Source organism: Sulfurimonas autotrophica DSM 16294, assembly GCF_000147355.1.
GTDB lineage: Bacteria > Campylobacterota > Campylobacteria > Campylobacterales > Sulfurimonadaceae > Sulfurimonas > Sulfurimonas autotrophica.
The window spans coordinates 518893-576563 of sequence record NC_014506.1 but is presented as its reverse complement, the minus strand read 5'-3'; the positions used below and the strand labels follow the sequence as shown (position 1 = coordinate 576563).

At 36.6% G+C, this 57671-nt stretch carries 58 protein-coding genes, 3 tRNA genes and 1 other RNA gene (2 of these 62 only partly in view); 23 read left to right on the top strand and 39 right to left on the bottom strand.

Annotated elements, in window-relative coordinates:
- A protein-coding gene (locus tag SAUT_RS02995) for a gamma-glutamyl-gamma-aminobutyrate hydrolase family protein (RefSeq protein ID WP_013326399.1) crosses the window boundary here: on the top strand, positions 1-79 show its 3' end. The gene continues 605 nt to the left of window position 1, outside the view; only the last 79 of its 684 coding nucleotides appear in the window; the start codon falls outside the window, past its left edge; the stop codon is at positions 77-79.
- Here SAUT_RS02995 and SAUT_RS02990 read toward each other — a convergent pair.
- From SAUT_RS02990 to yajC, 12 genes are all read right to left on the bottom strand, one after another.
- Positions 76-486, bottom strand: a complete 411-nt coding sequence (locus SAUT_RS02990) for a YqaA family protein (RefSeq protein WP_013326398.1) — start codon at positions 484-486, stop codon at positions 76-78. The two genes, SAUT_RS02995 and SAUT_RS02990, sit on opposite strands and share 4 nt — an antisense overlap.
- Positions 487-3480 carry a transcription-repair coupling factor gene (gene mfd / locus SAUT_RS02985; RefSeq protein ID WP_013326397.1) on the bottom strand — a complete coding sequence of 998 codons (2994 nt, stop codon included), beginning with the start codon at positions 3478-3480 and terminating at the stop codon, positions 487-489.
- Positions 3480-3878, bottom strand: a complete 399-nt coding sequence (locus tag SAUT_RS02980; RefSeq protein WP_041675123.1) for a bactofilin family protein — start codon at positions 3876-3878, stop codon at positions 3480-3482. The genes mfd and SAUT_RS02980 overlap by 1 nt, the downstream gene beginning before the upstream one ends.
- A complete protein-coding gene (locus tag SAUT_RS02975) occupies positions 3779-4735 on the bottom strand; it encodes a peptidoglycan DD-metalloendopeptidase family protein (RefSeq protein ID WP_013326396.1) in 957 nt (318 codons plus the stop codon). The genes SAUT_RS02980 and SAUT_RS02975 overlap by 100 nt, the downstream gene beginning before the upstream one ends.
- Positions 4728-5873 (bottom strand): bifunctional folylpolyglutamate synthase/dihydrofolate synthase, encoded by a 1146-nt coding sequence (locus tag SAUT_RS02970; RefSeq protein WP_013326395.1) that lies wholly within the window; start codon positions 5871-5873, stop codon positions 4728-4730. The genes SAUT_RS02975 and SAUT_RS02970 overlap by 8 nt, the downstream gene beginning before the upstream one ends.
- A gap of 2 nt (positions 5874-5875) precedes the next feature.
- The gene (locus SAUT_RS02965; protein WP_013326394.1) at positions 5876-7423 is read right to left on the bottom strand and encodes a GGDEF domain-containing protein; all 1548 of its coding nucleotides are present in this window, start codon (positions 7421-7423) and stop codon (positions 5876-5878) included.
- Between the two features lie 13 nt (positions 7424-7436).
- Entirely contained in the window at positions 7437-7955 is a 519-nt protein-coding gene (gene lptE / locus SAUT_RS02960; protein WP_013326393.1) for an LPS assembly lipoprotein LptE, read from the bottom strand.
- A gap of 4 nt (positions 7956-7959) precedes the next feature.
- Positions 7960-10431, bottom strand: coding sequence for a leucine--tRNA ligase (gene leuS / locus SAUT_RS02955; protein ID WP_013326392.1), 2472 nt, complete (start codon positions 10429-10431; stop codon positions 7960-7962).
- A gap of 20 nt (positions 10432-10451) precedes the next feature.
- Positions 10452-10790: a DUF6394 family protein gene (locus tag SAUT_RS02950; protein WP_013326391.1), complete on the bottom strand. Its 339-nt coding sequence runs from the start codon at positions 10788-10790 to the stop codon at positions 10452-10454.
- Positions 10791-10943: 153 nt separating this feature from the next.
- Positions 10944-11915, bottom strand: coding sequence for a protein translocase subunit SecF (gene secF, locus SAUT_RS02945; protein WP_013326390.1), 972 nt, complete (start codon positions 11913-11915; stop codon positions 10944-10946).
- Between the two features lie 2 nt (positions 11916-11917).
- The gene (gene secD / locus SAUT_RS02940; protein ID WP_013326389.1) at positions 11918-13483 is read right to left on the bottom strand and encodes a protein translocase subunit SecD; all 1566 of its coding nucleotides are present in this window, start codon (positions 13481-13483) and stop codon (positions 11918-11920) included.
- Positions 13473-13739 (bottom strand): preprotein translocase subunit YajC, encoded by a 267-nt coding sequence (gene yajC / locus SAUT_RS02935; protein WP_013326388.1) that lies wholly within the window; start codon positions 13737-13739, stop codon positions 13473-13475. Before yajC ends, secD begins: the two co-directional genes overlap by 11 nt.
- Positions 13740-13836: 97 nt before the next feature.
- Here yajC and SAUT_RS02930 point away from each other — a divergent pair, with 97 nt between their 5' ends.
- The 4 genes from SAUT_RS02930 (at position 13837) to SAUT_RS02915 (ending at position 18435) form a co-directional block, all read left to right on the top strand.
- Complete coding sequence (locus SAUT_RS02930; RefSeq protein WP_013326387.1) at positions 13837-15045, top strand: apolipoprotein N-acyltransferase; 1209 nt, start codon at positions 13837-13839, stop codon at positions 15043-15045.
- Positions 15046-15098: 53 nt separating this feature from the next.
- Positions 15099-17198, top strand: a complete 2100-nt coding sequence (locus SAUT_RS02925; protein ID WP_013326386.1) for an RNA degradosome polyphosphate kinase — start codon at positions 15099-15101, stop codon at positions 17196-17198.
- Positions 17199-17209: 11 nt separating this feature from the next.
- The gene (locus SAUT_RS02920; RefSeq protein WP_013326385.1) at positions 17210-17734 is read left to right on the top strand and encodes a gamma carbonic anhydrase family protein; all 525 of its coding nucleotides are present in this window, start codon (positions 17210-17212) and stop codon (positions 17732-17734) included.
- A 248-nt stretch (positions 17735-17982) separates the two neighbouring features.
- Positions 17983-18435: a hypothetical protein gene (locus SAUT_RS02915; RefSeq protein ID WP_013326384.1), complete on the top strand. Its 453-nt coding sequence runs from the start codon at positions 17983-17985 to the stop codon at positions 18433-18435.
- Here the strand turns inward: SAUT_RS02915 and SAUT_RS02910 are convergent.
- The 4 genes from SAUT_RS02910 to rpmB form a co-directional block, all read right to left on the bottom strand.
- The gene (locus SAUT_RS02910; protein WP_013326383.1) at positions 18428-19624 is read right to left on the bottom strand and encodes an ATP-binding protein; all 1197 of its coding nucleotides are present in this window, start codon (positions 19622-19624) and stop codon (positions 18428-18430) included. The genes SAUT_RS02915 and SAUT_RS02910 overlap by 8 nt on opposite strands.
- A 189-nt stretch (positions 19625-19813) precedes the next feature.
- Entirely contained in the window at positions 19814-20992 is a 1179-nt protein-coding gene (argJ, locus tag SAUT_RS02905) for a bifunctional glutamate N-acetyltransferase/amino-acid acetyltransferase ArgJ (RefSeq protein ID WP_013326382.1), read from the bottom strand.
- The gene (locus SAUT_RS02900) at positions 20985-22115 is read right to left on the bottom strand and encodes a potassium channel family protein (protein WP_013326381.1); all 1131 of its coding nucleotides are present in this window, start codon (positions 22113-22115) and stop codon (positions 20985-20987) included. Before SAUT_RS02900 ends, argJ begins: the two co-directional genes overlap by 8 nt.
- Before the next feature lie 15 nt (positions 22116-22130).
- Positions 22131-22319: a 50S ribosomal protein L28 gene (rpmB, locus tag SAUT_RS02895; RefSeq protein ID WP_013326380.1), complete on the bottom strand. Its 189-nt coding sequence runs from the start codon at positions 22317-22319 to the stop codon at positions 22131-22133.
- Positions 22320-22481: 162 nt separating this feature from the next.
- Here rpmB and SAUT_RS02890 point away from each other — a divergent pair, with 162 nt between their 5' ends.
- Genes SAUT_RS02890 through SAUT_RS02870 form a run of 5 tightly spaced genes read left to right on the top strand, consistent with a single transcriptional unit; the run spans position 22482 to position 26739 of the window.
- A complete protein-coding gene (locus tag SAUT_RS02890; RefSeq protein ID WP_013326379.1) occupies positions 22482-23279 on the top strand; it encodes an HDOD domain-containing protein in 798 nt (265 codons plus the stop codon).
- Positions 23276-24670 carry a chemotaxis protein CheX gene (locus SAUT_RS02885; RefSeq protein WP_013326378.1) on the top strand — a complete coding sequence of 465 codons (1395 nt, stop codon included), beginning with the start codon at positions 23276-23278 and terminating at the stop codon, positions 24668-24670. The genes SAUT_RS02890 and SAUT_RS02885 overlap by 4 nt, the downstream gene beginning before the upstream one ends.
- A gap of 44 nt (positions 24671-24714) precedes the next feature.
- Positions 24715-25356 (top strand): ribulose-phosphate 3-epimerase, encoded by a 642-nt coding sequence (gene rpe / locus SAUT_RS02880; RefSeq protein WP_013326377.1) that lies wholly within the window; start codon positions 24715-24717, stop codon positions 25354-25356.
- Positions 25356-25940, top strand: coding sequence for a phosphoribosylanthranilate isomerase (locus tag SAUT_RS02875; protein ID WP_013326376.1), 585 nt, complete (start codon positions 25356-25358; stop codon positions 25938-25940). Before rpe ends, SAUT_RS02875 begins: the two co-directional genes overlap by 1 nt.
- Positions 25930-26739, top strand: a complete 810-nt coding sequence (locus SAUT_RS02870; protein ID WP_013326375.1) for a 3'-5' exonuclease — start codon at positions 25930-25932, stop codon at positions 26737-26739. The genes SAUT_RS02875 and SAUT_RS02870 overlap by 11 nt, the downstream gene beginning before the upstream one ends.
- Before the next feature lie 2 nt (positions 26740-26741).
- On the opposite strand, the gene accA is transcribed toward SAUT_RS02870, so the two are convergent.
- The 5 genes from accA to gpmI form a co-directional block, all read right to left on the bottom strand.
- A complete protein-coding gene (accA, locus tag SAUT_RS02865) occupies positions 26742-27677 on the bottom strand; it encodes an acetyl-CoA carboxylase carboxyl transferase subunit alpha (RefSeq protein WP_013326374.1) in 936 nt (311 codons plus the stop codon).
- A 16-nt stretch (positions 27678-27693) separates the two neighbouring features.
- Positions 27694-28911, bottom strand: a complete 1218-nt coding sequence (locus tag SAUT_RS02860; protein WP_013326373.1) for a beta-ketoacyl-ACP synthase II — start codon at positions 28909-28911, stop codon at positions 27694-27696.
- Positions 28912-29026: 115 nt separating this feature from the next.
- Positions 29027-29254 (bottom strand): acyl carrier protein, encoded by a 228-nt coding sequence (gene acpP / locus SAUT_RS02855; RefSeq protein WP_013326372.1) that lies wholly within the window; start codon positions 29252-29254, stop codon positions 29027-29029.
- A 61-nt stretch (positions 29255-29315) separates the two neighbouring features.
- Positions 29316-30062 (bottom strand): 3-oxoacyl-ACP reductase FabG, encoded by a 747-nt coding sequence (gene fabG / locus SAUT_RS02850; protein ID WP_013326371.1) that lies wholly within the window; start codon positions 30060-30062, stop codon positions 29316-29318.
- A 115-nt stretch (positions 30063-30177) separates the two neighbouring features.
- Positions 30178-31653: a 2,3-bisphosphoglycerate-independent phosphoglycerate mutase gene (gpmI, locus tag SAUT_RS02845; RefSeq protein WP_013326370.1), complete on the bottom strand. Its 1476-nt coding sequence runs from the start codon at positions 31651-31653 to the stop codon at positions 30178-30180.
- A 90-nt stretch (positions 31654-31743) separates the two neighbouring features.
- Between gpmI and mraY the strand changes: the two genes are divergently transcribed.
- From mraY to ssrA, 6 genes are all read left to right on the top strand, one after another.
- Positions 31744-32805 carry a phospho-N-acetylmuramoyl-pentapeptide-transferase gene (gene mraY / locus SAUT_RS02840; RefSeq protein ID WP_013326369.1) on the top strand — a complete coding sequence of 354 codons (1062 nt, stop codon included), beginning with the start codon at positions 31744-31746 and terminating at the stop codon, positions 32803-32805.
- A 3-nt stretch (positions 32806-32808) separates the two neighbouring features.
- The gene (gene purN, locus SAUT_RS02835) at positions 32809-33372 is read left to right on the top strand and encodes a phosphoribosylglycinamide formyltransferase (protein WP_013326368.1); all 564 of its coding nucleotides are present in this window, start codon (positions 32809-32811) and stop codon (positions 33370-33372) included.
- Complete coding sequence (locus tag SAUT_RS02830; RefSeq protein ID WP_013326367.1) at positions 33360-33959, top strand: trimeric intracellular cation channel family protein; 600 nt, start codon at positions 33360-33362, stop codon at positions 33957-33959. The genes purN and SAUT_RS02830 overlap by 13 nt, the downstream gene beginning before the upstream one ends.
- 64 nt (positions 33960-34023) lie before the next feature.
- Positions 34024-34099 (top strand) — tRNA-Phe (locus SAUT_RS02825).
- A gap of 21 nt (positions 34100-34120) precedes the next feature.
- Positions 34121-34196 (top strand) — tRNA-Phe (locus SAUT_RS02820).
- A gap of 88 nt (positions 34197-34284) precedes the next feature.
- Positions 34285-34659, top strand: a transfer-messenger RNA (tmRNA) gene (gene ssrA / locus SAUT_RS11130).
- A gap of 8 nt (positions 34660-34667) precedes the next feature.
- Here ssrA and SAUT_RS02815 read toward each other — a convergent pair.
- The 6 genes from SAUT_RS02815 to acsA form a co-directional block, all read right to left on the bottom strand.
- On the bottom strand, positions 34668-35351 hold the full coding sequence (locus tag SAUT_RS02815) for a hypothetical protein (RefSeq protein WP_013326366.1): 684 nt from the start codon (positions 35349-35351) through the stop codon (positions 34668-34670).
- Between the two features lie 95 nt (positions 35352-35446).
- On the bottom strand, positions 35447-35689 hold the full coding sequence (locus tag SAUT_RS02810) for an acyl carrier protein (protein WP_013326365.1): 243 nt from the start codon (positions 35687-35689) through the stop codon (positions 35447-35449).
- Complete coding sequence (locus SAUT_RS02805) at positions 35686-36843, bottom strand: dihydrolipoamide acetyltransferase family protein (RefSeq protein ID WP_013326364.1); 1158 nt, start codon at positions 36841-36843, stop codon at positions 35686-35688. Before SAUT_RS02805 ends, SAUT_RS02810 begins: the two co-directional genes overlap by 4 nt.
- A complete protein-coding gene (locus SAUT_RS02800; protein ID WP_013326363.1) occupies positions 36840-37820 on the bottom strand; it encodes an alpha-ketoacid dehydrogenase subunit beta in 981 nt (326 codons plus the stop codon). Before SAUT_RS02800 ends, SAUT_RS02805 begins: the two co-directional genes overlap by 4 nt.
- Positions 37817-38785, bottom strand: a complete 969-nt coding sequence (pdhA, locus tag SAUT_RS02795) for a pyruvate dehydrogenase (acetyl-transferring) E1 component subunit alpha (RefSeq protein ID WP_013326362.1) — start codon at positions 38783-38785, stop codon at positions 37817-37819. The genes SAUT_RS02800 and pdhA overlap by 4 nt, the downstream gene beginning before the upstream one ends.
- A 9-nt stretch (positions 38786-38794) precedes the next feature.
- The gene (acsA, locus tag SAUT_RS02790; RefSeq protein ID WP_013326361.1) at positions 38795-40546 is read right to left on the bottom strand and encodes an acetate--CoA ligase; all 1752 of its coding nucleotides are present in this window, start codon (positions 40544-40546) and stop codon (positions 38795-38797) included.
- Between the two features lie 116 nt (positions 40547-40662).
- Here acsA and SAUT_RS02785 point away from each other — a divergent pair, with 116 nt between their 5' ends.
- Positions 40663-41436, top strand: coding sequence for a lipoate--protein ligase family protein (locus tag SAUT_RS02785; RefSeq protein ID WP_013326360.1), 774 nt, complete (start codon positions 40663-40665; stop codon positions 41434-41436).
- A 24-nt stretch (positions 41437-41460) separates the two neighbouring features.
- Positions 41461-42798 (top strand): dihydrolipoyl dehydrogenase, encoded by a 1338-nt coding sequence (lpdA, locus tag SAUT_RS02780; protein ID WP_013326359.1) that lies wholly within the window; start codon positions 41461-41463, stop codon positions 42796-42798.
- Between the two features lie 29 nt (positions 42799-42827).
- Here lpdA and SAUT_RS02775 read toward each other — a convergent pair.
- Positions 42828-42902 (bottom strand) — tRNA-Val (locus SAUT_RS02775).
- 207 nt (positions 42903-43109) lie between these two features.
- Between SAUT_RS02775 and pckA the strand changes: the two genes are divergently transcribed.
- Positions 43110-44699 carry a phosphoenolpyruvate carboxykinase (ATP) gene (pckA, locus tag SAUT_RS02770; protein ID WP_013326358.1) on the top strand — a complete coding sequence of 530 codons (1590 nt, stop codon included), beginning with the start codon at positions 43110-43112 and terminating at the stop codon, positions 44697-44699.
- A 27-nt stretch (positions 44700-44726) separates the two neighbouring features.
- On the opposite strand, the gene SAUT_RS02765 is transcribed toward pckA, so the two are convergent.
- Both SAUT_RS02765 and uvrB read right to left on the bottom strand, forming a co-directional pair.
- Positions 44727-45287 (bottom strand): DedA family protein, encoded by a 561-nt coding sequence (locus SAUT_RS02765; RefSeq protein WP_013326357.1) that lies wholly within the window; start codon positions 45285-45287, stop codon positions 44727-44729.
- A gap of 75 nt (positions 45288-45362) precedes the next feature.
- Positions 45363-47345: an excinuclease ABC subunit UvrB gene (uvrB, locus tag SAUT_RS02760; protein ID WP_013326356.1), complete on the bottom strand. Its 1983-nt coding sequence runs from the start codon at positions 47343-47345 to the stop codon at positions 45363-45365.
- Positions 47346-47519: 174 nt separating this feature from the next.
- Here uvrB and SAUT_RS02755 point away from each other — a divergent pair, with 174 nt between their 5' ends.
- Entirely contained in the window at positions 47520-47948 is a 429-nt protein-coding gene (locus SAUT_RS02755; RefSeq protein WP_013326355.1) for a hypothetical protein, read from the top strand.
- On the opposite strand, the gene SAUT_RS02750 is transcribed toward SAUT_RS02755, so the two are convergent.
- Positions 47945-49084, bottom strand: coding sequence for a BaiN/RdsA family NAD(P)/FAD-dependent oxidoreductase (locus tag SAUT_RS02750; RefSeq protein ID WP_013326354.1), 1140 nt, complete (start codon positions 49082-49084; stop codon positions 47945-47947). The two genes, SAUT_RS02755 and SAUT_RS02750, sit on opposite strands and share 4 nt — an antisense overlap.
- A gap of 92 nt (positions 49085-49176) precedes the next feature.
- Between SAUT_RS02750 and rimO the strand changes: the two genes are divergently transcribed.
- Together rimO and tilS are read left to right on the top strand one after the other, a co-directional pair.
- A complete protein-coding gene (gene rimO / locus SAUT_RS02745) occupies positions 49177-50502 on the top strand; it encodes a 30S ribosomal protein S12 methylthiotransferase RimO (RefSeq protein ID WP_013326353.1) in 1326 nt (441 codons plus the stop codon).
- Positions 50483-51475 carry a tRNA lysidine(34) synthetase TilS gene (gene tilS / locus SAUT_RS02740; protein WP_013326352.1) on the top strand — a complete coding sequence of 331 codons (993 nt, stop codon included), beginning with the start codon at positions 50483-50485 and terminating at the stop codon, positions 51473-51475. Before rimO ends, tilS begins: the two co-directional genes overlap by 20 nt.
- Here the strand turns inward: tilS and SAUT_RS02735 are convergent.
- Genes SAUT_RS02735 through SAUT_RS02700 form a run of 8 tightly spaced genes read right to left on the bottom strand, consistent with a single transcriptional unit; the run spans position 51421 to position 56949 of the window.
- Positions 51421-51978 (bottom strand): hypothetical protein, encoded by a 558-nt coding sequence (locus SAUT_RS02735; protein ID WP_013326351.1) that lies wholly within the window; start codon positions 51976-51978, stop codon positions 51421-51423. The two genes, tilS and SAUT_RS02735, sit on opposite strands and share 55 nt — an antisense overlap.
- A complete protein-coding gene (locus tag SAUT_RS02730; RefSeq protein WP_013326350.1) occupies positions 51968-52501 on the bottom strand; it encodes a hypothetical protein in 534 nt (177 codons plus the stop codon). The genes SAUT_RS02735 and SAUT_RS02730 overlap by 11 nt, the downstream gene beginning before the upstream one ends.
- Positions 52498-53517, bottom strand: a complete 1020-nt coding sequence (locus SAUT_RS02725; protein ID WP_013326349.1) for a hypothetical protein — start codon at positions 53515-53517, stop codon at positions 52498-52500. Before SAUT_RS02725 ends, SAUT_RS02730 begins: the two co-directional genes overlap by 4 nt.
- Complete coding sequence (locus SAUT_RS02720; RefSeq protein WP_013326348.1) at positions 53511-54347, bottom strand: tyrosine-type recombinase/integrase; 837 nt, start codon at positions 54345-54347, stop codon at positions 53511-53513. The genes SAUT_RS02725 and SAUT_RS02720 overlap by 7 nt, the downstream gene beginning before the upstream one ends.
- On the bottom strand, positions 54328-54783 hold the full coding sequence (locus SAUT_RS02715; protein WP_013326347.1) for a hypothetical protein: 456 nt from the start codon (positions 54781-54783) through the stop codon (positions 54328-54330). The genes SAUT_RS02720 and SAUT_RS02715 overlap by 20 nt, the downstream gene beginning before the upstream one ends.
- Positions 54773-55396 (bottom strand): lysophospholipid acyltransferase family protein, encoded by a 624-nt coding sequence (locus tag SAUT_RS02710; RefSeq protein WP_013326346.1) that lies wholly within the window; start codon positions 55394-55396, stop codon positions 54773-54775. The genes SAUT_RS02715 and SAUT_RS02710 overlap by 11 nt, the downstream gene beginning before the upstream one ends.
- Complete coding sequence (miaB, locus tag SAUT_RS02705; RefSeq protein ID WP_013326345.1) at positions 55389-56693, bottom strand: tRNA (N6-isopentenyl adenosine(37)-C2)-methylthiotransferase MiaB; 1305 nt, start codon at positions 56691-56693, stop codon at positions 55389-55391. Before miaB ends, SAUT_RS02710 begins: the two co-directional genes overlap by 8 nt.
- Before the next feature lie 10 nt (positions 56694-56703).
- Positions 56704-56949 carry an HP0268 family nuclease gene (locus tag SAUT_RS02700; RefSeq protein ID WP_013326344.1) on the bottom strand — a complete coding sequence of 82 codons (246 nt, stop codon included), beginning with the start codon at positions 56947-56949 and terminating at the stop codon, positions 56704-56706.
- 298 nt (positions 56950-57247) lie between these two features.
- On the opposite strand from SAUT_RS02700, the gene nusA reads away from it, so the two are divergent.
- On the top strand, positions 57248-57671 hold the 5' end (the start) of the coding sequence (gene nusA, locus SAUT_RS02695) for a transcription termination factor NusA (protein ID WP_013326343.1). The gene runs 713 nt beyond the window's last position; only the first 424 of its 1137 coding nucleotides appear in the window; it begins with the start codon at positions 57248-57250; its stop codon lies off the right edge, out of view.

The window sequence follows — 57671 nt, the reverse complement described above, 5'->3', positions numbered from 1 at the left end:
GTTCATGCCTTATCATTGGAGTACGCATCGTATCTTTAAAGCTTTTGCTAAAGAAGTTAAAAAACAGGCTCTGTTTTAGATAAAAAAGAGTGCAAAAGCAATATAACGAATGCCTTTAGCAAAAAGAACAAGCAGAAAAAATCTTTTAAAATCATAATGTAAGACACCTGCTACAAAAGTAATAGGGTCTCCAATCACCGGAGCCCATGAAAGCAAAAGGACAACAGCCCCATAACGATCAAACATTGTTTCGGCTTTTTTAAAAGATGTCATTTTTACATACTTTTTACGCTCTAAATAATCAAGCCCTTTTCTACCCAAAAAGTAGTTTACGCATGAACCAAGCGTATTTCCGATTGTTGCAGCGCCTAGCAGAGCGTAAATGTTGTAACCGGCTGTGATATCATAGGCCAGGACTGCTTCACTCACCACCGGCAAAAAAGTTGCAGCAGCAAAAGAACTTAAAAAAAGAGTGAGATAGACCAACTAGAGAACTTTTGGTTTGTTATTTCTTAAATAATAAAGCGTTGCTTTAATAATATCATCATCATCTCTTGAATCTGACTTTATAGTCTCTTTAGAATCATTTAAATAGGTGAATGTAATATTTTGTCCATAGTTTGCTATGGTTTTGATTTTTTTCTCTAGTGACAAAAGCTTAATAACCATAAGTTCAAAAAACTGTTTTGTAGGAACATCCAGCTCGCCGAAACGGTCAATTACTTCTTCTTCAATTTCATAAATTTCTACAGCATTTTCACACTGTGAGAGTCTTCTATAAATATCTAAACGCAGTCTGTCTTCTTTGACAATTTCATCACTGATAAAAGCAGAGATAGTAAGTTTAACATCTACTTTTGCCCGCTCTCCCTCTACCGTATTGCTCAGCTCTTTTATGGCATCTTCAAGCATTCGCAGATACAAAGAGTAGCCTATATTTTTAATATGTCCGCTTTGTGCATCGCCGACAAGATTCCCTCCGCCACGAATTTCCAAATCATGATGTGCAAGCACAGACCCTGAGCCCAAAAATGAGTTTGATTCCAATGCCAAAAGTCGTTTTTTTGCCTCATCTGTGAGGTTTTCTTTGTTTTGTACGATGAAATAAGCAAAACCTTCACTGTGTCCACGACCGACACGCCCTCGAAGCTGATGCAGATCAGCTATACCGAATCTGTCCGCACCGTCTACAATGATGGTATTGACGCGAGGCATATGAATCCCGCTCTCAATAATGGAAGTGGCTATCATTAAATCATACTCGCCCGCTTCAAATTTTAACAGTTCTTTTTCAGTCTCTACAGCTGATATTTTTGAATGCAACATAAGCATTCTTAAATCCGGCAAGAGTGCTTGAAGCTCATCCAGTTTTATAGGCATATGATCAATCGAATTATGCACATAAAAAACCTGCCCGCCGCGGCGTAGTTCTCGCAGTATGACCTCTTTTATCAGCTTTTCATCATACTCTTTTACAAAAGTTCTCACACCTTGACGTTCGCTTGGAGGTGTTAAAAGCTGACTCATAGTTTTTATGGAGCTCAGTGCCTGATTAAGTGAACGCGGAATCGGCGTTGCACTCATAGAGAGCAGATGCACATTATGATACAGCTCTTTTATTTTCTCTTTTTGTTTGACCCCAAACTTATGTTCTTCATCTATAATTACCACGCCGAGCTTTTTAAATTCAAGTCCAAAGAGTGTGTGTGTTCCTACAACACAGTCTATTTCACCGCTTGCCAAACCTTTTATAATCGCATTTTTATCTTTGGTACTTACAAATCTGTCCATTTTTGCATAACGTATGCCCAAGTCTTTAAACCGCTCATCCAAAGAGCGCCAGTGCTGCGCTGAAAGTAGTGTTGTAGGAACAATAAATGCCGACTGATAGCCTGACTGACATGCTGCATAAATTGTGTTGAGTGCAATTTCTGTCTTTCCAAAACCGACATCTCCGCTGAGGAGTCTGTCCATAATATGACCTGAACTCATTTGGTTCAAAATTTCATTGACCGCCTGCGTTTGGTCTTCTGTATATTCAAAACCCGAAAGTGCTTGAAACTCCTGCAACTCTTTTTTACCCAAAGAAATTTTTGGTGCTTTAATGAGAGCCCTTGCTGCTGCGGTATTTACTATCTGACCTGCAATTTCAAGCAGTCTTTTTCGCACTTTCGCTTTGAGCTTACCGAAGCTGCCTTTTCCGAGTCTGTCAAGGACAGGTGTTGCACCGCCTCCGGCAATATAACGGTCAATAAAGTCCAAATTTTCCACAGGCAACAGTATTTTGTCATCACCTACATATTTAATGACGATGAAATCTTTTATGCCGCCTAAAATTTCAGTCTGCTCTATCTTTTCAAAGATTCCCACACCGTAATCTTCATGCACAACATAATCACCGGCTTTTAAATCATCCAAAAGAATCGAAGTTTTTCTTCGACGTCGTTTTTTATCTGCTTTATTGAGCGATACCACAAGTTCGTCAGGCGTAAGAATATTTAATATATACGGAGCTTGTATAATTGTCATATTAGTCGTATCATAAATACCGGCTTGTTTGACAGTAGCATTATTCGCCGCGATAAGCGTCACTTTTTTGTCTTGATGCACTTTTAAAAGCTGTGCGACATTGGCTACGACAAGCTCTTTTACCTCATCATTTTCTTCTAAAACATCCAAGTCAAAGGCATCTCTTGGAAGACGGGGATTATTAATGCCGTAAGCATCTTTAAGCAGGTTGTCCAGATTTCTGACAAGCTTGACATTTTTATTCTCTAAAAAATTCTCTGCCATATCATCAAGATGCCAAAAGCCTAAAGAAGCCACATCTTTGTTCAATGCGTCAAATTCACTATTTTGTATTTTTTGATTAAGTTCATTATAGGCACTTTCATTCAAAGAGTAAAAAGCACTACGGATTTCTAGCGCTTCTAAATCATCCCCGAGTGTTCTTTGTGATTCGAGTTCAAATTCTTTAATCTGTTCTACTTCATTATCAAAAAGTGAAATTCTTATTGGATTATTTGATGAAGGGACAAAAATATCTATGATATCTCCACGATGAGATATTTCCCCCTCAACCTGCACCATATCCACAAAAGTATAACCCCAGTGAATCATCAGTTGCTTAAACTCTTTTAAATTGATCTCGGCACCGAATTCTAGAGTTGTTGTGCCTAAAAGCTCTTTTTTGGGCAGATGAAAGAGCAGTGTTTTTAAAGGAGAGATAATAAGCGGTTTTTTCTGAGCAGAGTGATATGTTCTCAGTGCAAAAAAAAGTTCATGCAACTCCTCTTTGTATGAACGCAAATCATCACCGTAACTTGGTCTAAAATCGGGAAAGACAATAACATCATGCTGAAAAAATTTCGCTACATTTTCAAGTTCATATGCTTCTTTTGCATCTTCACATAGTAAAAGTTCAACTTCTTCTTTTGTTTCATTCTTACTAAAATGATTAAATAAAATTGCCTGAGACATTAATTTCCTGTTTCAATTTTTGACATAGACGCAGTAGTATCTTTAATAATTGAGTTACCTTCAAAAATACCTTTAGACTCTATTACAAGTTCAACAGAAGTTATTTCGCCATTTACATGTCCGGCAGCTTTTATCTCAACTCTGTCCGCATGTACACTGCCTTCTACTAAACCCTGCACAACCAGTCGTTTTGTGGTAATATCGCCTTTTACATGCCCGTTCTTACCGACATTTACCTCTTTGGAAGACTTAATAAACCCCTCTAATTCTCCATCGATATATAAATTACAAGAAAGTTCTACTTCGCCTTTGATTTTAGCTCCAGCTGTGATAATTGCCGTGTTTGAGTCCGTTTTGTCACCTTTAGCAGTGATGTCGCCATTATTAAAGATTGCCATGGTACTTTTTTCTCCTTTTTAAATATTTCATCATAATTTTGCTGCGTCCATTTTATAAAATAATATGGGTTTAATGCACGATGAATAAATCGTATTTCATAATGCAGATGCGGTCCATTACTGAGCCCTGAATTGCCCGTATAAGCAATCAAGTCACCTTTTTTTACAAATTGACCCGATTTTATCACAATTTTGTTTAAATGCCCAAAATAAGACTTAAAACCATACACATGTTCAAGTATGATAAGTTTACCAAACCCACTGCGCTTATGCATGCCTGCCCACTCAACAATGCCGTCAGCCGTTGCATATACGGGAGTATTGAGTTTTGCTTTCATATCGGTACCCCGGTGAAACTCTTTTTTATGCAGTGTCGGATGTATTCTGTTACCAAACTTACTGGTTATGCCGCGATATTCCACAGGGGAACCACTCGGTATAAGTTCAAGCAATGTTGCTCTGTGCGATGAGTTGAGCATTGTCATATTAACTCTATCCGCTAAAGATTCGTCCGCAATAGGTTTAAGCCCTATAAGTGTCTCAATTTGAGATAAAGAGTCGGAGAGTTCATCGAGCTCTTTTTCTTTTGCCAAAAGTGAATGCGTCGTATTATTCATATCGGTTTGTAATTCTTGGTTTTGACGCAGCATCTTCTCATAGGCTTGTGCTACTTCATTTTTTTTGCTCTGCAGTTTATCAACACTGGCATTTAAATATAAAATCGTTCCCGAAGCAATCAGAACAATGCTTAATAAAAACAGTCCGGCATATAAAAAAGCTTTTTTTATAAACTTATGAACATTAAACTGCTTCACACCGTTGTCATCATGAATAGTTACTGTAAAATGATTATTCACGATACTCCTTTAAGAATGTCTCTACAACACTAAAAGAACCGAAAACAAGATAATTCTCATGCGTCTCTATACCTTCAAACTTTTTATGTGTAATATTTAAATTTTCTATTGCCTGAACTAATTTATTTCTCTCTTCTATTCTATCATCTTTTACATCTATAATCTCTACATGGTAAATAATTGGTTTTAAAATATGAATAATTTCGCTATAATTTTTATCTTTATAACTATTATAAACTAATATATATTTATTCTCTTTTAAAGTTTCATAAATTGACTTCGCAGCAAGAGTATTGTGTCCAACATCTACAAGAATATTTGTACCTAGTTGTGAAAGCCTGCCAAATAATTTTGCGTTCTCAAAATTCTCTACGTCATAATCAATGCCTAAAATCTTCAAAGCGGCAATACTCAACATCAAATTCTCTTTTAGATAATGAGGCAGATTGTTGTTTTGTGCAATTTTTGTAATTTTTATACTATCTTGTTCATTAAGTAAACTGTCATACTCTTCAATCAATACGTCTTTTTGTTGTGCAATTCTTTTGGCCACTGTAATTACTTCTTCGTGAGGCTGGTTTGCTAAAATTGCTCTTGTTCTTACAGCATTGAGTTTTGTCGTTGCAATAGATTCTATCTCTGAACCCAAAAAAGCTTCATGGTCAAAGTCAATCGGTGTTACAAGCGTTAAAATATTTTCAAATACGGCTGTTGCATCATATTCACCGCCAAGCCCGGCTTCTAGTACCACATAATCACACTCCTGATACAAAAATATTGCCAACAGTGTTGTATATTCAAAATAGCTCAAAGTCTCTGCTTTTTGCGGTGTTAAAAGTGATAAAAGTTTTGTATGTGCCTCATTAAGAACTGTATCGTTTACACTTTTTCCATCAAGCCAAATACGCTCGTTAAACTCTAAAATATGCGGAGAAGTGTAATGTCCGACAGAAAAGCCCAAAGAATACAAAGCAGATGCCAAAAAACGTCCTGTCGTTCCCTTGCCGTTTGTACCGACAAGATGTATAATTTTTGGAATTTTCAATGCACTTTTGATACGTTCATATATCCTAGGCATACGAGCATAGTCAATTTTGTCATAATAAAGTGGTTTATTGTCTAAAAAAGTTTGCAGCATTGTTATTTTTTGTACTCCGCTTTATTTCTTCCCTCTTTTTTCGCTTTGTACAAATACTCATCTGCAGAGTTTACAGCCGCTTCGAGCGAAATATGGTCAGAACGCTGAGAAATACCGGCACTCACAGTAACCTTTATACGTTTTCCTTTATATACGAAACGTGTCTTTTCTACATGCTTTCTAACTTTTTCGGCAAAAATCACCCCGCCTTGAAGGTCTGTTTCACTCAGCAATGATAAAAACTCTTCTCCACCAAAACGACCTATAATATCTACTGTTCTGCTCTCTTTTTTGAGTATTTTTGCAAAGGCTGAAAGTACTGCATCCCCTGCTTCGTGGCCATACGTATCATTTACCTTTTTAAAGTGATCTATATCAAACATTACAATAGCAAAATTACGTCCATACCGTTTGTACTCACCCTCTTTCATATTCATGAATTCATCAAGTGCACGTTTATTATAAAGTTTTGTCAAAAAGTCTTCTTTTGACTCCTGCTTAACCGCTTCAAGCTCTTTTTCAAGCGTATGTACTTTTCTACTCAAAGCCTGAACTTCATCACTGTGCCCTTTTAAGTCTTTACTTAAAAGCTGCGTATTTTCTTCCAAGGCAACGGCGATAGTAAAGAGCTTTTTATGTGCGAGTTTAAAATTTACTGTTGATTCTTCACTATATGATTCCAGCTCTTTTTTAATCTTCTGTATTTCTGTATTTGAAGTGTCTGAGCGCTCAATCATATCTATGAGTCGCAGTGAAAGTTTGTCCAACACGCCGTCAATAGATTCCACCATCTCTTTGACAGTCTCTTTATCAAGAGCTATTCGTAAAGATATTGCTGATCTTATTTCATGTGCTACACTCACACTCTCAAGTAAAGCAGGGTTTTGCTGAATTTTTTCGCTTAAAGAAGCAATAGTATCATTTACACTTGAAGCAATAGAAGGCACAAAAGAGGCTATCAAAAGTTTTGATATTTTTTGTAAATTAACACTTTGAACATCTTCTGGACTAACACATGCCAATTGTAAATTTTCAATAGTTTTTTGTAAATCTTTTGTATCTACATTGCCGTACTCTTTTAATTTTTGTAAGAAGGTATCATCGTAAGTTGTTAAAAAATTGACCCATCGCTGACGAAACTGGTCTAACTGCTCCGGCTGTGCCCCGTGTTCTAAAAGATCAAGTGTCTTTTGTGCAAGTTCACTCGCTTCTTTGTTATGCAGTACAGTAATAACCTGCAGGATTCTTTTTGTAAGTAATGTCTCAGATTCTAAAGTGTCAGAACATTGTGTAGGATTGGTTCTATTGAGTTTGGAGATTAAAAAACGGATAAATTCATGCATCGTTTTGATGTTGTAGTTTTTCAAATCTTTTTGCAAATCTTTATTGAGCATTTCATTGAATTTTGCCAAATGCTGGCAGTCTTCAATCTGCATATTCGCCTTTTTTGCTTCCATGCAAAAAGCTTCGGCATAAAAATCCGGAGTTAATAACTTCCCCTCAGCCTTAAGTCTTTTTACAGCCTTGGCAATAATTGTCTGTATAGTCATTTTTTTTCCTAGTTTATAGTCTCGATCCCTCTGCAGATATCTGCGCTACAAATGATGATATAGCCTTGATAGCACTGAATTTTATGGCATCAAATCGTTCTTGATCTGTTATAACGGCATTAGGCACAACTGAAAAGTCATACGTCCCTTTTGCTGTGTAGTCTTTTTTGATATTTTTAGATTCTCTTATAATTTTTAAAATAATAGTCGCTCTGTATGCAATAATATACCCGTCTGTATTATACTGAATTGCCGAATAACTTGGAGGATTTAAAGAAAAACTCAAATGACTATCAGCATGAGCCCTGTCAGTTAAAGAAGCATGAAATACTTCAACAATAGCACTGTCTACAGCATCTTTAATCAAAACGGTATTTTGCGGGTCTACTGCTGAAATAGTTACATGCGTGTTTATCTTCTCACCGACAACACTGCGGGCATATTTTGAACTCGGTTTATATCCACACGCACTTATAGAGATTATAAGCATTAACAAAGAGAATAACTTCAAAAAGTGTGGATATGTTTTCATTTTTTCAACCCTTTACTACAATATTGACAAGTTTTTTAGGAACAAAGATTTCTTTGACTATTTCTTTTCCCTCAAGCCATTTAGCAATATTCTCTTTTGCCGCAGCAATAATTGCATCTTTATCTGTATCTGCCGCGACTTCAATTTCGCCTCTTTTTTTACCATTGACTGAAACACCCAAAGAGATACTCTCTTCAACAAAGACCTCTTCTAATATTTCTTGAGGTGCCAGGTTATTCAGATTAAAGTATTTTTCACTTATCTCATAACATGTATGTGGAATAACCGGTTCCATTATAGAGCTGAGTATCCAGTAGCCCTCACTCCATACATCTGCATTGCTTTGTGCATTAAGTGCATTCATCGCTTCCATCACACCCGCGATCATGGTATTGAACGTATATCGCTCATTATAGACATCTTCGGCACGTTTGAGCGCTTCATAGACTTTTTTGCGGGCAAACTTTTCTTCTTTGCTCAAATCTGCATGATTTATCTGCGGTTTTTCATTACATGTAAGCACATTTGTGCTTCTCTCAAAAAATCTTTTGATGAATTTATATGCACCTTCAACAGCACTGTCATTCCATTCAAGTTCCTGTGTCGGCGGTGCAGCAAAAAGAATAAAAAGACGCGCCGTATCTGCACCGTATTTTTCTATAATGGCATCAGGGTCAACCGTATTGCCTTTTGATTTACTCATTTTTGCACCGTCTTTGAGTACCATTCCCTGTGTCAACAGTCTCTCAAAAGGTTCATCAAAGTCAACATAACCTAAATCACGAAAAACTTTTGTAAAAAATCTTGCATATAAAAGGTGTAAAATTGCATGCTCAATACCACCAATGTAATGATCAACACCTTCATGCCCTTTAGGGTGCATCCAGTACTTAATCTGTTCAGGAGAAAAAGCCTCTTTTTCCCAGTTTGCAGGAGAAGCACAAAAGCGTAAAAAATACCAGGAAGATTCAACAAAAGTATCCATAGTATCTGTTTCACGAACTGCATCACCGCCGCACTGAGGACATTTACAGTGTTTCCAAGTCGGATGATTTTCTAAAGGATTTCCCTCACCCGTAATTTCTACATCTTCAGGCAAAGCAACAGGCAAGTTTTCTTTTTTCTCCATAACAAGACCACATGAATCACAATGAATAAAAGGAATCGGTGCACCCCAGTATCGCTGACGGCTTACACCCCAATCTTTTAATTTATAATTAGTTGTCTTTTTTCCAAGATCTTTTTCTTCAAACATTTCAATAATATGCTCTTGGGCTTTTTGTGCATTCATACCGCTAAAATCACCGGAATTAATAAGTTCACCTACTTCAGTAAATGCAGCTCTTGAAAAATCGTGTTCACCGTTAAAAGGTTTTATTACCGCTTTTATAGGCAAATCATACTTTTTGGCAAAATCATAATCTCTCTCATCATGTGCAGGAACAGCCATAACAGCACCGCTTCCATAGTCCATAAGTACAAAATTCGCTACCCAGACAGGAATCTCTTCTCCGCTTAATGGATGCTTTACATGTAAACCAAGCGCAACGCCTGACTTTTCTTTTTGTCTATCAATCGATGAAGCACTTTTCATTGCACCAATCTCTTTAATTACCGCATCATCAAGCAATTTATTTTCTATCATATATGTAACGATTTCATACTCAGGTGCCAAAGCAGTATAACTTACACCGTAAATAGTGTCAGGTCTGGTTGTAAAAACATCAAAACGCTCGAACTTATGTCCAAGTTTTTCTTGACTCTCTTGGTCAAAATACAAATCAAATGCAAGCCCGTTTGATTTTCCTATCCAGTTTTCCTGCATAGTTAAAACCTGTTTCGGCCAGCCATTTTCAAGCTTTTTCAAGTCTTCTAAAAGTTCATCTGCATAAGCAGTAATTTTAAAATAATACTGATTCATATCTTTTTTAACTATCGGAGTATCACATCTCCAACAGCAACCATCCACTACCTGTTCATTTGCAAGTACAGTTTGGTCATGTGGACACCAGTTGAGCATCCCTTTTTCACGATACAGTAAACCTTTATTGTACATGTCAATAATAAAACCTTGTTCAAACTTGGTATAAAGCTCATCACTTGTGGCAAATTCCCGTTTGCGTGAAAAAGAGAAACCCAGAGAATAAAACTCGTTTTTCATATAATCTATGTTGTCATATGTCCAGCTTTTAGGATGTGAGCCATTTTTTATAGCAGCATTTTCAGCAGGCATTCCAAAGCTGTCAAAGCCGATTGGATGGAGCACATTTTTCCCCTGCTGTCTGTGATAACGCGCAAAAGCATCACTAATAGAGTAGTTTCTCACATGTCCCATATGCAGGCGTCCGCTTGGAAATGGAAACATTGAAAGTATATATTTTTTCTCTTTTGTAAAATCTTCACTCGGCTCAAAACTTTCGTTTTGCTTCCAATAATCCTGCCATTTTTTTTCTATATTTTTCGCACTATATTCCAATTTTATTCTTCCTGTAAATATTAATACTCTTCATGTGTTTTACTACTCTCAATGTAGACAAGTCCCATTGAAAATAGATTTGCAATCAATGCACCGATAGCCAAAGCCATTGCCCAAGAATCATCTTGTACAATAACCAAAAATACGAATGCCGGAATAAGGTGTAAATCAGCGACTAAAGAGGATGCTAACAGTTCGGCTGAAAGTAAATTTCGCACGCCTATTTTTAAAATTGTTGAAACCAGATTGACACTTGCTGCTATAAACAATGAAATAGCAGTATTTTCATATAAAAATCCTGCTATTGATGTTAGACTCATTAGTGAAAAGAAAACATAAACAACCTTACCCCAATCCATTGCTACTCCTTAATTTTGCTTGCAAAATGAAGGAAACCTCCTCCATTTGATTGATTACGGTAAGGAAAGTAATTCCCTTACCTACGCTATCGCTTGGATTCCTTCGGCAGGAAGCCCATCGCAACTTGTTGCTTTACTTTATTATAGCAAAATCTACATTACGCCCGATTCAAACTGTTCTCGCATTCTGTTTTTTTCTGCTTCTCTTTTTGCTTTTTCTGCTAATTTTGTATGGTAGCCTTTTACATCAAAACCAAAGAAAATAAGTATTGGTGAAGCCACAAAAATTGATGAATATGTACCTACGATTATACCCACTAAAAGTGTAAATGCAAAGGCATGGATAATCTCGCCGCCGAACATAAACAACGTAAATACCACAAAAAATGTTGTGAGCGATGTTAATGTCGTACGGGCAAGTGTTCTTGTGATAGACTCATTAATAATCTCTGTCAGATTCGCTTTTTTGGATTTTGTTATTCCCTCGCGAATACGGTCAAAGACAATAATTGTATCATTAAGCGAATACCCTAAAAGTGTTAAAATCGCAGCCAATACATCAAGATTAACATCTATGGCAAAAAGTGCGACCGCGCCCATTGCTATGGATACATCATGCACTAAAGCTACAATCGAAGCTACAGCAAAGCGCCACTCAAATCGAAAGGCAACGTAAATTAAAATAGACAGAATCGCCAGCACTAAAGACATAATGCCTTTTTCTTTAAGTTCTGAACCGACTTTTGGTCCGACAATATCTACACGACGCACCTCAAAAGCACCGGTGCCTTTAAGTACTTCGCGTGTAACATCACCAATATCCTGTGTTACATTTCCTGTTGTTGTTTTCATACGAATAACAACCTCATCAGGCGAACCGAATTCACTGATAGAAGCTCCGTCAAAAAGCTTGTTTGCTTTTAGTTTCTCGCGCATTGCTTTTATCGGTGCTTTTGTATCATATTTTACTTGTACAACAGTTCCTCCGGCAAAATCAATGCCGTAATTAAGCCCTTTTGTCGCTAAAATCGCATATGAAGCCAAAACCAAAATAGTAGAAAAAAGCATTGCCAGTTTTGATTTACTCATAAAATCAAAGGTACGACTATATTTAAAAAATTCCATAATTATCCTTTAATCCCAAACCAGAAACGGTAGTTTTTACTTTTACCCATTTTAGATTCTAGCATCTGGTAAATTCCATGTGTTCCGAGAATTGCTGTGAGCATTGAAGCTAAAATACCGATACTCATCGTTACTGCAAAACCTTTAATGGCTCCGGTTCCGTATACATATAAAACAACCGAAGCAATCAAGGTTGTAATGTTTGCATCAAGAATTGCACGCATTGCATTTGAGTAGCCCTCTTCTATGGCTTTATGCATAGATTTGCCTTCATAAATAAGTTCACGTATTCTCTCTGTAATAATTACATTGGCATCAACTGCCATACCGACCGTAAGAACGATACCTGCCATACCCGGCAGTGTCAATGTTGCACCAAAAAGACTCATTACGGCCAAAAGAAGCAGCAAGTTTGCAATCAGTGCAATATTTGCAATTACACCTGCCATACGGTAATAAACCATCATAAATACAATAACAAGCACAAATCCGCCTATAAGCGCTATCATAGATGCTTTAATGCTGTCTGCACCCAAGCTAGGTCCGACTGAGCGTTTTTCCATCAAATATATTGGAGCCAGCAGTGCACCTGAACGAAGAGCAATAGCCAAATCTTTTGCTTCTAAAACTGTATAGTTTCCGGAAATCTGTCCGCTTCCTCCACCAATGCGTTCATTGATATTCGGTGCGGAGTAAACTTTGCCGTCAAGCACAACAGCAAGGCGTTTACCTACATTTTTACCGGTAAAATCACCGAATATATCAGCGCCTTCGGCATTAAGTTTAAAGTTAATTACAGGACGGTTATTCTGATCAAAACCAACATTCGCACCTGTAAGCATACCTCCGTCTAAAATAGGAATCTCATGCACAAGATACTTAATTTTCGGTGATTTTACATCTTCTAAAATTATATCTCCGTATGAAGCTGCATCTGCATCGCTCATATTGTACACGCGTGCATTTCTGTCTTCATCAACAGCCATTAGTTCAAGTTTGGCCGCACGTGAGATTAATTCCCTTGCACGCTGTTCATCTTCTTGAGATTTAATGCCTGCAAGTTCTACAAGGATTTTGTCTTTTCCCTGACGTGCAACAATTGGCTCAGAGAGTCCAAATTGGTCAAGTCGGTTTCTGATTGTTTCTATTGCCTGAGAAACTGCCTGCTTTTTTGTTTTTTCAATCTCTTTTGGTGTCAAACTTACACTAATTACCGAACCTTTATGTGTAACAGTAACACCTTCAAGTTTTGATAAAAATTCATCAAATGTTTTAATTTCATCACTATCTAAAACTTCAAATGTGACACTCTTATTATCAAAGGTAAGTCCATTTATGAGAATGTCATTACGCTCGGCAAAGTGCTTGATACTTGCCGCCATTGATTTGATACGAGATTTTGTCGCTTCTTCTGTTTTTACACCAAGAAGCATATGTAGACCGCCTTGCAGGTCAAGACCAAGTGTTATTTTTTTTCCGCTTTGCGTCTGCAACAGTGACGGTAAAGAGAAAACTATACCGAAAACTATTGCCAATGCAAAGATAACTATGCGATAATTAAGCTTCATCCTCGTACTTCTTTGCAATGGAATCTTTTGTAATTTTTACGAGTGTATCATCATTTAATTTTACTGTTAAAAAGTTGTCTTCAACTTTATGAACAACAACGATAAAACCGCCGTTAGTAATTACTTTGTCACTTTTTTTGAGAGATTCAAGCATCTCTTTTTTAGCCTTAGCCTCTTTTTGCTGCGGGCGAATAATTACGTAATACATGATTGCAATTAAAAATACAAACGGTAATAGTTGGGAGATAATTTCCATATCTTTTGCTTCCTTTTAGACAAAGTCTATTTATAAAATTTCAGCGATTATACAAAAATTATGCTAATAAGCTCTTAAAATTGCGTATAATTTCAAAATGAATAGATTCACAAAAATTTTTTTACTCGGAATTGTTACGGCTGCACTTTTTAGTGCTTTTATATATTTTGAATATTTTGGAATTTCAAATAAACTGATTAATACCTTTTTTGGTCTTGGCGCAATTGCTCTGTTATTATATATTCCTAAAAAAGCGGTACTTGTTGCGGGCTTTTTTATAGGCTTATTTTGGTTTTACTGGATCGGCTACAGTTTTAAGTATCAGGGTGTCGGCTATATGGAGCCAATCATTACGTTTAGTTTCGGTATTATTTATCTCATCTTTTTTGCACCGCTTAGCTTTACCGACAAACCTTACATAAGGGCAGTTCTGCTTTTTGGGCTGAGTTTCATTGAACCGCTCGGCTGGAACTGGATGAAAATCGAGCTTTTATTTGTCAACAGCTATATAGGTGTTTATAAGTACCAGCTTGTTGCAGTTTTACTTGCTTTGTCCCTGCCTGCACTGATAAAGCACAAAACATATAAGTTTCTGCCTCTGCTGCTTCTTGTATTTGCTTTTAATTACGGATACCCAAAACAATATGATGCACCCTTAAAAATAAAACTCATACAAACAAACATTCCCCAAGAAATAAAATGGACAAGAGAAGCTCTCTATCCTACAATCAGAATGGTTTATCAAGAGATTCAAAAAGCACAGAACAAGGGATATGATGTTGTCGTCTTTCCTGAATCCGTATTTCCTCTGTTTATGAATAAAACACCAAAACTGATGCAAGAACTCAAGAAAGCTTCTAAAAAAATCACCATCATTGCCGGTGCGCTTTTAAGTGAAAATAATTTAAACTACAATGTAACCTATATGTTTTACAACGGCAAATACAAAGTAGCAAAAAAACTCATACTTGTTCCCTTTGGCGAATACATTCCCCTGCCAAAATTTGCGCAAAAAATCATAAATGATACATTTTTCCAAGGCGGGAGTGATTTTGTTACCGCAAAAAAGCCGACAGACTTTGAAATAAAAGGTATAAAATTTAGAAATGCCATCTGTTATGAAGCTACATGCAAAGAGCTCTACACAGGAGATGTCAAATATATGATTGCCATCAGCAATAATGCCTGGTTTACACCTTCTATTGAACCGACACTGCAAAAGCTACTTATAGAGTACTACGGCAGAAAAAACGGCGTTACAATTTACCATGCTGCAAATATCAGAGGAACCGGCATAATCAAATAACAAGGACTTATAGGATATAATAAGAAAAAATCATTTACCAGGGTTAAAATACAATGTTAAATCTTAAAAATCCAAATCTTTATTTAAACCGTGAACTTTCATGGTTACAGTTCAATACAAGAGTCCTCAAACAGGCTCAAGATGAATCTCTACCGTTATTAGAGCGTTTAAAATTTCTCGCCATCTACGGCACAAATCTGGATGAATTTTATATGATTCGTGTTGCAGGGCTTAAAAAACTGTTTGCAGCCGGCATAATTGTTTCAGGTGCTGACAGACTTACCCCACTGCAACAGCTTCGTGAAATCAGAAACTATCTGCATCAAGAACAGCAGGTCGTAGAACACTGCAGAAGCGAAATATTTAAAAAATTAGAGCCTCACGGCATCAGTGTAAAGACCTATGATGAAGTCAATAATCAGGACAAACACAAACTCAACCAGTATTTTAATGAAAATATCTACCCTGTAATTATTCCTATTGCCGTAGATGCAACACACCCATTTCCGCACCTAAACAATCTTAGTTTTGGACTTATCGTAAAACTGCGTGATATGGATAATGAGAATATAGAACGTTTTGGAATCATACGTGTTCCCCGTGTTTTAAACAGATTTGTAGAACTTGGAAACGGCACGTATGTGCCTATAGAGAGTGTTGTACAAAAACATGTCGAAGAACTTTTTCCAGGCTATGAACTTATGAAATATGCACCTTTTCGTGTCACAAGAAATGCGGATATTGCCATAGAAGAAGAAGAAGCAGATGATTTTATGGAAATTCTTGAAGAAGGTCTTAAACTTCGCCGTAAAGGTGAAATGGTTCGGCTGGAAGTCGGTTCTAATGCCGATGATGAGATTATTAACTTCTTTAACCGTCATGCCCATATATATAAAGATGACATATACAAATATCATACATTTCTCAACCTTTCCAGCCTTTGGCAAATAGTATCAAATAAAGATTTTGCACATCTTTTGGCTCCTGTATTTCAACCAAAGAATCTGCCGCCTTTTGAAAGTAATGAAGATATTTTTGCTATTTTAGAAAAGCAGGATGTCTTAATGTACCATCCGTATGAAAGTTTTGAGCCTGTTATAAATCTGATTCAACATGCTGCAAAAGACCCGGATGTTGTTTCTATAAAAATGACACTTTACCGTTCAGGTACAAAGTCACCTATAGTAAAAGCACTGATGGATGCAAGTGAATCAGGCAAGCAGGTAACAGTTATGGTTGAGCTTAAAGCTCGATTTGATGAAGAGAACAATCTTATCTGGGCAAAGGCACTGGAAAAATCAGGAGCACATGTAATTTACGGCATTCAAGGCTTTAAAGTTCACGCAAAAGCAGCTTTGGTCACAAGACGTAAAAACGGCAAACTCAAACAGTATGCACACTTAGGCACAGGAAATTACAACCCTTCTACTGCAAAAATATATACCGATATGAGCTATATGACCAGTAAAGACAATGTTACCAATGACTTGACACGCTTTTTTCACTTTTTAACAGGTTTTAGCAAGAAAGGGAAACTTAATGAGCTTTATATGGCCCCTTCACAAATTAAGCCAAAACTCCTTTCGCTTATTCACAATGAAACAAGACAGGGAGAAAATGGACAGATTATTGCAAAAATAAATTCACTTGTTGATGAAGATGTTATAAGAGCGCTTTATAAAGCCTCAATGGCAGGGGTTAAAATCGACTTAATCGTTCGTGGAATATGCTGTTTGAAACCGGGAATTAAAGGTGTCAGTGAAAACATTCGAGTTATCTCAATTTTAGGAAAATATTTAGAACATGCCAGAGCATTTTATTTTAAAAATGATGCTTCAGAAATTTATATTTCAAGTGCTGACTGGATGCCTCGAAATCTTGTACGCCGTATAGAACTTTTAACGGCCATAAAAGATGAAGATGCCAAAAAGAAAATTATACAAATATTAAAACTGCAGTGTTCGGATAATGCTCTTTCACATGAACTTCAAAGTGACGGGACCTACATAAAAGTCAAGCCCAAAGAGGGAGAAAAAGTTATAAATAACCATAAACTGCTTGAAGATTATGTGAACCGTATTGCAAAGGCGACAAGAAAAGAGACTTCTACTTATGTGCAGCAGCTTGTCAATCGTCTTTTTATTGAAAGTTAAGGAGCAAACTTATGTTACATGTATATAAAAATACCACCCCGACTATCGGGCAAAAAAGCTGGATAGCACCGTCTGCGGATGTTATCGGGGATGTTACCTGTGGAGAGGAGTGCTCTATCTGGTTTGGCTGTGTCGTTCGCGGCGATGTGCATTACATCAAAATCGGCAACAGAGTCAATATTCAAGACCTGAGTATGATACATGTAACGCATTATAAAAAAGAGGACAAAAGTGACGGAAATCCAACAATTATTGAGGATGATGTCACAATAGGACATCGTGTAATGCTACACGGGTGTACAATAGAAAAAGCCTGCCTTATCGGTATGAGTGCGACCATTCTTGACGGTGCCCTCATCGGTAAAGAGAGCATTGTCGGCGCAGGTTCACTGGTTACAAAAAATAAGGTATTTCCGCCGCGTTCACTCATTATGGGAACACCTGCCAAAGTTGTTAGAGAACTCAGTGATGATGAAATAAAAGAACTCTATGCCTCGGCATCACGTTATGTAGAATTTAAAAATGACTACCAATGAAGTCTAAAGATTTAGAAAAACCCCCAACGAAGATATGCCCTTAAAACACTTGGACTACTCTCTCTTGTGGCTTCACAGTTTTTAGCAGATGTCAAACCCACAAAAAAATTCAAAACAGACAGAAAAATAATACTAGATACAAAGAATAAAATAGCGGTTGGGATGAAGAGTTTGAAGAGTGGGAAAATATAGAGAAAAAAAGAGAGATTGTTTAAATAAAGTATGATTTTTTACATGTAGTACCTCCGATGTATCCAATCAAGGCTGTTGCAGACTCTAAACTGACCAAAAGCAGAGGTCACTACAAAGGATGGCTCGATGTCAACAGAGAAACTATGCAGCATAATGTTTTTAAAAATGTTTTCGGTATAGGAGATATTTGCGGTACGCCACTTGGAAAAACTGTTTCATCAGCTGCACATCAAGCTAAAGTTGTTCATATAAATCTTCTCTCCGACATAACACAACAGCGACAACAAGAGAGTTATGACGGCTTTTCAGCATATCCTATTAAAACCGGCTATAGTGAAGTGATTATGGCGAAATTCAATTATGAAGACCTCACAGACAGCGCGATAAATAACGCACCAAATGCTGCAAAAAAATGGTGGTTATCTGATGTATATGAAGCAAAAAGTGACTATTGGAATAAGATTTTAAAAGGTGGAGATTCATTCACAGAGGTATGGTTCTTTATCTAATGAAGGAAAAAAGCCAAAGAGGTATTTTTTTATTATTTGATGTAAAATCAATATCTGATGCCAAAAACCCATTTTCCATATCTTTTATTTGAGAAAAACTTTTGTTTTTTCCACCAACTTCAAATATCATATCACCCACTTTAAAATCTCCTACATCACTGTAGTATATCTCGTCAAAACAATTAACAAAGTAAGTTTCTCTTACCGTGCCAATTTCACTTGGAATATGCAGATAACTGCTGAGAGTATAGAGTATATTTGTATTTTTAAAAAAGAGCTTTGCAGGTTTTTTGGTCTGCTTTGCAAAAAATTTATGAATAGGTTTAAATATCCCTGTCTTATCAAGTATCTCAAGGTAGGTGTAAAGCGTTGGCTCACTGATTTTTAGTTCACGCGCCAAAGTATCAATCTTTACCTGATAAGGCAGTTTTGATTCGACTATTTTATACATAAGCTGCTTAAAAAGAGCAAGGTTTTCAAATTTCATCTTATTGGTTGATGGTATATCTTCATAGATGATTTTTTCTAAAGAATTCAAGAGTTTACTTTGATAACTCTCAATATCTGCAGATTCACTAAAATATGGATAACAGCCCGTCTGCAAATACTCCTTAAACTGCTTAAAGAGTGTCGGATATTTTTGTGTGAGTTCAAATGAAATATCTGAGGCGTTGGCAAGTACCTCATCAAACAAATAGGATTGCAGTGTAATGTTGTTTTTAATCTCCAAATACTCTTGAAATGTAAGTTTTTTAAGCTCTTTGACAACCATTCGTCTGCTTAGATCATAACTCTGCATCAGGATATTTAGCATTGATGAGCCACTGACGCGTATTGTCAGATCCGGCATAAAATCATATAGATTTTTTATGTGAGCCGCCCACTCTTTAAACATATGTACTTCATCAATAACAACCACCCTGCCACCAAGCGCATAAAACTCTTCTACAATGGATACTATTCCAAAGTTAGCAATAGTGATATCATCTGCACTAAAATAGAGCGCTTCATCAAGACTAAATTGTTGTAAATATTGCAACAGAAGTGTTGTTTTTCCCACCCCACGAGAACCAATAAGTGCTATAAGTCTCTCATTACTGTTTATAAAGCTAAACTCTTTGCGCCTATAAGTTACTTTTTCAACATTTGCAAGAAGTCTTCGTTGTCTATCTTTAAGTGCATCTAACATTTTAGTATCCTTTTGTTAAAGTGCATTTTAACATAATAAGAATATAAATACAATGCGTTTAAATTTTTTTAAAGCTAGACTTATCTTTTTTTGTTAATACATCATAAAAGTGGAAATTTATTCACTGGGGTGTAGCTTGATATCATAATTCCTTACTGTTGGATAACATTTATTCTTTTAGATAAAGCTTTATGTTCTGTAATCCGCATTTATTTTTACATACTCATAACCCAAATCACAGCCAAAGGCTGTGAATTTTCCATCGGCTATGCCTAAATCACAATAAATAGTAAAAGCATCAAGTTTCATAATTTCACTCGCTTGTTTTTCCATAGCTTCATCAAAATGAAGCTCACCTCTATCATAAACACATACATCTTCAAAAGAGATGCTTAAAAGTTCTTCATCAGCCATAGCACCGCTTGCACCAACTGTTGAAGCGATTCTTCCCCAGTTTGGGTCTTCACCATATAAGGCTGTTTTTACAAGCAAAGAATTTGTAAGGGCTTTTGCCACAATTTCTGCTTCTTTATTGTTTTTTGCACCGCTCACTTCGTAGGTTACAAGTTTTGTAGCGCCCTCACCGTCTCTTACCATTTCGCGTGCAAGAAAGCGCATTATTTCATAAAGAGCTTCACTGAATGCTTCTTTATGATATGCTCCGCTTTTTGCATTACTCAGAAGCATTACCGTGTCATTTGTTGAAGTATCGCCATCTACACTTGCTGCATTAAAAGTCGTTTTTACATTTTCACTTAAAATATTTTGCATCTCATCTTTATCGACTTTTGCATCTGTTGTTATAAAGCACAGCATCGTAGCCATAGCCGGGTTAATCATACCCGCTCCCTTTGCCATCGCGCCTATGTGAAAACTGCTTCCGTCATCCAGTTCTATTCTATAAGCAATCTGTTTTGAAAAGGTATCTGTTGTCATAATAGCTGCAGCTGCAGCATCACCGTCTCGTTTTTTCAAATCAAAAAGTTTGGCACCGGCTATAATTTTCTCTTTTGGAAGTCTGACACCGATAACACCTGTTGAACTCATGACAGGATTGGTGATTTCCTTAGGCAAAGTAGCTAAAATTTCGTCGATGTCTATTATGCCGGCTTTGCCTGTCATAGCATTGGCATTTTTGGAATTTATAAGTACAAAATTTGTTTGAAATTCACCTTTTGCCTTAAAGTGCCTTATAGGTGCTGCCGTCATCTTATTTGTTGTAAATGTAGAGGCTATTTCACACAAAGTATCACTGTAAACAAATGCCATATCTTTAGCCATTTTTGCTTTTAATCCTGCACTTATGCCATCCGCATAAAAACCTTCTGCAGCACAAACGCCACCCTCTATTTTTGTTAAATTATACAAATTTAAGCTCCTTAGGTTTGACTCTTTTAGAAATCAAATCTTTTGTTATTTTAATTCCTTCTTGTGTACCTATAACCAAAAGTTTAGATTCACTCGTTACCAAAGTATCACCCTTTGGCATGCCTATAAGCTTGCCGTCTTTTCTGGTGATTCCTACTACTGATGTGTTTGCAATCTCACGGATGTGTGTCTCTTTAAGTTTCTTTAGTACCGCCCAGCTGTAACGCGGTACAGTAATTTCCTGCATATCCAAAGGATTATCGCTTTTATATAAAAACTCTTCAAGCAGATTTTCCATATCAGGACGTGCTGCCATTGCTGAGACTCTTTGTGCTGTAAGCTTTGTAGGTGAAACTACTGTATCTGCTCCGAGTTTTTTGAGTTTTTCTACATCACTCATCGTTTCAGCTGAAGATATAATATAATAAGGGCGAGGCAGAAAATGTTCTTTTTCAAAAAGTCGTACCGAAGCAATCAAAGCAATATTATCAGCAATAGAATCAGACAAAGTAATCAAACCTTTTGCAGATGAGAGGTGCGCTTTAAGCATTGAAAGTTCAGCATGAGGCTGTGCCTGTAAATAATGCGGATATTTATACTCTACAGCCCATTCATGAATTTCAGGTCTTGGGTCAATCACAATAAAAGGGATGTGATTTTTTCGTAACTGTTTTGTTACTTCTATTGTATAATCATTGTGGTAACATACAACAAAGTGCTTTTTGAGTCTTGCTATTTTATACAGCATTCTTCTCTCCTTTATTATGGCAACAATATGACCCTTATTTAGTTCATTTACCAAAATACCGATTGCACTTGAAAATACCGCAAAACCTGCAATAATCAAGTTAATAGTAAAAATTCTACCTGCGTTGGAAATAGGAGCAATTTCACCAAAACCGACGGTTGTAAAAGTTACAGCTGTCTGATAGATTGCATCCATGATTGTAAAATTATCTATAAGAACATATCCGGATGTTCCGATTAACATTACGAGTACAGTTAAAATTAGAGGTAAGCGAAAAGCTTTTAGATGGGGGTAAACTTCAGGAAGAAGTTTAGGGTCAGGTTTGGGAGGACTCTCCCAATTGAGGAACTTGCGAATCCTTGGTAAAAGATTCAAAGCTAATTCCTAAATTTACGAATTTTTCTTAAGTGTGCGTAATTCTCTTGCAGAAATCTTAATCTTTTTCGTTGTACCATCTTCTAATGTGATACGCACTGTTCTTAGGTTTAATAAAAAACGACGCTTTGTTCTGTTTTTTGCATGAGAAACGTTGTTCCCACTCATAGGGCCTTTGCCGCTAATAGCACATCTTCTTGCCATTTGAGTATCCTTGAATGATATTTTAAAGTTGCGAATTGTATCAAATCAAAGCAAAACTGCAACTTAAGCCGAATATATTTTCGTTTAAACGACTTCCTTTTATATGTATTTTATCTTTTTCCAGCTAAAATAAATACAATATTCAACATAAAGTGGAACACTTTGATCACAATAAAGCAAATAGACTCATTTATAGAAAAGATACCGCCCTCACCAAAAGTCTTAAGAGAGACACTCTCTTTACTTAACCAAGGTGATTTAATAAAAGCAGCAAAAGTAGGCAAAGAAGATCCTGCACTCAATGCCTACCTCAAAGAACTTGTTAATAAACCTATTTACGGATTTAGAAATGAGGTCAATGAAATTTCGCAAATATTTGGAATACTGGGTGTCTCAAAGTCACAGCAGGCAACTTATAACTATATGATTTCACTTCTCTCACCCTCAAAGTGGAAACTCTTTAAACTCAACAAATCCTCTTTTTATGACCTGCAGGCACAGCTCTCGGCAAATTGGCAAAAAATTACAACGCACCTTGGTATCAATGACAAAGATATACAAAGTGCCGCCGCTTTACTGCCTGGCAGTATCATAGTGTCAGAAGCACTTTTTAGTGAAAAATTAGAAGATGTAAAGCTTTTAAGAAGTATAGATGAAATTGATTTAAACACAATTTTACAAAGATTATGCAATATGGACCTTTTTGATATATGTCAAAGAATTGCCCAAAAGTGGGAGATGCCCCAAAATGTTGCAGATATAATTCAAGCTTCTTCCGGCGTAAAACCTTCTAATGATGAGACGATAAACACACTGGGAAAATGGATGCATCTCCTCCTGTTTTATACCCTGTCAAAACCTGTTTTCATAGAAGCTCAGCTCAATGACTTTATTGATTTTCAAATAGATTATGTTGCTGATATATATGATGATTTTTCAAAAGTGATGAAGATTTCATGAGAGCGGTAATTAAAGACGGTATCGGAGTATTTCATCCTCAAGGATTTTTGGACGGCACTTCAAGTGCTGCACTCCTGAGTATTGAAGATATTGATGTAACTGTCAAAAGTAATGCTTCTATGATTCTGGTTTCACTTAAAAAAGTAATTTTCTTTAATAGAAACGGTCTTGACACCTTTGTAAAAATGTTTCAAAAAATAAGGACTGCGAACCATATTGTCGTAGGCTTTTGCGATTATGACAAAAAAAAATACGATGCTTTTAAAAAGTTTTATGATGATGATTTAAGTTTTTCACTTTTTCAAACACAAAAAATTGCATCTCTTTTTTCTTCAAGTTTTAAAGAAAAAAATAAAAATGTTCTGCTTTACAGTGAAGACAAATCACAAAGAGCAGCACTCGCAATAGAACTGCATGATAATGGACACAATCCTATAGTTGCGCAAACCGAAGAAGAATTTTTGCAAAAAGCAGAAGTAAAAGATGCTTATGATGTCATCATTGAAAATACATTTCTTGGGCAAATGGGGCAAAAAGTTGCAACAAGAGTAACAGGTAATGCCATTATTTATACAGTATCTTCTTTTTTAGATGCCGAAATAGGCAGTACTTTTAATATTGCTTATCATAACAATTCATTAAATGTAGGTTTTAGACTCTTTATTTTCGATGCCTATAAAGTTGTCAGTATGAATATTCATGCATTGAACTTTTTCTCCAAACTCGCATCTTCTTCTGCAGAGTATAATGCAACGATCTGTTTTGTAGGTATGTCATTTAGCAAAACTCCTATCTCTTTTAAAGAAACACTTGAAGATGCCGGTATGATGTTTTTTGACCAGATGGATGATATTTTGCAAAATAAAAAACTTTTGGATGAACTTGGTGCCAGCAGTGCCGCTTCAGGAAAAAATAAACGGGCTCTGAATAAAGTCCTTGTAACAGAGTTACCAAACTTTATTGACGCGACTGTAGCAACCATAGAGATGATGACTAACTCAAAGGCGACTAAAGATGCTGCAAAAGTTGATAAAATTGAAATTGCCGATAAAAATGACAAGATAGCAAGTTCTATAGGTTTTTATGGTGATATTGACGGTATGGTAATGCTTGTTTTTCCTCTTGGCATAGCAAAAAAAGCATGTGAACTGCTTATAGGCGAAAGTACTGATGATAAAGAGATGATACTTGATACGCTTGCCGAACTTGTCAATATTGTTGGAGGAAAGGTCAAAACACTCTTGGCCGACGAACATATCCGTGTGGATATTACACTCCCTAGGACCTACCATGATGTCGACGGACTCTTAGAAGTAGCAGAGGACAAAAAGGGTGTACAAGTTGATTTATCATTTGACAATGATAAGTTTTTATTTTTCTTAACAAGATAAAAGCTACTCTAGATTATAATTTCACAATAACTTAAAGGAATGTAATGCAAGTAGCTCCTAGTATTCTCTCAGCAGACTTTGGAAATTTGGCACGTGATGTACAAGAAATATGTGACGCGGGATGTGATTTAGTCCATGTGGATATAATGGATGGTCATTTTGTACCCAATCTTACCATAGGTCCCGTTGTTGTCTCCGCAATAGCCAAAGCTGCTACAAAACCGCTTGATATTCACCTAATGGTAGAGAACAACACATTTTTTGTAGAGCTGTTTGCTCCTTTAAAACCGCAATATATCTCTTTTCATATAGAAGAAGAAAAACATCCCCACAGACTGATTCAAAAAATCCGCTCACTTGGTATAAAACCATGTATTGTTCTCAATCCTAACACAATTCCCGAAGAACTTGAATACATTCTTGAAGATTTGGATATGGTTCTGCTTATGAGTGTCAATCCTGGTTTTGGAGGACAGACATTTATTGAGTCTGTACTTCCAAAAGCAAAAAAACTCAATGAGATGAGAAAAAGACTCAATCCTGAGTGTCTTATTCAAGTAGACGGCGGTGTTAGTGATAAAAACATCCATGCACTCAAAGAAGCCGGTGTTGATGTTGTAGTTGCAGGCAGTTATGTTTTTAAACATGAAGACAGAGCTAAAGCTATAAAGAGTCTGCAAATATAATGCGTACAAAAATCTGCGGCATTACCTCTTATGAAGATGCAATAATGGCAATAGATGCCGGAGCTGATGCTCTTGGATTTGTATTTTATGAAAAATCACCGCGCTATCTAACACCTTTGCAGGCCAAAAAGATTATTCAAAAACTGCCTCCCTTTATTGAAAAAGTGGCTTTATTCGTCAATGTAGATGCACAAACGGTCAATGCTACATGTAAAGATGTCGGTGCCACACTTGCCCAAATTCATTTTGATGCAGATACAGCATTTTATGATGCGCTTGAAATTCCTCACATCAAAGTAATACGTGCACAAAAAAAAGAAGATATACTTAAATACTCTGATGAATACAGACTTGTTGATGCTTACTGCGAAGCTTATGGCGGCGCAGGCAAGCAAATAAATACAGAATGGTTTGAGGGTATTAACTGCTCCAAAATAATTCTTGCCGGCGGACTCAATCCGCAAAATATTACCGCATTAAAAAAGTACGGTTTTTATGCTTTTGATGTCAGCAGCGGCGTTGAAATATCACACGGTAAAAAAGATGCAAAAAAAGTAAAAGAGTTTATACAAAATGCTTGCTAATGATTTTAATCTCGATGCAAAGAGCATTTCACGTCTCTCTTCACGCGGACTCTCTTTAAAAACACTCAAAGAACAACTTACTGAGGAGTTGGAACTCTCCATAGAACTGTGGAGAGCCCAAGGTTTACATGTAATCAGACATCAGGGATATTATTACTTTGATACAAAATTCATTCCTATCCAGGAAGCAGAATTTTGCATAGTCGACATTGAGACAAACGGTTCAAAAATAGAAAAACACCAGATTATTGAGCTTGCTGCGGTAAAAGTAAAAAACGGACAGATCATCGATAGATTTGAATCGTTAGTCCATACAAAAGAAATTAATCCTCATATCACTGAGATTACCGGTATAGCTGCTGATGACACAACAAATGCTCCACAGCTCAAAGATGTACTTATACGTTTTAAACTCTTTTTAGGCAATGCCGTATTTGTTGCCCATGATGTCAAGTTTGATTATAGTTTTATATCTAAAAGCCTGCAAAAAATCGGTTTGGAGCCGCTTTTAAACAGGAGTCTCTGCTCTCTCGCTTTAGCTGAGCGCACGGTTGTATCTTACAGATATGCACTTTCATATTTAAATGAAACACTTAAACTAAATCCAAAAGCACGACATCACAGAGCGATGAGCGATGTTATCACTACCTATGGATTATTTTTGTTGAGTCTGGATAATTTGGATGAGAATATAAAAACGGTGGAGGATCTTATAAAGTTTTCTAAAGAAGCACCGCGTCTGAAGCGTCCAAAATTCGACCCGCTTTTAGAGGTGAAACAAGAGGAAAAAGGGCAGTAAAACTACTCTTTAAAAGCCCCTGGCTTTGTCAGTTTAGCATAACGAGTGTCCATTCTTTCTTCATCACTCATTGCTTTGAGTTTGCTTACTTCTTCTAAAAAGTAGTCTTTAAGAACTTCTGCCGCTTTTTCTTTTTCTCTGTGTGCGCCGATCAAAGGCTCATCAATAATATCATCAATTAAATCAAGCTCTTTTAAATCTGCACTGGTGATCTTAAGCGCATTGGTAGCAGTTTCCACTTTTTTAGGATTATTCCAAAGAATTGCTGCACAGCCCTCAGGAGAAATAACGCTAAATATAGAATATCGCATCATAGCAAATTTATCAGCTACACCGATAGCAAGTGCACCACCTGAACCCCCTTCTCCAATAACCACAGAAACAGTAGGTGTTTTCAATTCTGCAAATTCCAGTAGATTTCTTGCAATTGCCTCACTTTGATTTCTCTCTTCTGCACCTATTCCAGGGTATGCACCCGGTGTGTCTATAAGCATCAAAAGTGGCAAATTAAATTTCTCGGCTAATTTTGCAGCACGTAATGCTTTTCTATAACCTTCAGGATGCGGCATACCAAAATTTCGCTTGAGCTTATTTTTAGTTCCACGCCCTTTTTGCTCGCCGATAACCATAACTTTTTCATCGCCGATATAGCCAATATAGCAGATAATGGCAGCATCATCACGAAAGTGTCTGTCTCCGTGAATTTCATACTTATCTCTCATAATGAGATTAATATAATCAAGTGCGTAAGGACGATCAAGATGACGTGCAAGTTGAAGCTTTTGAAAATCAGAAAGATTTTTATAAATCTTTGCAACTTCTTTATCCAGCTTCTTTTTTAACTCTTCAACAGCGCCCTGATCATGGCGAACTTGTGCAGAAATTATGTCTTCTTGAATAAATTTTATTTTATATTCAAAGTCTAAGTATGTAGCCAAATTAAATCCTTATCAATTAGATTTTTTTGAATATAAGAACGCCGTTTGTTCCGCCAAAACCAAATGAGTTACTCATAACAATATTTAAGTCTGCTTTTCTAGCACCCTCTGTTACATAGTCTAAATCACAGTTTTCATCAGGTGTCTCATAATTAATTGTCGGAGGAATAATTCCATCTCTCATTGCCATTAAACATGTAACAGCTTCTATACTTCCTGCTGCACCAAGACAATGTCCTAGTTGACCTTTTATAGAACTCATTGGAGGGCATTTCTCTTTTGAGCCAAGAAGCTCTTTAAGCGCTAATGTCTCATTCTTATCATTTACAGGGGTAGAAGTTCCGTGAGCATTTACATAATCAAGCTTAGGTTCGCCTGCCATTTTATATGCAGCTTTCATAGCGCGCGCTGGACCATCAAGTGATGGTGTAGTAATGTGATTTGCATCGCCACTTTCACCAAAACCGATTATTTCTCCATATATTTTCGCACCACGTGCAACTGCATCTTCATACTCTTCAAGTATCAATGCTCCAGCACCTTCTCCCATAACAAAACCATCACGGTCAGCATCAAAAGGACGAGATGCATGTTTAGGGTCATCATTTCTTGTAGAAAGTGCTTTCATTGCAGCAAATCCACCTACACCAACACCTGTTATTGCAGATTCTGCAGAAACAACTAACATTTTATCTGCACCATTACATATAATAGTTTTTACTGCTTCACTGATTGCATGTGTTCCTGCTGCACATGCCGTTACACTTGAAAGGTTAGGACCTTTTGTTCCATGTGCGATTGAAACAAATCCACCTAGCATATTTACAAGCGCTCCGGGAATAAAAAATGGAGAAATTCTTCTAGGTCCACGTGTGTCTAAAATAACAGAGTTTTTCTCAATTGATGGAAGACCACCAATTCCTGAACCTGCACTAATTCCAAATCTTTCCATGTCCGTATCTTCAGGAAGTGCAGCATCTGCCATTGCTTCCTCAGCAGCTTTAAGTCCAAGATGAATAAATCTGTCTGCTTTTTTCACTTCTTTAGGAGGCATAACCGTTGCAGGATCAAAATCTTTTACTTCTCCGGCAATTTTTACGCTGAATTTTTCAGGGTCAAATATAGTAATAGTATCTATTCCACACTCACCATCACACATTGCTTTAAAAGAACTCTCTTTATCATGACCCACTGAATTTATCATTCCTAGACCTGTTACTACTACTCTTCTCATTAAATATTCTCCATAAAATAATAAAATACTTTTAAAAATCAATACAGCAATTAACTATTAAAAATATTTACTTGTAAAAGAGGCAAGAATTCCTCTTTTACAAGTTAAAAACTGACTATTTGTTTTCGATATAGTTTACAACATCTTGAACTGTTTGAATCTTTTCAGCTTCATCATCAGGAATTTCGATGTCGAATTTTTCTTCAAGAGCCATTACTAATTCTACAACGTCAAGGCTATCTGCACCTAAATCTTCTACGAATTTTGAATCCGGTTTTACTTCATCTGGGTTAACGCTTAATTGCTCAACTACTACTTCTTTAATATCATCTAAAAGTGCCATTATAGCTCCTGTTTTTAAGTTTAAAATCCTGTAATTATAGCATAAATATCTTAGATAACATTTATGCCATGTTCATTCCGCCGTTTACTTTCAAAGTTTCACCTGTAATATAACTTGCGTGGTCTGAAAGTAAAAAAGCTGTCGCCTCGGCAACTTCACTTGGATTACCAAAACGATTCATAGGAATTTTGTCTGTAAAACTTTTTTTCACCTCATCACTCAGTACTTCTGTCATTTCAGTTGCAATAAATCCCGGTGTAACAGTGTTATAACGTATACCGCTTGTTGCTGCTTCTATGGCAAAACTTTTTGTCATTGCAATAACGCCGCCTTTACTTGCTGCATAGTTTGTCTGTCCGCCGTTACCTGTTTCACCTACGATTGAAGCGATGTTCACAACCGAACCAAATTTTTTCTTTCGCATTACTTTCATAGATTCACGACAACCGATAAAAGCAGATGTCAGGTTGGCATTGATAACATCCATAAAATCTTGGGTTTTCATACGAAGAGCTAATTTATCCTTTGTAATTCCCGCATTATTTACCAGATATGAAAGTTCCCCGTCTGCATCTACTATTGTTTTAATCCCGTCAATAAATGCCGCTTCATCTGTTACATCAAAGCCGATAACTGCCGCACTGCCTCCGTTTGCTTCTATTGTCTCTTTCACTGCATCAGCCTCTGCTGCACCACTTCTGTAATTTATCCATACTTTGAGGTCAAAACCAGCCAAAGTCTTTGCTATTTCTGCACCAATTCCTCTACTTGCACCTGTTACTAAAACATTTTTTCCACTAAATTTCATTGCTATTTCCTTTAATTTTTTCATACCCTTGCTTGCTCTTCGGAACCTAGGTTTTAACCTAGGCTGTGTATCTTGAAAGCCTAAAGGCAAGGTTGAAACCTTGCTTCCGAAAAACCTAAACTAAACTTTCGTCCATTTCTACCGGAATTTCTAATTCCATCAGTTTTAAAACAGTTGGAGCTATGTTGTTGAGTCCGCCTGTTTTTACTTTTTTCACACCCTTGGCATCCACAAAACACCATACTTTTCCAACCGTATGGTTTGTCAGTACATTGTCGTATTCATCACGCATCTCTTCACAGTTTCCATGGTCGCTGGTCAACACAAAAGCGTATTCTTTTTCTTTTGCTTTTTCATATATTTTGCCCAACTGCTCATCAACAGCCTCAACAGCTTTTTTTGCCGCTTCAAAATCACCGGTATGTCCAACCATATCTCCGTTGGCAAAATTGACAACAACAAAATCATAATCGGCATCCATTGCTTCTAAAACAGCTTCACAGACTTCATTTGCACTCATTTCAGGTTTCATGTCATATGTTTTAACATTTGGTGAAGGAATCAATACCCGTGTTTCATTTTCATACGGCTCATCAATTCCGCCGTTTAAAAAGAAAGTTACATGCGCGTATTTTTCCGTCTCTGCCGTGTGCAACTGTCTCAAACCCGCATTTGCAATCACTTCAGCCAAAGTATTTTTAGGCACGTCTTTTCTAAACATCACAGGATAAGGAAAACTTTTGTCATACTCTGTAATTGTTGCCAAATTTACGTCTTGTACACGTCTTTCAAACTCTGTGAAATTTTCATCTGCTATGGCTCTAACCATCTCTCGCATTCTGTCACTTCTGAAATTTATAGTAAGTACACTGTCCCCTTCTTGCATTCCATTATAATCTTTAAATGCGGTCGGTTCTACAAATTCGTCAGTTTCGCCAAGTGAATAAGAGTGCCCTATGTAGGATTCAGGTGTCATATCTGTTTTAGGCTCGGCATTTACAATCGCATCATATGCCCGTTTGATTCTCTCCCAGCGGTTATCTCTGTCCATTGCATAAAAACGTCCTGATATTGAAGCAATTTTGACATTTTCATTGACATGTTTTCTTACTTCCTCAAGATATTTTTGTGCCGAAGTAGGCGAGACATCTCTTCCGTCTGTAATAAGATGAAGAAAAACAGTTTTACCATTTTTTGCCGCTATATCTGCTATACCCATAAAATGATCTATATGTGAATGCACACCGCCATCACTCATGAGTCCTATAAGATGAAGTCTGTCCGATTTTTTAAACAAATCTTGCAAAACTTCATTTTGCTCTAAAGAGCCGTCTTGCAGTGCCAATGAAATTTTCACTAAGTCTTGATACAAAACACGCCCGCTGCCTATACTCATATGGCCGACTTCGGAGTTGCCCATCTGTCCCTCGGGAAGCCCGACACTGAGTCCAAAAGTATCTATAAGAGCATGAGGCACTTCACTAAAAAGTTTGTCATAAGTAGGTTTATTCGCATTATAAAATGCATTATGTTCTGTTTTGGAGCAATACCCTATTCCGTCTGTAATGACTAAAATTGCTTTTTTACTCAATTTTATTCCTATGGTAATTAATTTTGTTTATGTGATTATACTATAATGTCACTTTTAAATAACAAACAAGACTCAAATCAGGACAAATATTTGCTATATTTTATACATGAATTTTTCGACATCAACATCTTAGGGTACATCACTATCCGTGCAGGTATTGCTTTTTTTATTGCCTTGACACTCACATTATATTTAATGCCGAAATTTATTCGATGGGCACAAAAAACATCGAGTGTACAGCCTATAAATGAATGGGCACCCGAGAGGCACCAAGAAAAAATTTCTACCCCTACAATGGGAGGCGTAATATTTATCGGTGCAACGCTCATTGCCTCGCTTTTAACAATTAGATTAAACAATACCTACGCTCTCGGTGGATTGTTAACACTCATGCTTTTTGCACTTATTGGGTTTCAGGATGATTTCGCGAAAATCAAAAAAAATGAAAACCTAGCAGGGTTTAAAGCAAGAACAAAACTTGCATTACAAATCATTTCAGCTTTGATTATTGCCTGTTTTTTATGTTATTTTGCCGACTTTAACACAGATTTGTATGTGCCATTTTTAAAAACACCTCTGCTTGATATGGGTGCATTTGCCATACTACTTTGGATTTTAGTCATTGTCTCCACATCCAATGCGGTCAATTTGACAGACGGGCTTGACGGCCTTGCAACCGTGCCTTCCATTGTTGCACTCTCAACATTCAGCATCATTATATACATTATCGGAAACGTCAAAATAAGTTCTTACCTGCTTATGCCTCATTTTGAAGTGAGTGAAGTTGCCATAATTGCCAGTGCGCTTGTCGGTGCATTAACAGGCTTTTTATGGTACAACTGCCATCCAGCAGAGGTTTTTATGGGAGACAGCGGTTCTTTGACTATCGGAGCATTTTTAGGTTATTTGGCAATCATCAGTAAAAGTGAGATTCTTTTACTGCTTATTGGTTCTATATTCGTTATAGAAACACTCTCTGTAATTTTACAGGTAGGCAGTTATAAACTGCGAAAAAAACGGGTATTTTTAATGGCGCCGATTCATCACCATTTTGAAATGAAAAAATGGGCGGAAAATAAAATCATTGTCAGGTTTTGGATTATTGCCATTCTCTCAAATATCCTGGCTCTTATTACACTCAAAATCAGATAAAATATGAAAAGTATAGCAGTTCTTGCATCCCATAACGGCAGCGGACTTGATGCCATTATGCAGGCTGTACATGAAAAAATTCTGCCTCTTAACATTGCACTTGTCGTCTCAAACAATACAGAGGCGAAAGTACTGCAAAAAGCAGAAGATTACAACCTTACATGTAAACTCATCAATGCAAAAACACATAATAATCCCGATGATGCGCTTTATGAACTACTCAAAGAACACGATTGCGAATATATTTTTTTATCCGGCTATATGAAAAAAATTCCTTCTATACTTACATGTAACTTCAAAATCATCAATTCACATCCTTCATTACTGCCAAAATATGGCGGAGCCGGTATGTATGGGAGATTTGTCCATGAAGCTGTCATCAAAAATAATGAAAGCAAAAGCGGTGTAACCATACATGAAGTAAACGAGCACTATGATGATGGAAAAATTATTTTGCAAAAATCATTACAAATTTCACCTGAGGATACTGTTGACACCCTTGAAAAAAAAATCAAAAACTTGGAAAAAACTGCAATCGTTGAAGGTCTTGCCTTGTGTTTGAAATAGCAGAATATATAGGCATTATTGCTTTTTCAATGAGTGGATTCTTTGTTGCAGCAAAAAATAAACTTGACTTGCTCGGAGTGCTCATAGCCACATTTTTAACAGCTCTGGGCGGTGGGATAATGAGAGATGTCACCATTAACAAAGTACCTTTTACCTTTTCCCATAATTATCCAGCACTTATTGTTATTTTTGTTTTACTACTTTTAATCATCTTTAAATTTCATAAACGTAACTCCATTGAGAACAAAGCACTTTTTATTTTAAGTGATTCTATCGGCTTGGTTTCTTTTAGCATCTCAGGTGCACTCATTGCCATTGAAAGCAATTTTAATCTAACGGGAATCATAACCATGTCTTTGCTTACCGCAGTGGGAGGAGGAATAGCCCGTGATGTCATTATAAACGAAGTTCCTTTTGTTTTAAAAACAGGATTTTACGGCACCGTTTCCATACTTATTGCTATTATTTTATATGCTCTACACACCTTACATGTAACCACATACACAAATATTTCCATCCTCTTTTTTGCAGCGCTGACACTGAGACTTATTGCTTATTATGCAAAATGGTCTATTCCGTTAAAATAAATCCTTTTCTCAATATAAGCTAACTTTCAGTACCCATGGGCTATACTTTCGCTCTTTAAAAGATGGCCTGTTAGCTCAGTCGGTAGAGCAAATGACTGAAAATCATTGTGTCCTTGGTTCGATTCCGAGACAGGCCACCACTTTTAAGAAACTTATATTATGGCCTGTTAGCTCAGTCGGTAGAGCAAGTGACTGAAAATCACTGTGTCCTTGGTTCGATTCCGAGACAGGCCACCACTTTTTTATATCATATTCCCAAACTTTATTTACAATTAAACACAATAATTTGATATAATATATAATTACTTTTAAATAGGTAAAAAATGGGGCTGACCTGGTTTCGACGGGATCTGGTGGCTCTCAACTGCATGTCGGACTGAGCATTCCGTTAGACGGCTCACAATTGCTTAAACGCAAACAATACAAATTATCGCCCAGCTTTAGCAGTAGCTTAAGTTTTAACCCCTCGCAAGAGGCGGGCTGCTTCACCTGTGGATTCTAAATAAGCAGGACTCGAAGTATAAACCTTCATTTAGATATATCTTGAGTACGCCTTAGCTCAAGATGAATCCTTGAGGCTGGTCTTGCGTAGCTTTGCAGGTTGTGTGAAGCAAGACAAGATTAAACAACCTTTCTAAGCATGTAGACGTTGGGAGTAGCCAGGTTTCGGACTGCGGTTCGATTCCGCACAGCTCCACCAAACTTTAACTACTCGTCAATCCCTCTTTGAGCATCTTGAAAATAATATCCCGGAATTTCTACTTTTTCTAAAGATTTTATGCCCTCTTCATTTTCTACCATTTTATACAATTCACCATAAACAATTTGCGGTTCAAAAAGAAAATTTTCTACAGTTGATTTATTTTCTTGAACAGACAATGTTTCAGGCAAGAATGTATCACAAACTGTATCATAATAGCTCTCACGCAATAAATCATATGAATCCATATCAGTACTGCAATCAAAATAAGAAAGGTTCATTACCTCATCACTGTTTTGCATTTCAAGACTTAAAGTAATGTTTGCTTTTCCCTGTTCTTTTCTTAGGTATATAATATCACCGACACTTGCACGTGCCAAAAGACTTTTAATAGGTTCAACACTTTGATTAATTAACTTAAAAGAATCAATCGAAACTTTTTTCTCATCACTCTCTTCATCTGCTATCGCTAAATATTCTATATTTTCACCGTTCATTACTTTAAAAGTGCAAACATCGGTCATGACGTCAAGCTCACCGCTTTGGGCATAAGCATCTACCTCTTCCATGATACTTTTAATTTCTGATTCTTCATTAATGTCTTCACTGTCTACATTATATTCCTCTAATGTGCCGACATTACTCAAATTTACTATAGAAATATTACCTTCAATTATAATTTTTCGTTCCATCTTATACTCCTGTGTGTTTTTATGATTATACAGTTTTTGGAGTAAAAAACAATGAAACTTTAGTAGCAATTGTTCTGCACAGCTCCACTAATCTTTTATACTCTTTGTGCAAAATATTCTGCCATCTTATTTAAAGTTTCTACTTTATCATAATCAGACTCTGGAACTTCTACACCCAAATCTTCATTTAATGCGGTAAGAATTTTTAAAAAATCAAACGAATCAATCTCCAATGACTCTTGAATATTTTCATCCCCTTCTATCTCATCTTCTTCCACATCAGGTGCTATATTCAATATCTCTTTTATTATGACTTTTTTTATATCTTCTATATTCATAACAACTCCTCCGGTTTTTGTAAAATTTTATCCAGCTTGTCTAAGAATTGTGCTCCGGTACGGCCATCTGTTGCACGATGATCACCTGCAAGCGTAACTTGAACAACCTTGCGAACACTTAACATATCATTCTCTGCCCAAGGCTTATCTATTATACGGCCAATGCCTACTATAGCGACTTGAGGGGGATAAATAACACCGAGTACGCTCTCTACACCCAAATCTCCAAGATTGGTTATAGTGACTGTCTGTTGCGTCATTTCACTGCCTTTTAATTTACCTGAGCGTGTACGGGTGATTAAATCACTTAAAGATTTCATAACGTCATCCAGATTCATTTGCTGTGTATTTAAAATAGCAGGTGTAATCAAACCGCTTTTGCGAAGTGCTATGGCAATACCTGGATTTATCGCATCGGATATTTGCGGAGCATTATCTTTCCAAAAACCATTGAGCTCCGGAACTTTTTTTAGTGCCGATACTACAGCTCTTATCATCAATGCAGCCGGTAAAATACGCTCATTTATGCTGCGTTTGGCATTTAACTCTTTAAGCCATTGAAGTGCCGGTGTCATATTTATGGAAGTTGAGAGATAGTAATGCGGTATCTCTGCATTTGAACGACTCATTGCCTTGGCAATAGCCTGACGCATGCCGTCTGATGAAAAACTTGTATTTTGGGTTTTCTTCACGGCCTTTTCAATATCACTTAACTGAATTTTACCTTTTATATGAGAAGAAAGTTCCTCTAAATTAACACCCAATTCTTTAGCTTTTTTTCTTGCTGCCGGTGAGATTTTTATGCGTTTTTCCTCTGCTGAATCTTCTTTAACTTGGGAAATCTCTTTTTTTATTTCTTCTTTTATTTTAGGTATTTTCTGAGATACTTTTTGTTCTGTTTTCTCAGATGAATTCTCATTATCAGAATGAATCAAAGCAATCGGATCACCAACCTTACACTCGGTTTCGGGTTCAACCAAAAGCTTTTCAACAATTCCGTCTTCAAAAACCTCTATCTCTATAACACCCTTGCTTGTTTCAACCTCGGCAATAATATCGCCTTTTTTTACTTTGTCTCCTTCTTTAACTTTCCACTCCATCAAAACGGCAGATTCCATATCTGCCCCGAGACTCGGCATTACAAAAGTACTCATGACTCCATCACCTCATGTGCCGTCTGCACAATTTTATCTACCTGAGGCATAGCAGCCTGTTCCAGATGTGCTGCATAGGGAAATGGAACTTCTCTGCTGCAGACTCTTGCCATCGGAGCATCAAGTTCATAAAAAGCATCTTCATTGATACGAGCCATTATTTCAGCAGAAATACTGCCTGATTTCCAATCTTCATCTACTATCAATGCTCTATGTGTCTTTTTAATTGAAGCCATAATGGTTTCATTATCTAAAGGACGAAGGGAACGCAGATCAATAACTTCAGCATCTATCCCGTCTTTTGCCAATATGTCAGCTGCCTCGAGTGCTTTTAGTAAATTGACACCATACGCAAGAAATGTTATGTCTTTCCCTTCTCTGTGAACAAAAGCCTTCCCTATTGCAAGTACAGGTGCTTTCTCATCAAAATCACCTTTTTTATTATAAAGAGTTGCATTTTCAAAGATTAAAACAGGATTTGGATCCTCCAGTGCTAATCCAACCATTGCATATGCATCTTGTATTGTTGCAGGAGTTAAAACTTTTAAGCCCGGTATATGAGCGTACCAGCCTTCGAGCGAATGAGAATGCTGTGCTCCAAGCTGATTCCCTCCTCCTGTCGCCATGCGAATAACCAAAGGAACATTAAACTGTCCTCCGGACATATAAAACAGTGCTGAAGCACTGTTGACAATCTGATCGAGCGCCAAAAAACTAAAATTGACTGTCATTATTTCAACAATCGGTCTCATACCATTAACCGCCGCGCCTATTCCTGCTCCTGTAAATCCGGATTCGCAAAGTGGTGTATCTATGATTCTTTCTTTGCCGAACTCTTCTAAAAATCCCATGCTTACAGCATATGACCCGCCGTAACGTCCTACATCTTCACCCATTAAAAAAACTCTCTCATCTTCTTTTAATGCTTTATGTATAGCCCTTTTGACTGCTTCACGGTATGTTATATTTTCACTCATTTTACAGCTCCTTGGGAATAAACAAATTTTTCAAGATCTTCTACAGGTTCAAGTGTACCGGCTTCAGCAAATGCTACTGCATCCTCAACTGTTTTACTTATCTCTTTTTCAATCTCTTGAGTATTTATTACGATATCCATTTCTTTTAGCCTATCTTTAAAAACAAGTAAAGGATCTCTTTTTTTCCATTCTTGAACTTCAGATTTATCCCGGTAAAGTTCTGCATCAAACATGGAATGCGCACGAAAACGGTAGGTAATAGCTTCTATAAACTGAGGCCCTTTACCGGCTTTTATGCTTTTAATAGCTTTTTGTGCCATTTTTGAAACTTCAAGCACATCCATTCCATCTACCTGATGTGAACTTATTTTATAAGCAGCCGCTTTTTTGGAAATATTTGTCTCGGACTCAGCATACTTCAAAGCTGTTCCCATGCCGTATTGATTATTTTCACATACAAACAAAACAGGAAGATTCCATAATGCTGCAAGGTTTAACGATTCATGAAATTCACCCTCAGCCACGGCACCGTCACCAAAAAGGCATAACGTAACACGATTACGTTTCGCCATTTTATCGGCAAGTGCCATACCGACGGCAAAAGGAAGCCCTGCCGCAACAATTGCATTTCCTCCATAAAAGCGTTTCTGTGCACTATATAAATGCATTGAACCGCCACGACCATGTGACACACCTTCCGCTTTTCCATAAAGTTCCGCCATAATACTGTTTGCCGGTATGCCTCTTGCCAACGCCTGTCCATGTTCTCTGTATGTTGCCACTATTGCATCCTCATCACTTAAAGCATCAATGACACCCACTCCGACGGCCTCTTCTCCTATGTAAAGGTGTAAAAAACCACGAATCTTCTGGTGAGAGTATTCTTGTGCACATTTTTCTTCAAATCGTCTAATTAAAAGCATTTGAGAATAGAACTCTTTTGCCTTATTTATGTCTAATTTCATAATAATTCCTTACTCTTCCAAGGTAGAAGTATCACCTTCAGGCAATCCCATTTCTCTTGCTTTTAACAGTCTTCTCATAATCTTGCCGCTACGGGTTTTAGGAAGCTTTTCTTGAAACTCTATCTCTTTTGGAGCTACTGCTGCACCTAGCTTTTTGCGTGCAAAACCAATAAGTTCCCGTTTTAATTCTTCTGTCGGCTCATACCCGTGTTTTAAAGACACAAAAGCCTTGACAAGCTGTCCGATAAGCTCATCCGGTTTACCGATAACTCCAGCTTCGGCAACCGCAGGGTGCTCCATCAGGGCGCTTTCAACCTCAAAAGGACCTACCATGTGTCCGGATGTTTTTATAATATCATCTGCACGGCCGACAAACCAATAATACCCGTCTTCATCTTTATAAGCCAAGTCTCCTGAGATATACCATCCACCGACAAAAGATTTTTTATATTTTTCTTCATTATGCAGATACGCTCTAAACATAGACGGCCAGCCGGGTCTAAGAGCCAAATCTCCATCTTTTCCAGGCTCTGTTACCTCCGTTACCGTTCCATCCCCATTTTGACGAACGATTGCCGCAGTTATTCCGGGAAGAGGCCGTCCCATCGAGCCTGGTCTTACTGTTTGAGATATTAGGTTTGCTATCATTATGCCGCCTGTTTCAGTCTGCCACCAGTTGTCATGTATAGCCATTTTCAGTTTTTCAACACCCCATATAACAGCTTCAGGATTCAGCGGTTCGCCAACACTTTGAATAAGGCGCAGATGAGAAAGGTCATACTCCTCAGTCGGTTCATTATCGATTCTCATCAAACGTCGTATGGCTGTCGGTGCCGTATAAAAAACACTGACTTTTTCATTTTGCAGTATCTCATACCATCTGTTTGCATTAAATTCAGATTCATCAACAATATTAGTCACGCCATGCACCCATGGAGTAATAATTCCGTATGAGGTCCCCGTTACCCAACCCGGATCGGCAGTACACCAGTAGTTATCATGCTCATGAAAATCAAGAACATATTTGCCTGTCATCCAGTGTGTATATATTGCTTTATGCACGTGAACTACACCTTTTGGCATACCTGTCGTTCCGCTTGTAAAGTGCAGCAGTGACATATCCTCAGGATCAGTTGGAGGAATTTCAAATTCGTCCGAAGCCTCTTGCATAAGTTTTGGAAGTGAACGTATTATCTCATTTTCATCTTCCTCGGCATCTATTAAAAGTATATATTTCAACCCTTTAAGTTCATTGAGCATCGGACGGATTTTTTTATTAAAAAGTTTTTGGGTTGTTAGAAGAGCCGTCGCATCACCGCTTTGCATACGCTGCAGTATAGGACCGGGACCAAACTGTGAGAAAAGAGGACACATCACGCTCAGGTTTTTAAGTATACCTATAGCTCCGATGTAAAGCTCCGGCAATCTCGGAGAAAGTGTATAAATTCTTTCCCCTTTTTTAATGCCTAATGATTTTAATACATTGGCAAACTTCGCCGTCTCTTTTTTCATCTGCATATATGTATAGCTTACTTTCTGCCCTTTCTCTCCAAGCCATAATAAAGCCACTTTATCGGCTTTATCAGAATCAGCATGCCGGTCAATTGCTTCATGAGCGATGTTTAATCCACCTGAGGGCAAACCGTCAAACTCTTTTGCTACATCTTCCCATTTAAAAGAGTTATAGACTTTTTCATAATCTAAAAGATTCGGTTCAACTAAAAAATCACTTTTCTTTTTCACAATCCAATTATTTTGCATATGAGTCCTTTTAACACAATAATATTATTAATGTTATTGCAGATTATGTTAAAGAGTCCTTAAAGACTCTTTGGCTAGACTTTACATATAGTCATTTTACACAGAAGGAAAATTACTTGCAGATATGGAATGTAATTGATACCGGCATCGGCTCTCCCGATTGGAATATGGCGGTAGATGAAGCTTTGCTGTATACTTTGTCAGAGGGTGACAGACCTATATTCAGAATATATGGCTGGAATAAAAGTTTGAGTTTCGGAAGATTTTCAAAACCACACAAAAGCCTGGATATGAACGAATTATCAGTTCAAAGAGTCTCTTATGTCCGTCGTCCCAGCGGAGGCGGAATACTGGTTCACGGTGGCGACATATCATATTCAATTATCATGCCGCGAAAAATGCTAAAGAGTTATGGCATAAAAGAGAGTTATAATTATTTATGCAAATTTCTTATAAAATTTTATGAAAAACTTAAACTCAAAGCTGAATTTGCATCTGATTTGGATTTGGACATACAAAGTTCAGATATTTGCTTAGCAGGACATGAGGCATATGATATTATTATAGATGAAAAAAAGATGGGCGGTAATGCACAACGTTATATCAAAAATACTCTGCTTCAACACGGTACTATTCCGGTGCATTTTGACAAAGAATATTTTGAGCCGCTTTTTCTAGAAGATTCAGGTTTAAAAGATGCAGCATCTTTAAGAGAGTTGGATGTCACTATGGAGTACAAAGATTTAACAAACCTGCTTATTGAATCCTTTTGCGAAACATTCAATGTCAAGTTTTCAATATCTCAACTCAATCCATTTCAACAAGAATATGCTGAAAATCTTTTAAGAGACAAATATACACAAGAAGATTGGAATATCTATGGAAAATAAACTTTTGTAAATAAAGGAGAGAAGATGAAAGAGTATGATGTAGTTATCATAGGTGCAGGGCCCGGCGGATATGAAACAGCACTAAAAGTTGCAGCTAGCGGCAAAAAAACGCTGCTTATCGACAGAGCCAAAGAAAATATTGGCGGTATTTGTCTGAATGTTGGTTGTATTCCGACTAAAAATTATCTTGAAAGTGCTGTTTTTTTATCAAGAGTTCCCTATTTTCAAGAGTGTGGAGCTTTATTGCAAAATAATGGATTCGACATACAAAAACTTCGAGAAAAAACTCTGGCACTTGTAAAAGAGATCCGTTCCGGTGTCGTCTGGATGCTTGACCAGGCAAAAGTTGAGCTCTTATATGGAAATGCGACTTTCATAAATGCAGACACTATTGAAGTTTCAGGTGAAAAAGTTTCTTTTAACAAATGTGTCATCGCCACCGGTTCATATGCAAGAGAACTGTCAAATCTTTCCTTTGATTCGAAGCACATTTTATCAAGTACGGATATTTTCAAACTTCAAAAGCTGCCAAAATCCATTGCCATCGTCGGCGGCGGTCCTATAGCTTGTGAATTTGCCACTTTTTTCAATGCATTAGGAGTAGAAGTCACTATGATTGTAAGAGGAACACAACTTCTTAGCAAAGAGGATGAAGACATATCCAAGGCACTGCTTAGAGCTTTTAAAAAACGCAATATTAATGTTTTGCTCTCTACAACCGTATTAAAAAGTGAAGTGGGTAACAAAAGTATAAAACTTTTACTGGGTTCACAAGAAAACATAGAATCTGAAATAGTGCTCAATGCATCAGGCCGCATCCCAAATACCAATAAACTCAACCTTGAAAATGCCGATATTACCTTAGATGAGAAAGGTTTTATAAAAGTTTCTGCATCATTTGAAACTTCACAGGAAAATATTTATGCGATAGGTGACTGCATAAACACACCGGCTCTTGCGCATATAGCTTATGCTGAAGCCAGAATTACGGCGCATAATATTCTCAACAACACTAAAACAACAAATTCGCATATCACACCGATGGCTGTTTTTAGTAATCCCCCCATTGCAAGTTGCGGTCTTAATCAAACGAAAGCAAAAGAGAAAGGAATAGACACCAATGTCAAAAAAGTATACTTTAAAGTAAATGCGAAGGCAAAAATTCATGGAGATGATGCCGGATTTATTAAAATAATCACAAATGCCAAAAACGGAGTTATATTAGGTGCTTCCATTATCGGTGTTGAAGCAACGGAAATTATTCATGAAATAGTTGTCGCTGTTGAGGAGCAGCTTACAATGAAAGAAGTTGAAGAAATTATTCATATACACCCCAGTGTATCAGAAATAATACGGTATTAATTAGTTGAACAATCAAAATTAAAAAATGATGGTGCTCGATACTGGACTTGAACCAGTGACTTTCACCTTGTCGAGGTGACACTCTACCACTGAGTTAATCGAGCTTTGTTAATGAAGAGTAAAATTCTATCAAAAAATCCTTAAACTAATTTTCTTTTTTAAACTTTTTTTTAATATCTTTTTCTTTTCTATAATATTTTAAAAAACTAAGTATTTTACTTTTAATTTAGGTTTAGAAGTAGTATAATTTCACTCTAGAGAAGATACACTGCTAAAAAGTATCAATTATATTATGTACCACAAGGTAAAGTATGAACTTAACAAAAGAATTAGAAGATTTAGGACTTAAAAATGTAGGTGAGGTTTATCATAATCTCGACTATGATGAGTTAATTAAACATGAACTCCAAAACGGTGAAGTCAGAGAAACCAAAACAGGCGCGACCGCTGTTGATACCGGTATATTCACAGGGCGTTCACCAAAAGACAAATACTTCGTTGACCGTGCGCCTTCAAATCAGTACATTGCTTGGGGTGATGTAAATCAGAAAATTAGTGAAGAAATTTTCAACGAATTATTAGAACTCTCACGTGAACAGCTCTCAGGAAACGACCTTTATGTTACTGATGTGTACAGTGGTGCGAGTCCCGCTTCAAAAAAATCTATTCGTTTTGTGACAGAGATTGCATGGCAGTCACACTTTGTTAAAAATATGTTCATCCGCCCTACTCCCTCAGAATTAGAAGTATTCAAATCAGATTTCACTGTTTTAAATGCTTGTAAAGCTGTAAATGACAAGTGGAAAGAACATGGTATGAACTCTGAAGTTTTTGTTCTCTTTGATGTTGAAAGGAACATGGCTATAATCGGCGGTACATGGTATGGTGGTGAATTGAAAAAAGGTATTTTTTCAATGATGAACTATTGGTTGCCACTTGATGGAAAACTTTCAATGCACTGTTCTGCAAATGTAGGAGAGCGTGGAGACACTGCTCTTTTCTTCGGTTTGAGCGGAACAGGAAAAACAACTCTTTCTACTGACCCTAAACGCGCACTAATCGGTGATGATGAGCATGGTTGGGATGATTACGGTGTATTTAACTTTGAAGGCGGATGTTATGCAAAAGTCATCAACCTTGATGCGAAAAGTGAACCTGAAATCTATGGTGCTATCAAAAAAGATGCACTTTTAGAAAATGTTGTCATGTATGACGAAGGTGAAGTGGATTATGAAGATGATTCTAAAACTGAAAACACTCGTGTCTCATACCCAATCGAGCATATAGAGAACCATAAACCTGATTTAATGGCCGGACATCCTGAAAATATTATCTTCTTGTCTGCTGATGCTTTTGGTGTATTACCTCCGGTATCAAAACTGACTCGTGAACAGGCAATGTACTACTTCTTGAGTGGTTACACTGCAAAAGTTGCCGGAACCGAACGTGGTATTACTGAGCCTGTTGCAACTTTTTCTGCGTGTTTTGGTGAGGCATTTATGACTCTTCATCCTACAATTTATGCAAAACTTCTCGGTGAAAAAATTGACAAGCACAATGTTAATGTTTACCTTGTTAACACTGGATGGACAGGCGGAGAGTATGGTGTTGGAAAACGTATGAGCTTAAAAGACACGCGTGCATGTATCAATGCAATTCTTGATGGTTCTATTAATAATAGTGAATTTGACACAACAAAAACATTTAGACTTCAAGTACCTAAAACATTAGGAGATATTAATCCTGAACTTTTAAACCCTAGAAATGCGTGGGAAGATAAAGAAGCGTTTGATAAAACTCGCGATAAACTTGCAGAAATGTTTGTTAAAAACTTTAAAAGATACCAAGATGCTGAGAGTGAATTTGACTTCTCTGCAGCTGGTCCTAAAGTAGAAAAGTAAAAAGCTTCAAAGCTTTTTACTTTTTTGCTACTTCTTCTTTGTCGCCTTTTCCAGATACAACCAAACAGATCCGCCGATAACTATAAGTATCACAGGTGCTATCCATTTGTTATCACCGATAAAAACTGCAAATTTGCTTAAAACCGCACCAAAATAGTAACTGCTTAAACCAAATGCCAAAGCCCACACAGCAGCTGCAAAAACATTTAATACAGCAAACTTTTTAAAATCGTATTTAGTGAGTGCAATGGCAATAGGTACGACAGTTTTTAATCCATAAATAAACTTTTGAATAAAAATAACCCAATCACCATGCTTTTTAATCAAAATATGAGCAAGTGCCAATTTTCTTCTATGTTTACGCAAACCCTCAACCATCATAGATTTCTGGTATCTTGTCAGCCAAAAGAGTAAAACATCGCCAAGAGCATTTCCTAAAAATGCTATACTGATTGACAATGTCAAGTCCATCTTACCCATAAAGCTCAAAACACTTGCCGCAACAAGCCCAATAAATCCACCGCCTAAAGAGTATATAAAGAGTCCTATATATCCGTATGTTGCTAAATTACTAAATGTATCTTCCATATTTTATTGTTTCCTTATATTTGTTAGTTTCTTTTTTTATAGAGCAAAGTAAATTATATTATTTCTTTTAAAAACTTATAGTTTTTTTATTTTTGTTATTTCATCTCGAAGTCTTGCTGCTTCTTCAAAATTAAGTTCTTTCGCTGCTTGTTTCATCTTTAATGAAAGTTCTTTCACCATAGCTTTTCTTTCACTTGGAGGTATTTTATCTTGTTTTTTATACTTTTGGTAAATATCTCCGTGATCTTCGAGTTTTAAGTTTTCATCTAATGTTCTTTTTGTCGTTTTTGGAGTAATGCCGTGTTCTTTGTTGTAAGCTTCTTGAATTTCTCTTCTTGCAGTCGTTTTGTCTATAGCTCTTTGCATAGAGCCCGTCATTTTATTTGCATATAAAATCACCCGACCGTTTTCATTTCTTGCACCACGCCCAATTGTCTGAACAAGTGCTGTCTCACTTCTTAAAAAACCCTCTTTATCGGCATCCAAAATTGCAACCAAAGAGACTTCTGGTAAATCCAGCCCTTCACGTAGAAGATTAATCCCAATAAGAACGTCAAACTCACCCAAACGCAAAGAACGAATAATTTGGTTACGTTCTATTGTATCAATATCTGAGTGCATATACTGTACTTTTATGCCTAAATCTGCCAGATACTTCGTCAACGCTTCTGCCATCTTTTTTGTTAGTACCGTTATTAAAACTCTCTCATCTTTTACTACAGTCTTTTTTATTTCATCATGTATATCTTCTACCTGATTGTCTGAGGGTTTTATCTCTATAACAGGGTCAAGGAGTCCTGTTGGACGAATAATCTGCTCAGCCTTTGCAACTGACATCTCCAGCTCATACTCTGCAGGGGTAGCTGATACAAAAAGATAATGCGGTGCTTTGTTTATGTACTCATCTGCCTTTAAGGGGCGATTATCGAGTGCTGAGGGCAGACGAAAACCGTAATCGACAAGCACCTCTTTTCTCGCTCTGTCCCCTGCATACATACCACGATATTGAGGTAGAGAAACATGTGATTCGTCGACAATAACAAGATACTCCTTATGGTTTTGTTCAAAATAATCAAGCAGTGTGAAAGGCGCTTCTCCTGGTTTTTTATTTGTCAAAAGTCTTGAATAGTTTTCAATTCCCTTGCACATCCCCGTCGTTTGCAGCATCTCCAAGTCAAATTCCACACGCTGTTTGAGTCTTTGATACTCTAATAGTTTACCCTCTTTTTGAAAGTAGGCTAGTCGCTCGTCAAGTTCTTCTTCTATGCGTTTAATCGCCACGGACATTTTTTCCTGACTTACACTAAACTGTGAAGTGGCATAGATGGTAACGCTTTTATGCTCTTCAAGCTTTTTATTGTCAATGACATCAAAAGTGTAAATGGCTTCTATCTCATCACCGAAAAATTCAACACGTATAGCTTCTTGTTCAAAATAAGGCGGATATATATCTATGCTTTCCCCGTTGACTCGAATATGACCGCTGTCAAAATAGGTGTCATTTCTAGAATACCCCATTTCAACTAAACGAAGTAAGAGTTTTTTTTGTGCTATTTCATCACCGACTGCCAAAGACTGCACCATATTTTGGTACTCTTCGGGGTCACCAAGCCCATAATTGGCAGATACTGAAGCAATAACGATTACATCATCATAAGAGAGCAGATTTGCAGTCGCACTAAGACGTAAGCGTTCCAGTTCATCGTTAATAGCAGAATCTTTTTCTATAAACAAATCCTGACGAGGTATGTAAGCCTCAGGCTGATAATAATCATAATAGGACACAAAATACTCAACATGATTGTTTGGAAAAAATTGACGAAACTCTGAGTACAACTGCGCGGCCAAAGTTTTGTTATGCGTCATTATAATAGTCGGCATCTTCACATTCTCTATGACACGTGCCATAGTATGTGTTTTACCTGATCCCGTCACACCCTCAAGTGTCTGGTAACGATTCCCTTTAAGTATAGAGTCTGTTAATAGTTCTATGGCTTTAGGTTGGTCACCTGCAGGTTGATAAGGTGAAACGACCTCAAAATTTACTTTATTTTTCATTAATGGAATTATAGCATTATTATCTGAGTAGTTTTAAGAGCTTTTGCTAAAAAACTATTGACATTATTCATTTTTACTTATGTTCAGAACATAGTATAAATAAAAAATTACTATAAGATATTATTTTAAAAATTTATGCTATGATTAATATACATAATAAAAAGGGGTATCGATATGGCAAAAAAATTACTACTGACAGGCTTAACAGCACTGTTATTATCAGTTACATCACTCGCGGCATATGATTTAAAATCAAATATGTTACAGCTTAATTCAGAACTTAGTGAAGTTCAAAGGACCTTTATGATAAGTGATCAAGAAGGCGTAAAAAAATCAATACTGAAATTTGCAAAACATGCACAAGATTTGCTTGGAAATAAAGAGAAGTTTAAAACTATGCTTCCTAAGAATAAGCAGTACAAAGTGAATGAAGCAGTTATGGCTGCACAAATTATAGAACATAATGTTCAAATAATATTAGATGCTATAAATAACAAATACCAGCAATCAGGCAGAACTCGCAGAGAAAATTCACAGGTAGCTTATACTTACATAGAGGGTGCGTGTTTTCGTTGCCATAATCTAGTTCGTGACGACTACTAAAATACTTTTGCACAGGAATAAGCACTTGAAAAGGCCCATTGGAAGTTGTAGCCTCCAAGCTCTCCTGTCACATCTACTACTTCACCTATAAAATAGAGGTTTTTTACTTTTTTAGACTCTAATGTATTGCTATCGAGTTCTTCTGCCAAAACACCGCCTCTGCTTACTTCGGCTTTGGTAAAACCAAAGTTGCCCGCAGGAGCAAAGGTATAATTGTGCAATGATTTTAAGAGTTCTTTGTCATTTTTACTCAGTTTGGAGCACTCTTTGTCTTTAAAATCTATGGCGGACAAAAGAGCTTTTGAGAGTCTTTTTGGCAAAGGAATAACAGAACTTACAAGTTTTTTGCTCTTTTGTGTCAAATCCAAAATATTTTTATTTGGTAAGAAGTCTATGCTGATATCGCCTTTTTTCCAATAAAGTGAAGCCGATAAAATTGCAGGTCCGCTGATGCCTTTATGGGCAAAAAGCATCTCTTCTTTCAGCACTCTGTCTGCGACCTTTACATGTACATAACAGCTCAATCCGCTTAAGTTTTTCATCCAAAACTGCTCTTTTTGCAAAGTCAATCCTACAAGTGCAGGCGTAAACTCTTTGACACATATAGTAAAACTTTTTGCGATTTTGAGTCCTATATCACTTGCACCGAGTGTTTGAAAACTCTTACCACCGGTAGCTACAACAACTTTTTTTGCTTTGTATATATTTTTATCTGTTGTGACACTAAAAATATCATCAGACTTGGTTACATGTAAGATAGTATTATTTAAAATGATTTCACTCTTTTTGACATTTTTTTTCAAAACATTGATAATATCATCAGAAGAGTTTTTACAAAAATAATAACGTCCTTTTCTGAGTTCAAGTTCTACTCTGTTTCTATCTAAAAAGTCCAGTAAATCATCTTTTGAAAACTTTTTAAATGCTGAACTTATCAGCCCTTTATCACCGTCAAAATTATCTATCTGTACACTGACATTTGTTATATTACATTTGCCTCCACCGGATATTTTGAGTTTTTTGGCGGGTTTTTCATTGCTGTCAATTATAGCAACACGCATTTTTTTAGACAGATTGGCTGCACACATCAATCCACTTGCACCGGCTCCAAGAATTATCACATCATAGTTTTTCATAGGCTAATTATACGCTATAATTACACAAATATATGGTAATTCAAAAATTAATTTTGAATTACCATGGGACAAATAAATTATAAAGAAGAAATATGAGTAACAAACTCCACATAGTTTCACTTGGATGCACCAAAAATCTGGTTGACACAGAAGTGATGATGGGAAAACTACAAAATTTTGAACTCACAGACAACAATGAAGAGGCTGATGTCATCATTGTCAATACCTGCGGTTTTATTGACGCGGCGAAAGAGGAGTCACTCAACACAGTACTTTCACTCCATGATGCAAGAAAAGAGGACTCTGTTCTTGTGATGGCGGGATGTTTGAGTGAACGTTATCAGGATGAGCTGATGGAGCAGATTCCTGAAGTGGATATTTTTACGGGTGTGGGTGATTATGACAAAATTGATGAGCTTTTGGTTGCGAAAAAAAGCCGTTTTTCTGATGAAGTTTTTTTAATAGACGGAGCCGAACGTGTTGTAACGGGTTCTAGCTATCATGCCTACATTAAACTCTCAGAAGGATGTAACCAAACATGCAGTTTTTGTGCGATTCCTTCATTTAAAGGCAAGCTGCATTCACGTGATTTGGACTCTATAGCCAAAGAGGTTGAAGGACTTGTAGCAAAAGGATACTGGGACTTCTCTTTTGTGTCACAAGACTCAAGTTCATACCTGCGTGACCAAAATGTAAAAGACGGACTTTCACTGCTGATGCAGAGAATAGAGCTTATAGAAGGTGTGAAATCTGCTAGAATTCTTTACCTTTACCCATCAACTACAAGTATGAAACTTTTACAAAATATTGGCAAAAGCAAGATTTTTCACAACTACTTTGATATGCCTATTCAGCACATCAATGATGATATGCTTCGTATTATGAAACGTGGTTTTGGTAAAGAAAAAACACTTGAACTTTTAAACTATATGCAAAGTCTGCCAAACTCTTTTGTGCGCACAAGTTTCATTGTCGGGCATCCACATGAAACACAGGAAATGTTTGACGAAATGTGCGAATTTGCTGAAAATTTCAGCTTTGACCGCATCAATGTTTTTTCTTATTCTGATGAAGAGACAACTTCAGCATATGATATGCAAGATAAAATTTCAGATGAAGTCAAAGCCGAGCGTGCACAAATTCTTGGCGATATTGCGGCAGAGTGTACAAAAAAATCACTCCAAAAAGAAGTCGGCAAAACACGTCAAATTGTAATAGATGGAGAAAGTGATGAGCATGAGTACCTTTTAAGTGCAAGAGAACTCATCTGGGCACCGGAAATTGACGGTGAACTTTATGTCAATGACAGAACTGTTGATGAAGAACTGGAATTTGGTAAAATTTACCCGGCAAAAATCACAGAACTTGTCGGTAATGTTCTCACGGCAACCGTAGACAATGCTGCACAACAAGACTAAAGAAGATCTGCGTAAAAGTAAAAATCTTCTGGCATTTTCTGCCGGAGGCGACTCCACTGCCCTGCTTTTTATGCTCTTAGAAAATAACATTCCCTTTGATATCGCCATTGTTGATTACGGCACAAGAGAGCAAAGCAAAGAAGAAGTTGCCTATGCAAAAGCACTTGCAAAACAATATAACTTTACATGTAACGTACATCAGGCAAAAGAGATTGAAAGTAATTTTGAAGCCAATGCCAGAAAAATACGCTATGACTTTTTTGAAACACTTATACAAGAACATGATTACGACACCCTTCTAACAGCCCATCATTTGGGAGACAGATTTGAGTGGATGCTTATGCAGTTTTGCAAAGGTGCAGGCTGTGCAGAGCTTGCGGGTATGCAGGAAAAGGCGCTGCGCAATGGTTATATACTTTACAGACCGCTTTTACATGTAGACAAACAAGAGCTGCTGGAGTACTTACATGGTAACAATATAAAATACTTTGAGGATAAAAGCAATAGTGATGAAAAGTATACACGCAATACTTTTAGACACAACTATACAAAGCCTCTCTTAGAGAAATATCTGCAGGGCATTAAAAAAAGTTTTAAGTATATAGATGCAGATGTGCAAGATTTAATACAAGACTCCCCCTTAAAAAAGATAAATGAGCTAGTCTGCTTTAAAAAAACACCTACGTCAAGAAATGATATATATCTGATTGATAAATATTTAAAATCGCTCAATCATCTCATGAGTGGTGATGAAAAAAAACAGCTTCAAGAAAAGCAGACAGTAGTAATAGGCAGAAAATACATTGCAACAACTCTGCGGGATTATATTTGTATAGCACCCTACATCAAAGCTGAAAATATGCCAAAAAATTTTAAAGAGAAGATGCGTCTCTTACATGTAGAGCCGAAATTAAGAGGTTATTTGGCTACGGACTCTGAAGCAGTTGAGTTTTTATCTTTGTTATTGGTATAAACTTTCATAGTAAAAGATGATTTTATCATCTCTCCGTCACGTTTAAAATCAATAGGAAAATTCACACCGATTATCCAGTCACTTTTGTTGAGTGCATCCAAAAAGTCATAAAAATTTGTCGGTGAACTTATTTGTGATGTTGTATTGACTTCGTATGTCGCAAAACCTTCTTCATCTTTGGAACGCGTAATCTTGGAAACACGTAATGATGAGAAAAAGATTTTATGCTGTTTTTCAAACCTATCTGGATTAAAAGCCGTGTCAAAAGCAGTTATAATATGTCTGTTTTTACTTTGTAAATCTTTGAATGTTGTAAGAGTATCATCATGAAAATTCTGATACTTGCGCAACTCCGAATTTTCTTTACGCAGCTCTAGTCTAGATTCACGATATTGTTTTCCCTTAGGAATTAAAATGCCAAAAGAAAAGATAATCACAAATAAAAAAAGAAAAATAGATATGAGTAAAATATATAAATAATGACGAGAAATTTTAATTTTCACTGTCTAACTCCTCTATTTGTGATTCATCCATATAATTTGTAGATACAAACATAAGCCAGCCATTTTTCGCAGGATAGAAACTGCTGTATGTTTTATGAAATATTGAGCGTAAAGGTGCTTGCAACATAAAATTATAAACATCTTTATTTGGTGTAATGCCATAAAGGATCAAACCATTTTTTAAAAGTTTTACACGTGATAAAGTGATACGCTGTGGCACTAAATCAAATAGGTTTGCAATAGAATCTTTTAAAACCATATTTTGTGTAAATACTTTTTCTGCCAAGGCTTTTTGCTTTTGAATAAAACTTATTTGCTTTTGCATGTGTTCTGTATTGGCTTTTAATTCCTTTTTATTCTCTATTATCGTCCGCTTGTCTTTTTCAAATGTATAATCTTTATACAGTAAAAATGCATATGTTGTAAAAAGCATAATAAGCGTAATAGCAAAAAAAGTGAAAATTATTTGTAGCTCCGGCGTAATAGGCGTTTTCTTTCTTGGTTTTATATAGCTGTATTTCATAAACCAAGCTCCATTTTTGCAAGTTCACATACTTCTACCCCAAGGTCAGCGCGTCTTACATAGACATTGAAAAACATCTCTTCTTCAAGATACTTTTTCAAATCATTTGTCACACCTGCACAATCAGCAATATAAACGTTTTCTATAAATCTGCTTTCATATTTGTCATCTCTATAAAAATTTGCAACTGCCGACTGCATCAAAGAAAATCTTTGATAATCTTCATTAAAAGCTTCATTCTCTTCATCTTCTGGCAAAATCTTATCACTCTCATACAGTTCTTCTTCTACATCTTTATTATCTGAAAACTCATCAATATCTTCAAGAGAATCTAAATCTTCAATATCGCCGAATTCATCTAAAGAGTTTATATCACCCTCATCAACGTCTATATCTTCTAAGTCAATGCCACTGTCCAAGTCCAAATCTTCTTCAATATTTTCATTTAGTAAAATATCTTCATTTTCATCCCCCGTGAGCATATCTAAATGCTCCGCGTATAAAAGTTGTGAATTTTCAAAAACTGCTACAGAGATAAAACCGTCTTGAACGAGAGCATACATAGCCAAATTATTGTTGATTTTATCTTGAAAGAAATTTGCCAAAATAACAAAAGGAGAAAATATCATATCAATTCCGATATCTTCATACTCGCGTTCTATCTGGTGAATATCATTTTTTGCAGTATAAAAGTTCCATTTATTATCAAAACATTTGTACTCAGACATCGACAAGTCATAATAATAACTCAACTTATTCTTTTCACATGTAGGTATGGCTCCCTGAACTATGGAAGTGTCTAAAATAGATATGTAAAAATATGGAGATTCTTTTATGTACTCAGATATGAAGTCATACATTTGATTGTTAAGTAAAGTTGTATTAAACTCTGTGCTTACTTCATCGACAATACCTTTTTTTGAGCATAATTCTATATGAACTAATGTGCTCTCTCTTTGGACAACAATATTAACAAGGACTTTAAGGTATAAAGATTCCAGTATTGTACTCAGCACTCACTATCCCCTAACGGGTGTGCTTTGTTGTAATTTTGTTGTTTCAATGCACTGCCTAATTTTGTATATATCTGCGTTGTTGCCATCGATGAATGTCCTAACAGCTCACTTACATCGACTATGGGTGCTCCCCCATTTAACAAAGAAGATGCATAAGAGTGACGAAGCTGGTGGGGCGTTACTTTCAAAGCTACACGCTTAAATATTTTAGTTATCATATATCTTAGACTATTTTCGCTTAATCTTTCGCCATTTTTCTCAAAAAGGAATTTTTTTACCACAAAAGTCGATAAATATTCATCAATTAATGCTCTTGTAGTTCCCAAAAGCGGTATATCTCTTTGTTTATTACCTTTTCCTATAACTCGTATCCATTCATTGGTAATATTATGAAGTTCTAAAGATGCAAGCTCAGAGATACGTAACCCTAATGTATATAACATGACTGCAAGCAGCTTTTCCTGCAAATCAGACTGAGAAAGAGCTTCTAAAATATGTGCATGTGACACAGGCTTGGGTAGTGTTTTTGCAACCTTTATGCTCTCATCTGCCTGCAGTGCTACATGTAAACCCTGTTCATTTAAAAACTCGACAAAACTTCTAATAGCACTTAACTTTTTACTGATTGTTTTTGCATTTAAGCCGGCTATATAAATGCGGTAAGGCATCAAATTAAAAACAGTGTGCCCGTCTTCTTGCACTATCTCTATATATTGAAATGCTTCACCAAGAACATCGGCGTAAGTTTTTACAGTCAATTCGGAATACCCTCTATACTCTTCTAAAGAGACGAGGAACTCTTTTTTATATTTATTTATTGACTTTCTCAAGAAGCTTCTCAAAATCACTATAATACTTTGCTGCTTCACGCACCAGCTTGTTGTCTGTGATAACACTCGGAGCAAGTTTTTTATAAGAATCAACCATTATTTCGCTCATAAGTTTTATTCTGGCTCTATCGGCATCACTTATTGTATCTTTTGCTGCTATTTGATTAATCTCAGTCATATATTGTTTTGCCTGGTCTATATACTTTTTATATTTTATAGAGGTCTTTGATTGTGCCATTATGGTTGACGCCATGCGGTTATAAACATCTATGCTAAAGGCTTCGTTTGCCACTTTATACGCTTCTTCATAATCACCTATCTTATAATAATACTGTGCTTCTATAGATTTTTCATAGGATGGATTGACTAAAAAATAAATACCCATAATTGCTAAAAAAAGAGCGGCTAAACCCGGAAAAAGAAATTTATTGTTCATGTTTGAGTAACCCCTCTTTTATTAAGGTCCTGGCTTCTTCAAGTTCAAGCCCTCCAATATCTATTAAATCACTGATGTAATAGGTAATTGTACCAAAAGGTTTGGGAATAACAAACTTATCCCATGAATTTAGCTGCCAAAAACTGCTCGGCTTAATCTCTACAAGCGTGATTTTTACATCTGCTTTTTGTGCCATGACAATGATGCCGTCAGCAACTTCATGCCTGGGACCTTTGGGACCGTCAGGCGTAATACCCAAATCACAACCCTCTTTTAAAGCCTTTATAGCCTGCAGCAGTGCTCTTGCAGCATTACGTCTGCTTGAACCTCTAATGGTTCCAAAACCAAAATAGCTGAGTGTTTTTGCTATAAGTGTACCGTCAAAATGGTCTGAGATTATAAGTTTGACATGCGGAGTTTTTCTGTATTTTAAATAAGCATAGGGAATCATCAAAAGTTCTCCGTGCCAGCAAGCCATAATGAAATTTTCATCTGAGAGCTCTTGAGGCGCATGAAAAACTTTTTTATTTGTTTTGTAGAGTATTTTTATAAGCACAGAGCCTATAAAAGGGAGAAGATAAAGAGCTAGCTTTCTGCTGATTTTTTTAAGCAACGATTTCGCCTGTTAAAATTGTTCTGCCGATTGAAGTAATTTTAACATCTCTAAACTCTCCTAACAGTTCTTCTGAACCCTTTACTTTAATAACAAGGTTGTTGTCGCTTCTGCCTGAGACAAAATTATCTTTGTTCAAGTTTTCAAAATATACTCTGAAAGTCTCTCCCAAATACTTAGTATTTATCTCATCCAAAAGTTCATTATGTAGTGACTGCAGGTATGCAAGTCTGTCTGACGCCACATCTTCATCGACTACATTTGTAAAGTGTTCTGCTTCAGTCTCAGGACGAGGCGAATACTTAAATGAAAAAATCTGATCAAATTTGACCTGCTTCATAACATCAATGGTATCAGCAAAATCTTCATCGCTCTCACCCGGAAATGCCACAATGATATCTGTAGAAATACTCACATCAGGACAGACTGAACGAAGTTTTTGCACACGGTTTAAAAACCACTCTTTTGTATATCCGCGTTTCATCTCTTTAAGCACTTTGCTTGAACCGCTTTGCAGAGGCATATGCATAGATTTACAGATTTTAGGGTTTTTGGCAAATTCTTCTATAAATTCATCGTCCATATGAAAAGGGTGCGGAGATGTAAAACGGATGCGTTCGAGTCCTTCTATTTTTGAAAGTCTGCGTAAAAGCTCTGTAAAATTCACCTTTTCGTGTTCACTTGATGAAAAACGGCGACCGTAATTATTGACATTTTGACCAAGTAAAAATATCTCTTTAGCGCCATTATCTACAGCCCGTTTGGCTTCATTAATAATCAAATCATCAGGAATAGAAATTTCATCACCACGTGTTTTTGGGACAATGCAATAGGTACACTGCTTGTCACAGCCGATGGAGATGTTAATGTATGCCTTATAAGAAGAGGTTCTAAAGTCATCAAAAGCGAATTCGCTTTCATCATAATTGATGTCAATCTCAACCGCTTTGTCTTTATGCAAAACTTCACCAATTTTAGAAACATTTCTCGCACCCAGAACAAAGTTCACATAAGGAGCACGCTTAATAATCTCTTCACCAAGATGAGAAGCTGTACATCCGCAAACACCGATTTTTGCGGATGGCTTTTTTCTTTTTTTAAAACCGCCGAGTTCAGAAAAAAGCTTATGCACCGGGCGTTCTCTTACTGAACAGGTATTTATTAAAATAAGGTCGGCATCTTCGAGGTTTTGTGTTGTTTCATAGCCCTCTTTTTCACGTAATTGAGCTATCATATGCTCAGAATCACGACTATTCATAGCACAACCCAAAGTTTCAATAAATAACTTTTTACTCATAAACTGCTCTCTAACTCATTATGTGAACTTGGTACATGTAGTCATTGTCTGACAACCCGTACTTCACTTCACTCATATAAAAACTTTTTCCCATTGCCTCATAATGATCTTGAAGCTCCAGCAAATCTTTATGCGAATTTTCTCTGTCAAAATAAAATATAATACTGTCATTTTTTGCTACTTCTGCATCCAACTTAGCCAAATCAGCTTTCTTAGGTTTTGCATCTAAATCAGTTCTTGCGAATTTCAAATCCATTTTTCTTTTCCTTTAATTTATAAATAAATTCAAGGGAACCTTTTATTCCCTATTTATACGCCAAAGGAAGTAATTCCTTTGACTACGTTAACACTAGGTTTTCTTCGGCAGAAAGCCCACGCCACCTTGTGGCTATTTTATATCACTCTAAAAAGTTTTGGATTATACTTTATATCTACTAAAAACTGGGTTAAAGATGTTTTTAGTAGATCTTTGGTATAATTATGCACTTCAATAAGAAATCCCCCACATAACAATTATCAATGTCAGATTTCTTAAAAATACCAAGGAATTAACTATGGAAAAAATTTTAGATATAGCCGAAGCTATCGGACATGAAAAGGGTTTACAGCCTGAAAAAGTAATGGAAGCGCTCAAAACAGCTTTCGTGCAAACTGCAAAAAGAGTTATCGGACAAAACTTTGCTTTTGAGGCACAAATTGATGAAGACACAAAAAATATAAAAATTGTCCAAACAATTACAGTTGTTGCAGATGATGATGAAAAACTACAAGATGAGGAAGTTGCTCCTGCATACATTTCGCTTACAGAAGCCAGAGAATATGATGACCAGGTAGAACTCGGCGACCAGCTGCAAATTGACCATGATTTAGAAGACTACGGAAGAACTGCAGCCTCACAACTGCACCGCGAAATAGAATACCATATACAGAGACTTGTAGAAGATGAAATTTACAACAAATACAAATCAAAAGTCGGTA

Coding starts and splice junctions, on each gene's coding strand:
- purN (WP_013326368.1), top strand. CDS start 32,809: ATGAAAAGTATAGCAGTTCTTGCATCCCATAACGGCAGCGGACTTGAT.
- SAUT_RS02750 (WP_013326354.1), bottom strand. CDS start 49,084: ATGAAAAACTATGATGTGATAATTCTTGGAGCCGGTGCAAGTGGATTG.
- secD (WP_013326389.1), bottom strand. CDS start 13,483: ATGAAGCTTAATTATCGCATAGTTATCTTTGCATTGGCAATAGTTTTC.
- SAUT_RS02965 (WP_013326394.1), bottom strand. CDS start 7,423: ATGACTATACAGACAATTATTGCCAAGGCTGTAAAAAGACTTAAGGCT.
- mfd (WP_013326397.1), bottom strand. CDS start 3,480: ATGTCTCAGGCAATTTTATTTAATCATTTTAGTAAGAATGAAACAAAA.
- SAUT_RS02910 (WP_013326383.1), bottom strand. CDS start 19,624: ATGTTAGATGCACTTAAAGATAGACAACGAAGACTTCTTGCAAATGTT.
- miaB (WP_013326345.1), bottom strand. CDS start 56,693: ATGAGTAAAAAGTTATTTATTGAAACTTTGGGTTGTGCTATGAATAGT.
- SAUT_RS02755 (WP_013326355.1), top strand. CDS start 47,520: ATGGCAAAAAAATTACTACTGACAGGCTTAACAGCACTGTTATTATCA.
- tilS (WP_013326352.1), top strand. CDS start 50,483: ATGCTGCACAACAAGACTAAAGAAGATCTGCGTAAAAGTAAAAATCTT.
- yajC (WP_013326388.1), bottom strand. CDS start 13,739: ATGGAAATTATCTCCCAACTATTACCGTTTGTATTTTTAATTGCAATC.
- lptE (WP_013326393.1), bottom strand. CDS start 7,955: ATGAAAACATATCCACACTTTTTGAAGTTATTCTCTTTGTTAATGCTT.
- SAUT_RS02870 (WP_013326375.1), top strand. CDS start 25,930: ATGCTTGCTAATGATTTTAATCTCGATGCAAAGAGCATTTCACGTCTC.
- SAUT_RS02730 (WP_013326350.1), bottom strand. CDS start 52,501: ATGAAATACAGCTATATAAAACCAAGAAAGAAAACGCCTATTACGCCG.
- lpdA (WP_013326359.1), top strand. CDS start 41,461: ATGAAAGAGTATGATGTAGTTATCATAGGTGCAGGGCCCGGCGGATAT.
- SAUT_RS02930 (WP_013326387.1), top strand. CDS start 13,837: ATGAATAGATTCACAAAAATTTTTTTACTCGGAATTGTTACGGCTGCA.
- SAUT_RS02765 (WP_013326357.1), bottom strand. CDS start 45,287: ATGGAAGATACATTTAGTAATTTAGCAACATACGGATATATAGGACTC.
- uvrB (WP_013326356.1), bottom strand. CDS start 47,345: ATGAAAAATAAAGTAAATTTTGAGGTCGTTTCACCTTATCAACCTGCA.
- pckA (WP_013326358.1), top strand. CDS start 43,110: ATGAACTTAACAAAAGAATTAGAAGATTTAGGACTTAAAAATGTAGGT.
- SAUT_RS02715 (WP_013326347.1), bottom strand. CDS start 54,783: ATGAACAATAAATTTCTTTTTCCGGGTTTAGCCGCTCTTTTTTTAGCA.
- SAUT_RS02885 (WP_013326378.1), top strand. CDS start 23,276: ATGAGAGCGGTAATTAAAGACGGTATCGGAGTATTTCATCCTCAAGGA.
- SAUT_RS02925 (WP_013326386.1), top strand. CDS start 15,099: ATGTTAAATCTTAAAAATCCAAATCTTTATTTAAACCGTGAACTTTCA.
- SAUT_RS02950 (WP_013326391.1), bottom strand. CDS start 10,790: ATGGATTGGGGTAAGGTTGTTTATGTTTTCTTTTCACTAATGAGTCTA.
- SAUT_RS02875 (WP_013326376.1), top strand. CDS start 25,356: ATGCGTACAAAAATCTGCGGCATTACCTCTTATGAAGATGCAATAATG.
- SAUT_RS02815 (WP_013326366.1), bottom strand. CDS start 35,351: ATGGAACGAAAAATTATAATTGAAGGTAATATTTCTATAGTAAATTTG.
- fabG (WP_013326371.1), bottom strand. CDS start 30,062: ATGAAATTTAGTGGAAAAAATGTTTTAGTAACAGGTGCAAGTAGAGGA.
- acsA (WP_013326361.1), bottom strand. CDS start 40,546: ATGCAAAATAATTGGATTGTGAAAAAGAAAAGTGATTTTTTAGTTGAA.
- rpe (WP_013326377.1), top strand. CDS start 24,715: ATGCAAGTAGCTCCTAGTATTCTCTCAGCAGACTTTGGAAATTTGGCA.
- rimO (WP_013326353.1), top strand. CDS start 49,177: ATGAGTAACAAACTCCACATAGTTTCACTTGGATGCACCAAAAATCTG.
- SAUT_RS02810 (WP_013326365.1), bottom strand. CDS start 35,689: ATGAATATAGAAGATATAAAAAAAGTCATAATAAAAGAGATATTGAAT.
- acpP (WP_013326372.1), bottom strand. CDS start 29,254: ATGGCACTTTTAGATGATATTAAAGAAGTAGTAGTTGAGCAATTAAGC.
- SAUT_RS02970 (WP_013326395.1), bottom strand. CDS start 5,873: ATGCTGCAAACTTTTTTAGACAATAAACCACTTTATTATGACAAAATT.
- SAUT_RS02700 (WP_013326344.1), bottom strand. CDS start 56,949: ATGGATTTGAAATTCGCAAGAACTGATTTAGATGCAAAACCTAAGAAA.
- SAUT_RS02800 (WP_013326363.1), bottom strand. CDS start 37,820: ATGAGTGAAAATATAACATACCGTGAAGCAGTCAAAAGGGCTATACAT.
- SAUT_RS02915 (WP_013326384.1), top strand. CDS start 17,983: ATGTATCCAATCAAGGCTGTTGCAGACTCTAAACTGACCAAAAGCAGA.
- SAUT_RS02805 (WP_013326364.1), bottom strand. CDS start 36,843: ATGAGTACTTTTGTAATGCCGAGTCTCGGGGCAGATATGGAATCTGCC.
- SAUT_RS02860 (WP_013326373.1), bottom strand. CDS start 28,911: ATGAGAAGAGTAGTAGTAACAGGTCTAGGAATGATAAATTCAGTGGGT.
- rpmB (WP_013326380.1), bottom strand. CDS start 22,319: ATGGCAAGAAGATGTGCTATTAGCGGCAAAGGCCCTATGAGTGGGAAC.
- pdhA (WP_013326362.1), bottom strand. CDS start 38,785: ATGAAATTAGACATAAATAAGGCAAAAGAGTTCTATTCTCAAATGCTT.
- secF (WP_013326390.1), bottom strand. CDS start 11,915: ATGGAATTTTTTAAATATAGTCGTACCTTTGATTTTATGAGTAAATCA.
- SAUT_RS02920 (WP_013326385.1), top strand. CDS start 17,210: ATGTTACATGTATATAAAAATACCACCCCGACTATCGGGCAAAAAAGC.
- SAUT_RS02980 (WP_041675123.1), bottom strand. CDS start 3,878: ATGGCAATCTTTAATAATGGCGACATCACTGCTAAAGGTGACAAAACG.